We start from the raw sequence: 54,935 nt of genomic DNA, 5'->3' as shown, positions 1-54,935 counted from the left end.
CGCTCAAACGGCCGCTCCTGCGACTTGAACCATGCGCCCCAAGATCCTGTCACCCCAGCACAATCCAGCAGGTGCGCGGTGCTGAAATCCACCGCGCCGCCCTGATAGCCCGGTGCGCAGACCGGGTAGAACCGGTCCCGCGTCAGCCGGACCGCGGCCGCCGACATGTCATTTGGACGGCCAAAGCGGATCTCGGTCCCGGCAGAGCTGGCATGGCGCTCCGGATCCCAGATCGGGGTCACGATGTTCAGCACCAGCCAGGGGAATTTTTCATAGAGGCGCGGCAGGCGCGGCGACAGCCAGAAGACTGAGAACGCCATATTGCACTGCAGCACCAGATGCCGCCCCTGATCGCCGCCGGTAAAGGCCTGGGTGCCTGCGGCAATCAGGTCAAAGGCCTCGCGCACGATCGGCATGTAGTTGGCCCCGGCCTCTGATAGCTCCAGCGCACGGGTTTTGCGGATGAACAGCTCGCGGCCCAAAAAGTTCTCCAGGCTGCGCACATGCTGGCTGATTGCCGATTGGGTCAGGTTTAGCTCCGCGGCGGCGCGGGTGAACGAGAGGTGCCTGGCACTGGCCTCAAAGGCGCGCAGCCAGGTGAGGGGGGGCAGGGAGGAAGAGGGCGATCCGGGGGACGGCATGGATGTATCACCTATGCATTAGTACAATTAATGCATAGCGGCTGAATCAATCGTTTGTCAGCAGCGAATACGGCTGGCACCACTATGGCAACCGAATTTGGAGGCGTCACAATGAACAAGCAAACGGACCTGAGCCCGAACCTCACCCACTGGCAGGAGCGCGTCGACATGGCCGCCGCCTTCCGCTGGACCGAACGCCTGGACATGCATGAGGGCGTCGCCAACCACTTCAGCCTGGCGGTGAACGAGGACGGCAGCCAGTTCCTGATGAACCCCAACCAGGCGCATTTCCGGCGCATCAAGGCCTCCGATCTCCTGCTGCTGGACGCCAACGACCCCAAGACGATGGACCGCCCCGACGCGCCGGACCCGACTGCCTGGGGCCTGCACGGCTTCATCCACCGGCTGTGCCCGCACGCCCGCTGCGTGATGCATGTGCATTCGATCCACGCCACCGTGCTGGCCTGCCTGGCCGACAGCACCCTGCCGCCGATCGACCAGAACACAGCCACCTTCTACAACCGCTATGTGGTCGACGGCGATTTCGGCGGTCTGGCGTTTGAGGACGAGGGCGCCCGCTGCGCGTCGATGCTGACCGATCCCAAGGTCAAGACCATGATCATGGGCAACCACGGGGTGCTGGTGATCGGCGACAGCGTCGCGGACACTTTCAACCGCCTCTACTATTTCGAGCGCGCCGCAGAGACCTATATCCGCGCGCTGCAAACCGGCCGGAAACTGCGGGTGCTGAGCGATGAGATCGCCGAGAAGACCGCGCAGGAGCTGGAGGATTACCCGGACCAGGCGGAGCGCCACCTGGCCGAGCTGAAGGCGATCCTCGACGACGAAGGCTCCAATTACGCCAGCTGAATAGGCTTTCAATCCAGGCAGTGACGCCACGGGCAGTTGATTCATCTGCCCGGCGGCTTGCTGCATCCAATCGTAACATCACTTCAGCCATCCAGAAGGTTCCAGATGCCTGGTTACGTCCCCACCAATGCTGCGTCCTCGGGTGTGAAGCTAGACAAGAAGACGCTGAAATCCATCGCCGCCCGCAGCGACAGGCCCGGGCTGATCTACCTGGCGCAATGGCTAGCTTTCCTGACCGCCACCGGCACCCTGGTGTGGGCCGCGCTCGGCACCATCTGGATGTGGCCCGCGATGCTGCTGCACGGCATCTTCCTGACCGTTCCGGCCTATTCCTTCAGCCATGAGACCGCGCACGGCACCGCCTTCCGCACCCGCTGGCTGAACGAGACGGTGCTGTGGGTCACCTCGCTCCTCTACATGGAAGAGCCGCTGCACCGCCGTTACACTCACACCAACCACCACACCCATACCTGGTGGGTCGGCAAGGACAGCCAGATGCCGTTCGACACACCGATGGGCTTTGGCGGCTGGCTGGCCGAGATCACCGGCTTTGCGCTCTTGCGCTTCCACATGCAGGTCTTCGTGCATCTGGCGGCGGGCCACTACACCGACACGATGAGGATGGTCACGCCCGAGGGCGAGTTCGCCAAGATGAGCCGCAACGCGCGCATCATGCTGATGATCTATGCGCTGATCGCCGCGGCGCCGTTCCAGGGCATCTGGTGGCCGGTCTGGCTGGTTGTCATCCCGCGAGTGCTGGGCGCGCCTGTCATGCTGCTGTTCACCCTGATCCAGCATGTCGAGCTGCAGGAAAACTCGCCCTCGATCCTGGAAAGCACCCGCTCGTTCCGCAGCAACTGGCTGGCTGAGTTCCTCTATATGAAGATGAACAACCACGTCGAACACCATCTGTATCCGCAGGTGCCGTTCCACGCGCTGCCAAAACTGGCGGAAGCGGTGCAGGACCAGCTGCCGCAGCCCGATCCCGGTTTCTTCAAAACCAACCTAGAAGTGCTGTCCGTGGTGCTGCGCCGCTCCCTGGGCCGCCCGACCCGGGCCGCCACCATCCGGCAGGCGCCGCATATGATCACCGACGGTGGTCCGGTGCAGCGCGTTGCGCAACGGACCATGTAATTCCCGCCCGATCCCAACACCAGGAGCCGCAAGAATGAGCCAATGGATTGACGCCTGCGCCACCGATGACATCGACGAGGAAGACCTGATTGCCTGGGAGCATGACGGCAAGTCCTATGCGATCTACAACACCGCAAAGGGCTTCTTTGCCTCCGATCTCATGTGCACGCATGAGGAGCAGAGCCTGGAGGACGGTCTGGTGATCGACTGCGTCATCGAATGCCCGCTGCACGGCGGCCGCTTCGACATCTGCACCGGCAAGGCGCTGTCCGCTCCGGTGCATCAGGACCTCAAGACCTACCCGGCAAGGGCTGAGGGCGGAAGGGTTTTTGTGAATACCGGCTGACGCGTTCCAATCCGGATAGCCAGCGGCTGGCGGCCCCTCGGGGCCGCTGTTATTGATCGGGTTGCCATCTGATCCTGATCAAGGCAGCGACTGCCCGGTCTCCCTATGCATGAATCCAGAGAGACTCGGCAGCTATAGGAGAAAGCCCATGTTGCGCCTTGCATCCATCCTGTATTCGCTGATCGGCAGCAGCCTGGCAGGGGCCGGGGTGATTGCGGTGCTGGCGGCCGGGCTGGTCACCACACAAGCCATCATCGGTGCCGCCGCCGCGGGCGCGGTGCTGGCACTGCCGGTGGCCTGGCTGGTGGCGAAACAGCTCTATGCCCGCGGCGCCTGACCCGGCTCAGGCGTTCAGGAACACCCGCGCGGCGGCCTCGAACTCCCGCGGCTTCTCCGCGTGCAGCCAATGGCCCGCGCCAGGCAGCTTGGCAAACCGGGCATTGGGGAACCGCGCGCGGATCTCCTCGCGGTGCTCCGGCAGCACGTAATCCGACTCGGAGCCTGACAGGAACAGGGCAGGGCCGTCCCAGGCGGGGTCCGTCTGCGGGAAGGACATGATGTTCGGCATCTGATCCGCCAGCGTGTCCAGGTTCAGCTTCCAGCGCTTGTTCGGCAGGTCCAGCGACTGGGTGAAGAAGCTCTGCAGCGCAGGCTCCACCCCGGCCTCACCCAGTTTTGCGGCGGCCTCAGGGCGGCGCTCGATGGTCTCCAGGTCCAGCGACTTCATGGCGTGGATATACTGGATCTGGGTATGGCCGTAGGCGACCGGCGCGATGTCGGCAACCACCAGCTTTCTCACCGCCTCGGGATGGTTCAGCGCCAGCATCATCGCCGCCTTGCCGCCCATCGAATGGCCGATCACATCCATCCGGCCGCCATGGGCGCCGATCACTTCCTCCAGGTCCCCGGCCAGCTCCGGATAGGTATGGCTGTCCTCGCGCGGGCTGTCGCCGTGGTTGCGCATGTCCACCGCAACCACCTGCCGCTCATCCGACAGGCGTTTGGCGATGACGCCCCAGTTGCGGGCCGAGCCATAAAGCCCGTGGGCAATCAGAAGCGGGGTTTTTCCGGTGGCAGCGCCATGAGTGATCGTGTTCAGCATGCCGCCTTGATAGCCGCGCAGGCGGAGGCTTGCCACCCCCATTGAGGCAGCCGCAGGGGCAGGCTAGGGTGGCCTCGCAGCGCAGCATGGGGAGAGTGCCGCAATGGCCGCCAGCCTGGACCAGGATATCGAAGACATCCGCACCCTCCTGAAGGAGCGCGAGCACGCATCCGGCGATCTTGCCGCCGCGCTGAAACGGGTCCGCCGCCGCATCCCCCGCCGGATCTACAAGCAGGGCATGAAACTGGCCGCCGCGCTGCCGCTGCTGGAACACCCCAGGCTCCGGATGACGGTGGACGAAAAACCGCTGCAGGGCGCGGCCCGCGAGGTGAAGGCGCATCTGCAGAAAATCGATCTTGCCGACCGCCGCAAGGGCTTCTGGCTGGGCGTGCTGGGCAGCATGGCGTTTTCCATCCTTTGCGTGCTGATCTTCTTGGTGGTGGTGCTGCGCTGGCGCGGCCTGATCTGATTTCCCGCTTTACGCCGCCGCCGCTATCCGCGTTTAGATGCCTCTGGTCCAGCAGCCGGCCGCTCCCGCCCCTTTCCGGCCTGGCTGCGGCAGGCCCTCAAGCGTCGGGCAGGGTGCCGGGCCGGGATTGTTAACGCTGCAGACGCTCGTGTAATTCACTGTTAATAAACAAGGTTTCGCAGCGAAACCCCTTTTCTGTGACGCGTGTTCCCGCGGGCCGCTGCGCGCTTTGCGCCTGCCAAAGCAAAACCGCCGCGGCTGGCGGCCGCGGCGGTTTCAAGTCTTGGGGGAAGCCCGGGCTTACAGGTTCGGGTAGAGCGGGAACCGGGCGCAGAGGTCCGCGACCTTGGCGCGCACCGAGGCTTCCACGCCGGCGTTGCCCTCTTCACCGTTGGCCGCCAGCCCGTCGATCACCTCGATGATCAGGTCGGCGATCTGGCGGAACTCCGCCTCGCCGAAGCCGCGGGTGGTGCCCGCCGGGGTGCCCAGGCGCAGGCCGGAGGTCACGGTCGGCTTTTCCGGGTCGAACGGGATGCCGTTCTTGTTGGTGGTGATATGGGCGCGGCCCAGCGCCTTGTCGGCGATGTTGCCGGTGACGCCCTTGGGGCGCAGGTCGACCAGCATCACATGGGTGTCGGTGCCGCCGGTGACGATGTCCAGGCCGCCCTGGATCAGCTGGTCGGCCAGCGCCGCCGCATTGGCGCGCACCTGCTTCTGGTAGGTCTTGAACTCCGGCTTCAGCGCCTCGCCGAAGGCCGCCGCCTTGCCGGCGATCACATGCATCAGCGGGCCGCCCTGGATGCCCGGGAAGATCGCCGAGTTCACTTTCTTGGCGATCGCCTCGTCATTGGTCACGATCATGCCGCCGCGGGGGCCGCGCAGGGTCTTGTGGGTGGTGGTGGTGGCGACATGCGCATGCGGGAACGGCGAGGGGTGCTCGCCGGCCGCGATCAGGCCTGCGATATGGGCCATGTCGACCATGAAGAAGGCGCCGACGCTGTCGGCGATTTCACGGAACCTGGCAAAGTCGATCTGGCGCGGGATGGCGGAGCCGCCGGCGATGATCAGCTTCGGCTGGTGCTCGCTGGCCAGCGCCTGGATCTGGTCGTAGTCGATCCGGTTGTCGCTTTGGCGCACGCCGTAGTGCACCGCGTTGAACCACTTGCCCGACTGGTTCGGCGCGGCGCCGTGGGTCAGGTGGCCGCCGGAAGCCAGGTCCATGCCGAGGATGGTGTCGCCGGGCTTCAACAGCGCCTGGAACACGCCCTGGTTGGCCTGCGAGCCGGAGTTCGGCTGCACGTTGGCGTATTCGCAGCCGAACAGCTGCTTGGCGCGGTCGATCGCCAGGTTCTCGGCGACGTCGACATACTGGCAGCCGCCGTAGTAGCGGCGCCCCGGGTAGCCTTCGGCGTATTTGTTGGTCAGCACGGAGCCCTGCGCTTCCATCACCGCGGCGGAGACGATGTTCTCGGAGGCGATCAGCTCGATCTCGTCGCGCTGGCGGCCCAGCTCGGCCGTGATCGAGGCAAACAGTTCAGGATCGCGCTCAGACAGCGCTTGGGTGAAAAAGCCGGTGTCACGGGTCGCTTCAGTCATGGTGGCTCCGTTGGAGTTGGGATCAGAATTGAGGGATTTCCTATCGGAAACTTCCTTGCGCAGGAAGCCTGTAAAGCGACATATCCCTGCGACAGAACGGCAACTATGGCCATCGGCGGAAAGCTGTGATTGTTTCGGAACCAGATGCCTAATACCGGAAACAGATTTCATGAGTTTGAGAATCGCCTTTCTGGCCAGTGACGTTGACGTGGCACAGGATGCGCTGGCTGAACTGAGCCGCCGCTACGGCCATGTGCCGCCGGACCAGGCCCAGGTGATCGTGGCGTTAGGCGGTGATGGCTTCATGCTGCGGACCCTTCATACCATGGTCGATCACCCGGCGCCGGTCTATGGCATGAACCGCGGCACTGTCGGCTTCCTGATGAACGAGTACCGCGAGGACGGGCTGATTGAGCGGCTCGAGGAAGCGGTGCAGGAGATCATCAATCCGCTGTCGATGACCGCAATGGACCGCCGCGGCGAGGTGCACAAGGCGCTGGCGATCAACGAGGTCTCGCTGCTGCGGGCGGGCCCGCAGGCGGCACGGCTCCGGATTTCGGTGGACGGGCGGATGCGGATGGAGGAGCTGGTCTGCGACGGCGCGCTGGTCTCTACCCCGGCAGGATCCACCGCCTATAACTACTCCGCCCATGGTCCGATCCTGCCAATCGGGGCCGATGTTCTGGCGCTGACCGCCATTGCCGCCTTCCGCCCGCGGCGCTGGCGCGGGGCGCTGCTGCCCAGCAATGCAATGGTGCGCTTTGATGTGCTGGAGGCGGACAAGCGCCCGGTGATGGCCGATGCCGACTCGATTTCGGTTGCCGATATCGACTGGGTGGAGATCCGCACCGATACGCAAATCCGTCATAAAATCCTGTTCGACCCCGGCCACGGGCTGGAGGAACGGTTGATTTCGGAACAGTTCACCTGAGCGTTTAACGCATCGTTCACGAGGCTGTGAACGACCCGGTAACCATTCCGTGCGAGGATTTATCCACAGGCAGATGCTGGCGCATTTGCCTGAGGCTGCAAAGCCGATGTGCCGGACCGGCGGATTTAATGCGTTCCAGTTTTGTGTTTCCCGCCGGTGGCACCCGGCCGGTCCGCGTTCAGGCGTTCGGGCCGCGGGTGCGGTAATGGTATTGAGTAACTTGGGTGTGGAAGGATCCCGGGGGCGGCTCACCCCGTCCCCGGGGCGCTGCAAAGCGGGCTGCAGCGGGAGGTCTGGCGAATGCAGTTCCTGGCCGGGACGGGCTGTCCGGAGGCAGAATGGTGCGGCATTCCTTTCAATTTTCATACGGCCCCGCCGAACCGGGCTCTCACGCCGGCTTTTCAAGTTCGGGCAGATGTTCTCTGTAACCGGCAAGAACAGCCTAGCGCGCGGGCGGATGCAGCAATGGTAAGGTTGCGCAGCGGGGGCTACCCGCCGCTTGCGGCCATCTTCTCCCACAGCGGCAGGCACATGCGGCCGGCGCGGGCCTCGATGGCGGCGCAGGCATCCACCGCCAGATCCTCGCGCCAGCGGCGGGCGGCGATCTGCACATTGACCGGCTGCGGGCCCTTGGGCAGTTCGGCCAGCCGGGCCGGGACCGAGGCCGCGGGCAGGCCGAGGAAGTTCATCGCATAGGAATAGACCGCGCAGCCCAGCACCTCATGCACGCCTGCCGCGCCCTCGGAGTCGCGGTCCGGCTTGAAGAAGGGTTGCGGCAGGAAGGGCGACAGCACCAGCGGGTAGTCCTCCATGAACAGCGACCACTGGCGTGCGTAATGGGTCCGCTTGGCCATCATCTGCAGCAGCTCATCTCCGGCAAAGGGCGGGAATTCCTGAAAATAGACCGCAAATATGTCGCGCACGGTCTGCGACCCTGCGGCGTCCACATCTCCCTTCATCAGCGCGTAGATCTCGCCCATCAGCGCCCGGTAGCCGGTGCGCCCGGCGTCAAACACATTGGGCGGCTCTGCCTCTTCGACCTTATAGCCCGCATCAGCCAGCGCATCGCGGGCGAAATTCAGCGCCGCCTCGACCTCGGGGTGCAGCTCATAGCCGTGGGTGTTTTTCGTAAAGGCGACCTTGATGGGGCCGTCCGGCGCCGCGCCGCGCCAGGGCATTGGCACATGAAAGGGGTCGCGCGGATCTGCGGCGATCAGGGCGGGCATCGACAGATGCAGATCTTCAGCAGTGCGGGTGATCAGCCCCTGCACAGACATCAGCTGCGCCAGCAGCCCGCGTTCCGCCGTCTGGCTGGGGTTCCAAGCGGGCACCCGGCCCAGGCCCGGCTTCACGGTGACCGCGCCGTTGGCCGCGGCTGGAAACCGCAAGGAGCCGCCGATATCATTGCCATGCGCCAGCGCGCCGATCCCGGCCATCACCGCAGCCCCCGCGCCGCCGGAGGAGCCGCCCGGAGAGATATGCCGCCCCCAGGGGTTATGGGTGCGCCCGTGCAGCGGGTTTTCGGTGTCAGCGCGGAAGGAAAATTCCGGCGTGTTGGTGCGGCCGATCACCACTGCGCCCGCCTTGTACAGGTTCTCAACGACGGGTGCGTCGGCCGGGGCGATCAGGTCCTTCAGCGCCGTCACCCCGTTGGAGGTGGCGTGGCCCTTCTGATCAATATTGATCTTGATGGTGACCGGCACCCCGTGCAGCGGGCCGGGCTCCGCACCGCCGCTGCGCGCCTTGTCCAGCGCGCGCGCCCGTTCCAGCGCCTCGGCGCTCAGGTCCTCGACAACCGCGTTCAGGCCCGGGTTCACCGCGTTCATCCGGCCGATCGAGGCCTGGACTGCGGCCTCGGCGCTCAGATCCCCGGCGCGGGTCAGTGCGGTCAGTTCGGTGGCGCTCAGTTGCCATATGTCCGGTTTTGTCATGCTCAGGCCTCCCTGGCCGCAGCCTAGGCGGGCAGGGCGGAGTTGCAAGCAAAACCGGACGGAAAACAGGCTCCGCCTGCTGTGGCGGAGCCTTCAAAAACCCTCGCAGAGTTTTTGGCCGTTTCCCGAGCCGGGAAACGAGGGAGGTTACTTGGCGTAGCCGATGGTCTGCAGCGCCGTGGTGATTTCGTCCAGGATCGCGGGATCGTCGATGGTGGCAGGCATCTTCCAAGGCGTGCCGTCGGCGATGTTCACCATGGTGCCGCGCAGGATCTTGCCGGAGCGGGTCTTGGGCAGCCGGTCGACCACCACCGCCAGTTTGAAGGCGGCGACAGGACCGATCTTCTCGCGCACCAGTTTCACGACCTCGGACACCACTTCACCGTGATCGCGGTCCGCACCCGAGTTCAGACAAAGGAAGCCCACCGGCATCTGGCCCTTGAGGCTGTCCGCCACGCCGATAACGGCGCATTCGGCGACATCCGGGTGGCCCGCCAGCACCTCCTCCATGCCGCCGGTCGACAGCCGGTGGCCCGCCACGTTGATCACGTCATCGGTGCGCGCCATGATGTAGAGGTAGCCGTCCTCGTCCTTCATGCCGGCATCGCCGGTCTCGTAGTAGCCGGGGAAAGTATTCAGGTAGCTCTTCTTGAACCGCTCTTCCGCGTTCCACAGCGTCGGCAGGGTGCCCGGCGGCAGCGGCAGTTTCACCGCAATCGCGCCCAGCTCGCCCGCCGCAACAGGGTTGCCGCCCTCGTCAAGAATATCCACCTCGTAACCCGGCATCGGCACCGCAGGCGAGCCGAGCTTGGTCGGCAGCTCCTCGATCCCCAGCGGGTTGGCGGCAATCGACCAGCCGGTTTCGGTCTGCCACCAGTGGTCGACCACCGGCACCTTCAGCTGCCCCTGCGCCCAAGTGATGGTGTCGGGGTCCGCACGCTCACCGGCCAGGTAGACCTGCTTGAGGCCGCTGAGGTCGTATTTCTTAACGAACTCGCCCTTGGGGTCCTCCCGCTTCACCGCGCGGAAGGCGGTGGGGGCGGTGAAGAAGCTCTTGACCTTATGCTCGGAAATCACCCGCCAGAAGGTGCCCGCATCCGGGGTGCCGACCGGCTTGCCCTCGAACACGATGGTGGTGTTGCCGTGGATCAGCGGCGCGTAGCAGATGTAGCTGTGGCCGACGACCCAGCCCACATCCGACGCCGCCCAGAACACGTCGCCGGGATCGACGTTGTAGATGTTCTTCATGGTCCAGTTCAGCGCCACCAGCTGGCCCGCGGTGTGGCGGATCACCCCCTTGGGCTGGCCGGTGGTGCCGGAGGTGTAGAGGATATAGGAGGGGTGGTTGCCCTCGACCGGCACGCATTCGGCCGGTTCCACGCCGTACTGGAAGCCATGCCAGTTCACGTCGCGGCCCGGGATCAGCTCTGCCACTTCCTGCTCGCGCTGGAAGATCACGCAGAAATCCGGCTTGTGCTCTGCCAGGTCGATGGCGCCGTCCAGCAGCGGCTTGTAATGCACGATGCGGCCCGGCTCGATGCCGCAGGAGGCGGCGATGATCGCCTTGGGCTTGGCGTCGTCGATCCGCACGGCGAGTTCGTTGGAGGCAAAGCCGCCGAACACCACCGAATGCACCGCGCCGATCCGGGCGCAGGCCAGCATCGCCTCCAGCGCCTCGGGGATCATCGGCATGTAGATGATGACACGGTCGCCTTTCTCCACCCCCTTGGCGCGCAGCGCGCCGGCCAGGGTGGCCACGCGGTTGCGCAGCTCGACATAGGAGATTTCACGCTTGGTATGGGTGACCGGGCTGTCATAGATGATCGCGGTCTGCTCGCCGCGGCCTTCCTCGACATGGCGGTCGACGGCGTTGTAGCAGGTGTTCACCTTGGCATCGGCAAACCATTCGTAAAGCCCTTCGCCCTTGTCAAGCAGCGCCTGCTTCGGGGCTTCATCCCAGCTGATGCCCTGTGCGGCTTCCATCCAGAAGCCTTCCGGATCCTGTTTCCAGGCCGCGTAAATGTCCTGATATCCCATGGTGTTCATCTCCTCCTGCCATTTGCGTAGGCGAGAAACCGGCAGCCGGGCAAGTTTTGCTGCGTCTTCATGCAAGGTTGGTCAAGGAATTTACAGATTCTGCCCGGATTTGCGCCGGTGATTTACCGGATTTACAAGCGATGGCCGGCTTGCCCGCCGTCAACTTTGCAAACTGGTGTTTGCTGTAGAATATTCCGGAAACCCGCTGCCGAATTGCAAACTTGCAAAACCGGCTGCCATGCGCCCGAACCCGCCGCCGGGAATCACCCGTTTGAGGATTTGGCAAAGCGGGGCAGGCTGTCCTTCAGCTCCAGCCAACGGACATGGTCGGAATGGAACACATGGAACTTGGGCGGCATCTGGCTGGGGCTTTCCAGCGTCGCGGTGTAGAGGTGGATGTTCACCGGATCGCGCGCGGTGCGATAGGCCATCTGGGTGCCGCAGGTGCCGCAGAACAGCCGGTCCACCCCTTCGGACGAATTGTAGACCTTCAGCTCCGCGCCGGACCAATCCACCGCTTCATGCGGCAGCCCGAAGAATGCGGTGACAGGCGCCGCGCAGTTGCGGCGGCAGTCGGCGCAGTGGCAGTAGCAGCTCCAGGCCGCCTCGGCCCGGCTCTCCCAATGCACTGCGCCGCAGTGGCAATGGCCTCTCATATCCGGCCTCCCTGACTGGGCGGCCGGCTGACGGGGCCGCGAAGTTAACCGTAGTGCGCGACCGGGGTGCCGGCAATGGCGGCCATGTTCAAGAGCCCGCGCGCGGTGATCGAGGGGGAGACGATATGGGCGCGGTTGCCCATGCCCATCAGGATTGGCCCCACTTCCAGCCCGCTGGCCCGCATCTTGAGGATGTTGCGCACGCCGGAGGCCGCATCGGCATGGGCGAAGATCAGCACATTGGCGGCGCCGTCCAGCCGCGAATTGGGGAAGATCCGCTCGCGCAGCTCCGGGTCCAATGCGGTGTCGATGTTCATCTCGCCCTCATAGACGAAGTCGCGGCGCTTATCGTCGAGGATTTCAATGGCGGCGCGCAGCCGGCTGCCGGTGTCGCAGGAGATATTGCCGAACTGCGACTGCGAGCACAGCGCGATCTTCGGCTCCAGCCCGAAGCGGCGCACATGGCGGGCCGCGCCCATCACGGTTTCGGCGATCTGCTCCGGCGTCGGCTCCACATGCACATGGGTGTCGGCAATGAACAGCGGGCCGTCCTCCAGGATCATCATCGACAGCGCGCCGTGCGGCGAATAGGTGCCGCCGCCCAGCACCTGCTGCACGTAGTTCAGGTGCCAGCGGTATTCGCCGAAGGTGCCGCAAAGCAGGCTGTCCGCCTCGCCCCGGTGCACCATGATGGCGCCGATCGCGGTGGTGTTGGTGCGCATGATCGCCTTGGCCAGATCCGGCGTCACCCCCTGGCGCTGCATCAGCTTGTGATAGCTGTTCCAGTAATCGTAATAGCGCGGGTCGTTCTCCGGGTTGACCAGCTGGAAATCCCGGCCCGGGCGCACATCCAGGCCCAGCTTCTCGCAACGGCGTTCGATCACCTCCGGACGGCCGATCAGGATCGGCGTCTCGGTGGTTTCCTCCAGGATCGCCTGGGCGGCGCGCAGCACCCGCTCATCCTCGCCTTCGCTGAACACGATGCGGCGGGCGGCGGCGCGCGCGGCCTCGAACACCGGGCGCATCAGCAGGGCGGACTTGAACACGGTCTGGTTCAGCTTCTGCTTATAGGCGGCGATATTCTCGATCGGCCGGGTCGCAACGCCGCTTTCCATCGCTGCCTTGGCCACCGCGGAGGAGACAACCGCCACCAGCCGCGGATCGAACGGTTTCGGGATCAGGTAATCGGCGCCGAAGGTCAGCTGCTCGCCCTTGTAGGCTGCCGCGGCTTCGGCAGAGGTCGTGGCGCGGGCCAGTTCCGCGATGCCGTCGACGCAGGCAATCTGCATCTCGTCGTTGATCTCTGTCGCGCCCACGTCCAGCGCCCCGCGGAAGATGAAGGGGAAGCACAGCACGTTGTTGACCTGGTTGGGGAAGTCGCTGCGGCCCGTGGCGATGATCGCATCCGGCGCCACCTTGCGCGCCTGGTCGGGCATGATCTCCGGCGTCGGGTTCGCCAGCGCAAAAATGATCGGGCGGGCGGTCATCTTGCTGACCATTTCCGGCTTCAGCACATTGGGGCCGGACAGGCCCAGGAACATGTCGGCGCCGTCCATCACCTCGTCCAGCGTGCGCAGGTCCGAGGCCTGGGCAAAGGCCGCCTTCTGCGGGTTCATGTCCTCTTCGCGGCCCTCATAGACCAGCCCGTGAATGTCGCAGAGCCAGATGTTCTCGCGCTTCACGCCCAGCTTCAGCAGCATGTTGAGGCAGGCGATCCCCGCCGCGCCGCCGCCGGTGGAGACGATCTTGATGTCCTCGAACGATTTGCCCGCCACATGCAGCGCGTTCTTGGCCGCGGCGCCCACCACAATTGCGGTGCCGTGCTGGTCGTCGTGGAAGACCGGGATGTTCATCCGCTCGCGGCACAGTTTCTCGACCACAAAGCAGTCCGGCGCCTTGATGTCCTCGAGGTTGATCGCCCCGAATGTCGGCTCCAGCGAGCAGACGATCTCGGCCAGCTTCTCGGGATCGCTTTCGTTGATTTCCAGGTCGAAGCAGTCGATGCCCGCGAAATTCTTGAACAGGACCGCCTTGCCCTCCATCACCGGCTTGGAAGCCAGCGCGCCGATGTTGCCCAGCCCCAGCACTGCGGAGCCATTCGACACAACCGCAACCAGATTGCCGCGCGAGGTGTAGCGGGCGGCATTGGCCTCATCCGCCTTGATCTCGACGCAGGCCTCCGCCACGCCGGGCGAATAGGCGCGGGCCAGGTCGCGCCCGTTGGCCATCGGCTTGGTCGCGCGGATCTCCAGCTTACCGGGGCGGGGAAACTCGTGATAGTTGAGTGCGGCTTGGCGCAGGTTCTGTGAATCGGACATCTGGCGCTCCTCGGAAAGGGTATTGTTTAGCGTTAAACCATTTTTTCTGCCGGAAACATAGTCCAAACTGACGCAAACGGACGCGGCGGCAGACCGGGCGGCGGGTTCTTGCATAAACCCTGCCGCAAGGTCACTCTCCTGCCAACAGAACAGGGAGTGAAAACGTGAGCGAAACAATCGCCGAGATCCGCCTGCCGACGGATGAGTTGCGCAATGATATTCCGTTTTATACCAAGGTTTTGGGTATGAAGATGGACATGATCTATCCGGCGGATGATCCGCGCATCGCGGTGTTTTCCGGCCACGGGCTGCGGCTGCGGGTTGAAAAAGGGGCGCAGGAATCTCCGGGCACAATCCGCATTCTGACTGAAGATCCTGATGGATTTGCCGAAGGCCAGCGCCGCCTGACCGCGCCCAACGGCACCAAGGTCGAAATCGAGGAGCGCCACCCGCCGATGGTGATGCCGCAGACGGTGCACAGCTTCGTGGTCCGCCGCCTTAAGGACCAGGCGCCCTGGATCATCGGCCGCGCAGGCATGCACTACCGTGACCTGGTGCCGGACCGGCTGGGCGGCTCGATCATCGCCAGCCATATCCGCATCCCCGACGGCGGCCCGGTGCCGGACATGGTGCATTTCCACCGGGTCGGCTTCCAGCTGATCTTCTGCATCCATGGCTGGGTTGATGTGGTTTACGAGGATCAGGGCGAGAAGATGCGCCTGACCGCGGGCGACTGCTTCATCCAGCCTCCGGAGATCCGCCACCGGGTGCTGGAGGCCAGCGACAATGTGCAGGTGATCGAAATCGGCGTGCCGGCCGAACATGTGACCGAGATCGACCACGAGATGACCCTGCCGACGCCGCACTACCGTCCCGAACAGGAATGGCAGGGGCAGCGGTTCGTGTACAACAAGGCGGAGGGCGCCGCGTGGGTGCCGTTCCGGCTGCCGGGCTATATCTGCCGCGACACCACCATTGCCGAGAACACCAAGGGCGTCGCGGGTGTGCAGGTGGTGCGCCGGGGCGAGGGTGAGCCGCAATGGGCCGCGCATGACACCGACATCCACTTCACCTTTGTGATGAACGGCGCGGTGACGCTGGAGGGCGAGGGCCGCGAGCCGTATCAGCTGGAGCTGGGCGACGCTTTTGTCATTCCGCCGGGGATGAAGACCCGCCTCAGTGCGCCGTCGGATGATGTTGAACTGCTGGAGGTGACTCTGCCGGGCGTGTTCGAGACCACACTGGCCTGAAATCAGAGCGGCGCAAAGAACTGCCTCCGGGGGCTTCCGCTTCCCGGAGCAATTCAGCTATCCTGCGGCATCTTGACCAAATGATCAAAAAACGGGGAATCGCCATGAGCCTCAAAGCCGCCGCCGCCGCTGTCCGCGAGAACGCACACGCGCCGTATTCCAACTTCAAGGTCGGCGCCGCTGTCCGTTCCGACTCCGGCCAGATCTATGTGGGCTGCAATGTTGAAAACGTCGCCTATCCCGAGGGCACTTGCGCCGAAGCAGGTGCCATCGCCGCGATGGTGGCGGCGGGGGAGAAAGAACTGGCTGAGGTCTATGTGATCGCCGATTGCCCGACCCCGATCACGCCCTGCGGCGGCTGCCGCCAGAAGATCAAGGAATTCGCCAAGGGCGATGTGAAGGTCATCATGGCCACCACCGACGGCGACGAGCAGGAAACCACCATCGGCGCCCTGCTGCCCGGGGCCTTCGACGCGGACCATATGGAGCGCAGCTGATGGACGCCCGCGCCATCAACGCCAGCCTGCGCCGCGGTGAGACACCGGGTGAGGACGCGCTGCGCTGGTTTGCCGAAGGGCTGGCCAGCGGTGCGGTCTCGGACGCTCAGGCCGGCGCCTTTGCCATGGCGGTCTGCCTGCAGGGGCTCAGCGTCGAGGGCCGCCGCGCCCTGACGCTGGCGATGCGCGACACCGGCGATGTTCTGGCCTGGGATCTGGACGGTCCGGTGCTGGACAAGCACTCGACCGGCGGCGTCGGCGATTGCGTCTCCTTGCTGCTGGCGCCCGCGCTGGCGGCCTGCGGCGCCTATGTGCCGATGATTTCCGGCCGCGGGCTGGGCCATACCGGCGGCACGCTGGACAAGCTGGAAGCGATCCCCGGCGTCTCCACCAGCGTCAGCGAGGACCACCTGCGCCGCATGATGCGGGACATGGGCTGCGCCATCGTCGGCGCCACTGCGCAGATCGCGCCTGCGGACAAGCGGCTTTATGCGATCCGCGACGTGACCGCGACGGTGGAAAGCCTCGACCTGATCACCGCCTCAATCCTGTCCAAGAAACTGGCCGCCTCGCCGGACGCTCTGGTGCTGGACGTCAAGATCGGCTCCGGCGCGTTTATGAAGACCGCCGATGACGCCCGCGCGCTGGCGCAATCGCTGTGCGATACGGCCAATGCGGCCGGATGCAAAACCTCGGCGCTGATCACCGACATGAACCAGCCGCTGGCGCCGGCCTTGGGCAACGCGCTGGAAGTGGCAGAGGTGATGCGGGTGCTGACCGGCGGCACCTCCGGTCCGCTGGCAGAGATTTCGGCGGTGCTGGGCGGAGAGCTGCTGGCCCACGCAGGCCTCGCAGTGGATGCGGATGACGGCGCGGCAATGATTGCCGCGGCCCTCACCGATGGCCGTGCGGCAGAGAGGTTTGCCCGGATGATCGCAGCCATGGGCGGGCCCGTGGATTTTGCCGCGAACTGGCAGGACCATCTGCCCGGCGCGGAAGTCGTGCGCGAGGTCAAGGCGCCCTCAGAGGGGCATGTCTCTGCCATGAACGGCGAAGCGCTCGGGCTGGCGGTTGTCGCCCTTGGCGGCGGCCGCATGGTGGAGAGCGACAAGATCCATCCGGGCGTCGGCATCTCGGACCTTGTCCGCCTGGGCCGGCAGGTCGGGGCAGGCGACACCCTTGCCCGCATCCACGCGGCCAGCGATGATGCGGCAGAGATGGCAGAGGCTGCGTTTCTCGCTGCCATCGCCATCGGCGATGCGCCGGACAGCCTGCCGCTGGTTCACGAAAGGATCTCCTGATGCCCCGTGCCTTCCTTGTGGTGATGGATTCCGTTGGCATCGGAGGCGCGCCGGATGCCGGAACCTTCTTCAACGGCGATCTGCCGGACCTTGGCGCCAACACGCTTGCGCATATCGCCCAGGCCTGCGCGGCCGGGCAGGCGGAGGAGGGCCGCAGCGGCCCGTTGCAGGTGCCGAACATGGAGCGCCTTGGCCTGGGCGCAGCAATGCGGCTGGCGTCCTCGGTGCCGTTTCCGGGTCTGGACGCGAAACCGCAGGGGATGTGGGGCTGCGCCAGCGAGCTCAGCCGCGGCAAGGACACGCCTTCAGGCCATTGGGAGCTGGCAGGCCTGCCGGTGCCCTGGGACTGGCATTACTTCCCCGATCAGGCGCCGTCCTTCCCCGAGGATCTCTCCGCCTTCGTCGCGGAGCAGGCAGGCACCGATGGCATCCTGGGCAACTGCCACACCTCCGGCACGGTGATCCTCGACGATCTGGGCGCCGAACACATGCGCACGGGCCGGCCGATCTGCTACACCTCCGCCGACAGCGTTTTCCAGATCGCCGCGCACGAGGAGACATTCGGCCTCGACCGCCTGCTGGCGCTTTGCGAGGCCATTGCCCCGCGGCTGCATGCCATGAAAGTGGGCAGGGTCATCGCGCGTCCCTTCCTGGGGTCGGCAGAAGAAGGTTTCACCCGCACAACCAACCGCCGCGACTATGCCATCACCCCGCCGGCGCCGGTGCTGACGAACTGGGTGCAGGAGGCGGGCGGCAAGGTCCACGCCATCGGCAAAATCGGCGACATCTTCTCCATGTCCGGTATCGACACTCTGAAAAAGGGCGCTGATGCCAAGCTGATGGAGCATCTGTTTGATGCGGTGGAGACGGCCGGGGACGGCAGCCTGACCTTTGCCAATTTCGTCGAGTTCGACAGCATGTACGGCCACACTCGCGACATCTCCGGCTATGCCCGGGCGCTGGAGTGGTTCGATGGTGAGATCGGCCGCCTGCTGCCCAAGCTGCGAAAGGGCGACCTGCTGCTGCTGACCGCCGATCACGGCAATGATCCCAGCTGGCCCGGCTCCGACCACACCCGCGAGCAAGTGCCTGTACTCATCGCAGGGCTTGACGCGGGCCCCGTCGGGCAGGTCAAATTCGCCGATGTGGGCACCTCCATTGCGGCCCATTTGAACGTCCCGGCCCAAGGCCCCGGCAAGAGTTTTCTTTGACCCTATGGTCAAAACACGCTTGCCTGCTGCGGCCAAGCCCGTAAAAGCGCGCAAGACCAAATTTGAGGAGTGCCCCATGACCGACCACCTGACCGTTGTTGATCACCCGCTTGTGCAGCACAAGCTGACCCTGATGCGGGACAAGGGCACCTCTACCGCGGGGTTCCGCCGCCTGCTGCGCGAGATCACCCAGCTGCTGGCCTATGAGATCACCCGCGAGATGCCGCTGACCACCACCAGCATCGAAACCCCGATGGAGGAGATGGAAGCGCCCATCCTGGCGGGCAAGAAGCTGGCGCTGGTGTCGATTCTGCGCGCGGGCAACGGCATGCTGGACGGCGTGCTGGAGCTGATCCCCTCCGCCCGGGTCGGCTTTGTCGGTCTTTACCGCGACGAGGAAACCCTGGAGCCGGTGCAATACTATTTCAAGGCGCCGGAAGGGCTGAAGGACCGGCTGGTGATTGCCGTGGATCCGATGCTGGCCACCGGCAACAGCTCTGCCGCTGCCATTGACCTGCTGAAAGATGCCGGCGCCAACAACATCCGCTTCCTGTGCCTGCTGGCCTCGCCCGAGGGCGTCGAGCGCATGAAACAGGCGCACCCGGATGTGCCAATCGTCACCGCCTCGCTGGACCGCGAGATCAACAAGAAGGGCTATATCCTGCCCGGCCTTGGCGACGCAGGTGACCGGATGTTCGGCACCAAGTGATCTTTCTGCGCCAAGGCGGAGTAAATCCGCCTTGGCTGCCTGTTTGGGGAAGGGCGCGAATTCATTTCAATTCGCGCAAAAATTGCCGGTATCCGGCCTTATTGTTGCCGCAGAATCTTTACTCACAGGCCAGTTTCGGGCATCCTGCAGCCATATTTTGTGGGGCTCAGGAATGAAAATAACTAGAATTATTGCACTGGCCATCATCGCGGGGACAACAGGCGCCGCAGGGATACAGGCACAAACTCTGCGTGAAACCCGGCCGCCCGCCGAGTATCCGCCCGCGTCATACAAGGGCAAACAGTATGTGGACAGCCGCGGCTGCATCTACATCCGGGCAGGCATTGACGGCAATGTCACCTGGGTTCCGCGGGTCACTCGCTCGCGCAGGCAGATCTGCGGCTATGCGCCCACCCAGGTCACCGGGACCACGAAGCAGCAGCAGCGGGACGCCGGGCCGGAAGTGATCACCCTGGAACCCAGCCAGCAGCCGGCGCAAACCGCCACTGCCAAGCCGGCACCGGCCAAACCCGCTGTCGCTGCCCCGGCTGAACCGGCCGCCGCCAGCACGCCGCCGCAGACGGTCACAACCGCCAAGCCGCGCCGCACACCGCAAGCTGCCGGCACCCAGCCGGCTGCCGTTGCGGCGGTGCCTGCCGCCCCCAAGCCTGCAGCCAAGAAAGTTGTCCGGGTAAAGCCCGAACCGGCGCCCGCTGCGCAGCAGCCAGCAGGCAATGCGGCCTGTGAAGGCCTGTCCGATATCAGCCGCCAGTACAGCAATTCCCCTGGTGTGCGCTGCGGTCCGCAGGACTCGGCGCCGGTGACTTACGGTGGCCAGGAGATCGGGCCGCAAAGCTCGCTGCGGCTAACCCCGAACACCCGCGTGGTGCAGACACACATCTATCAGGACCGCCGTCTCAGCAACAGTTTCACGGTGCCCAAGGGCTACCGCCCGGTCTGGACCGACGGGCGGCTGAACCCGCACCGGGCGGAGCGCACGATGCGCCCGGCGGTGATCACCGGCTTTGCCCAGGCCCCGGCGGGGTATGAAGTGGTGGAGCGCGAAGACGGGCGGATGAACCCGAGGCGCGGTCTGCGCACCCCGGAAGGCGATGCGCAGATGGCGCAGATCTGGACAAATGGCGTTCCGCGCAAGCTGGTTACGCCGCCGCTTGACCGCCCCACGGTCATCCTGCCGCGCGATGCCCGTGTCAGCCCGGCTGAGGCGCAGCCCAAGGGCCTGCGCCTGTCCACCCGCTCAGCTCCCGGCGCCGCGGCACCGGAGCAGCTGGCAACGCCCCGCCGCTATGTCCGGGCTGCGACCTATGCCGATCCGGCCGAGGCCAAGGCAGCGGCCCGCAAACTGGCCGCCTCGGGCCTGACGGTGCGGCTTGGCTCCCTCAGCCGCAAGGGGCAGCCCTACAAAGTGGTGCTGGCAGGCCCCTACCGGGACAAATCTCAGGCCGCCGAAGCCTTGGCCAAGGTGCGGCGCGCCGGTTTCAGCGGTGCCCGTCTCAGCAAGTAACCCTAAGAACCATCAGCTGCTTTGGCCGGGTATCTGCCTGGCCTTTTTTGTTGCCGCCGTGCAAATGCGGCGGCTCCGGAGATGGCGGTTTACTGGCGGCGGCAGGTGAAGAAGACAGCCTCCAGCGGCATCCGCAGCGGCGGCGGCCCAAACCGGTCCCGCAGTGCATCCAGAATGGCGCTGGCGATCTCATCGGGATCAACACCTCCGCGGGACCGGACCTCATCGACCAGCGGATTGCCATAGACCAGCGCCTCGGCAAATTTTTCCGGGTCTTCGATGGTCTTGTTCTGCGTGACGGTCTCGTGGCTGACTTGCGACCAGTCTTCACGGCTCAGGTCGGCTTTCACCGCTTCCGGGTCGCCGTAGTGGAACGGCACCTTGTAAAACCCCGGCGGATTCTCCGGGAAGAACTGCGCCGCGACGGTGTCGGCAACTTCGGCAAACGGGTTCCTTGCCATCGGCGCCCAGACGTTGAAGACATAATGCCCGCCGGACTTAAGCACCCGTGCGGCCTCCGTGAAAGCGGCGGGTTTGTCTGGAAAAAACATCACCCCGAACTGGCAGGCAATCAGGTCAAAGCTGCCACCGGAAAAGGGCAGTGCCATCGCGTCGGCGGGCTGGAAGGTGACATTGGTGGTGTCGGGCAGTTTTTTCTTTGCCAGCTCCAGCATCGGCTCGTTCAAATCCGTGACCGTCAGTTTGCAGCCGGGCGGCAGCTTGCGCCGCAGCCGCTGCGAGACGATCCCGGTTCCCGCCGCCAGTTCCAGGACGTCTTGCGGCGCATGGGCACGGCAGCGTGCGGCCAGATCATCCGCATAGTTGTAAAAGATCACCGGCCCCAGGCCGCTGTCATAATGGCTGGGAATATCCCCGGTGAAACTGGCCGAATTTTCCGGCATGGCTCATTCCCCCTGAACGTGCGTCAGCGCAGATTTGGCGATCTTAGCAGATCCGGCGCATTTTCGCGATTGGCAGGGGGCGGGGGTGGCTCAGCAGGATCAGCCGCAGATGTTCTGCAGCTGCACCCAGTCGCGGTCGTTCAGCACCGGCTCCAGCTCGCGGCCGGCCATCGGGTCGGCCTCGATCAGCCCCAGCACGGTCTCGCCGGTGATGTCCAGCGCATAGGCATAGGGGGAGGAGGGCAGGGCGGCGCGGGCAAACTCCGCCAGCAGCACTTCGTCCGGCAGCTGCGGCCGCGGGCTGGCCAGGGTGGCCTCGGAATAGGCATCCAATGCCGCGCGGTCCAGCTCGCCGGTGGTCAGCAGCTTGAAAGTGGCGAGAAAGCCGCCGGCCTCCAGCAGCTCGAGCATCGGGTCGCTGGCCTTGGCCCGGGCGCGTTCAGCAAGGACCGCCCCGGCGGCGACCGCCGGATCCTCGAAGTCCTCCACGAAGGAGCGGTTCAGCAGGACGATGCCGCCGGGAAGATGCAGGCTGCCGGGAATGCCGGAGCGCAGGACCGCCAGCTGCCGCACACCGGTGCGCTGCGCCAGGTTTTTCAGGATCGGAGCGGCCTCCGGGGTGGCGCAGGCAGGGCCGGAGACCCGCTCGATCCGCCCCAGCAGCGCCTGGCCGATGGCCTTGCGCTTGATATCCGGCACTACGCTGACCGCATGCCGGGTCACCGCGCCCGGCAGCCACAGCATCAGCAGCGCCAGCACCAGTGCCAGGGTGCCCAGGATACTGACCGCCCGCAGCCGCCCGGGCCGCGCGCGGGAGCGCCCGATGGCGTTCTGAACCCGGGCGATGGCCTCCAGCATGGCGGTTTCGTCCTCTGCCAGCTCCAGCGTTTCGCCGGGGTCGCCGTCGGGGTGGAACAGGGCGGGGAACTCGCCGGGGTTGGCGCGCTCCACTGCGGCCAGCGACCAATGCGCCAGCGGCAGATCGTTCATGCTGGCAATGGTCAGCGTCGCATCGCCCAGAGAGATGATCACATCCCGCCGCTGCGCCTCAGGATCTGCGCGCCACAGGCCCGCAGCCTCCAGCCGCTCGAATTCCTTCAATGCCGTCATGCAGCCTGCCCGGTCCCCATCCGTATCCCTGGCGCCAGACTAGTCGCATAAAACAGGGGCGGCAATTTGCTTTGCCGCCCCGGATGCTGTTTCGCCGCAAAAATTACAGGTTCTTGGCAATTTTCCTCAGCTCGAACTTCTGGATCTTGCCGGTGGAGGTCTTGGGCAGTTCCTGGAACACCACCTTCTTGGGTGCTTTGAAGCCCGCCAGCGTTTCGCGGGTGAAGGCGATCAGCGCCGCCGCGTCCTCTTTGGCGCCGGCCTTCAGTTCAACAAAGGCGCAAGGAACTTCGCCCCATTTCTCATCCGGCATCGCCGCAACCGCGGCCAGCAGCACATCCGGGTGCGCCATCAGCACGCCCTCCACCTCGACAGAGGAGATGTTCTCGCCGCCGGAGATGATGATGTCCTTGGCCCGGTCGGCGATCTGGATATAGCCGTCGGGGTGCTGCACGGCGAGGTCGCCGGAGTTGAAATAACCGTCCTTGAAGGCTTCGGCGGTGGCCTCCGGGTTCTTCAGGTAGCCCTTCATCACCACATTGCCGCGCAGGCCGATCTCGCCCTGGCTTTGGCCGTCCATCGGCAGCACGTTGTGCTCGCTGTCGCGCACCACCACCGGCTCCAGCATCGGCATGGCAACACCCTGGCGCGATTTCTTGGCGGCGATGCCGGCCTTGTCCAGACCGTCCCACTCGCTTTTCCAGTAGCATTCGGTGACATGGCCGAAGGTTTCGGTCAGCCCGTAGACATGGGTGATGTTGAAGCCGAGGTTTTCGATCTTCGACAGCGTCGCGGGCGCGGGCGGAGCGCCGGCGGTGAAAACCTCCACCGTGTGATCGAAGGTGCGGCGCTCTTCGTCCAGCGCGTTGACGATCATGTTCAGGACGATCGGCGCGCCGCCGAAATGGGTGACGCCCTCGTAGTGGATGGCGTTGTAGATGTTCTGCGCGGTGATATCGCGGCAGCAGACCACGGTGCCGCCCACCAGCGGCATCATCCAGGTGTGGTTCCAGCCGTTGCAGTGGAACAGCGGCACGATGGTCAGGTAAACCGGATGCAGCACCATCCGCCAGGACACCACCGTGCCCATTGTCATCAGGTAAGCGCCGCGGTGGTGATAAACCACGCCCTTGGGCCGCCCGGTAGTGCCGGAGGTATAGTTCAGCGCCAGGCTTTCCCATTCGTCCTCGGGCATGATCCACTGAAATTCAGGGTCGCCGCTGGCCAGCAGCGCCTCGTAGTCCGTGTGGCGGCCGGTGGCGTGCCAGCCGGCCTGATCATCGGCCACCTCGATCAGGATGGGGGCGGGGCCATCCATCTCTTCCACCGCGGCTTCGGCCAGCTCCAGGAATTGCGGGTCGACCAGAACCGCCCTGGCTTCGCCATGGCCAAAGATATAGGCGACCGTGCCCACATCCAGACGGGTGTTGATGGTGTTCAGCACCGCACCGCAGGCGGGCACGCCGAAATGCGCCTCTGCCTGGGCCGGAATGTTCGGCAGCAGGGTGGCCACCACATCGCCGGGCTTCACCCCCAGCTTTGCCAGGCCGGAGGCCAGGCGGCTGCAGCGCTCGTGGTACTCCGCATAGGTCTTGCGGTGCTTGCCATAACTGACCGCCAGGCGGTCCGGAAACACCTGTGCCGCGCGCTGCAGATGGCTGAGCGGCGACAGCGGCACATAATTCGCGGCAGTCTTCTCCAGACCGGTTTCATCCGCCATCCACCCCATCAGTTTCCTCCCCTGAATCACTTTGGTGTCGCTTAGAGAACAGATATTGCGGAAAGTTGCGGGCAATGGGAAGGGTATGAAACAAACAGCCACACTCTCCGCGCCGGGGACCAGCCAGACGGCGGCAGCTCAGTCCATGCTCGCTGCCATGCTGATAATAGGCATCACCGACAACGCCGTGCCGCTGATGGCCGAGACGATCGGGCTGGGCCAGTTCTACCTGTTGCGCACATTTGTCGCACTGCCGTTTCTGTGGCTGATGGCGCGTGCCGGGCTGGGCGGGCTCCGCTGCCGCAACTTCGGCGCGGTGCTCCTGCGGGCGGTGCTGGTGGCGGTGTCGATGGTGTTCTACTTCTCTGCCGTGGCACTGATGCCAATCGCTCAGGCGCTGGCCGGGCTGTTCACCTCGCCGATCCTGATCGTGGTGATCTCGGTCCTGTTCCTCAGGATGCGGATCGGCTGGATAAGGGTTGCCGCGGTGCTCGGCGGGTTTGCCGGCGTGCTGATGGTGCTGCAGCCGGATCCAGCAGCTTTCAATTGGCTGATCCTGGTTCCGGTGGCAGGCGGGCTGTTCTATGCGCTCGGCTCGCTGGCGACCGGCCTTTACTGCCAGGGTGAAAGCACGGTGGCGATGCTGTTCGTCTATCTGCTGGTGCAGGGCGTTTTGGGCGCCATGCTGCTGGCGGGGCTGGAGGTCTGGCCGCAAGCGGTGCCGGCGGGCGCGGACGGTTTTGTCACCCGCGGCTGGGTCTGGCCGCTGTGGGAGATCTCGCACCTGATCCTGCTGCAGGGCTGCGCAGCGGTGGGCGGCGTGTTCCTGATCACCAAGGCCTACCAGCTGGGCGAGGCGTCTTATGTTGCCGTGTTCGAATACTCGGTGATGATCGTCGGGCCGGGCGTCGCCTGGGCCTATTGGGGGCAGGCGCTGAACCTCTGGCAGATGCTGGGCATTGGTCTGATCATTTTGGCCGGCACCACCATCGCGCTGCGTTCGAAGTGAAGGGAAGGGGCGCTGCCCCTCTTGGCCCCACGGGGCCAATTCACCCCGGAGTATTTGCGCAAAGGTGAAGAGGCGGGCCGCATTGCGCAATTACCTGTCCGCAAATACATCTGCCGGAGGCCTGCGCCGCGAGGTGCAGATCTGCATTTCCTTGTGCGGATCAATATCCTAGGGTCGGCGCATGATCCTGTCTCAAGGCCGCCGGTACGTTTTCATTCATATCCCCAAGACCGGCGGCACCGCGCTGGCGCTGGCGCTGGAGGCGCGCGCGATGGCTGACGACTTGATGCTGGGCGACACGCCGAAGGCGCTGAAGCGCCGCCGCCGCCTGAAGGACACTGAGGCACGCGGGCGGCTTTGGAAGCATTCCACCTTGGCCGACATCGAAGGGCTGGTGCAGGATGACGCCTTAAGGGGCCTGTTCGCCTTCACCCTGGTGCGCAACCCCTGGGACCGGGCGGTCAGCTATTACCACTGGTTGCGGGATCAGAGCTTTGATCATCCGGCCATCGGCCTGGCGCAAGGCCTGGAGTTCCGCGCCTTCGCGAAGCACCCGGAGATCATCGCGGCCTTCCGCGGCACCCCGGCGTCTTCCTACATGTGCCATGCCGACGGGACGGAGCAGTGCCAGCTCTATATCCGGCTGGAGCATTTTCAATCCGACGCGCAGCCGCTGTTTGATCATCTCGGGTTTTCCCTGGAGCTGCCGGTGGTCAACGAAAGCGGCCGGCAGCGCGATTGGCGGGTCTACTACGACGATGCCGCGGCTGAGGCGATTGCCAGCGCCTGCGCGCAGGATATCGCGCAATTTGAATACTCTTTTAACGGTTCTTTCCTATCCAGATAGCGTGAAGAGCGCTGAACGTGCCTGACCGGGGCCTTATCCGGCAGCGGGCAGGCGGATTGGCGCAACAACGTGAACAATGCCCGGTTTTTGCCTTAGTTCCGTCCCATAAGCGGCACGGACCAAAAGAAAAGATCGGATCGGCCGAAAGGTGCTGCGCCTTGGCCTGAGGAAAGGAAAGCGGATGCTGGACTGGCTTCTGAAACGCACCAACTCCCCGGCTGGCGGGGTCATGAACAGCGGCTTTCCCCTGGTCTGCGTGGGCCGGGGCGGGTTCCTGGCGGGCACCCATGTGGCCTCCAATCTGGGCTGGCGCCCGGTGGAGGCGCTGACCCCGGGCGACAAGGTTCTGACCTTCGATCATGGCATGCAGACTGTGGTGGAACTGCAGCGCGAGATCATGATCCCGGCAGAGGGCGACCTGGAACCGGCCCGCTGCCCGCTGTTCGTGCCGCGCGATGCGCTGATGAACCGGGTGCCGATGTGGCTGATGCCGGACCAGGGCGTGCTGTTGGAAAGCGAGCTGGTGGAGGACGGCCAGGGCGATCCCTTTGCCATTGTTCCCGCCTGCACGCTGGAGGGCTACCGCGGTATCCGCCGGATGCACCCCGGCGCCCAGCTGGAACTGGTGACGCCCCGCTTTGCCGAGGATCAGGTGATTTATCTGGAGGCCGGGATGCTGGGCTATTCGGCGGCACCGGCGAACCTGATGTGCGGCCGGGTGTTCTCCGAACAAGGCGCCTACCGCGTGCTGGACCCGGATGAGGCGCGCGGCCTGGTTCTGTCGATGATGGCTGAGGAAGAATACTGGCCCGCAGGCGCTGCCGCTGGTGCGGCGCAGTCCGAGGTTCGGATGTAAGATCAGTTACGGCGTGCAGCCAGTTGAAAGTAATGAAAAAAGGCCAGCGCTGGGGCGCTGGCCTTTTCTGTCTTGTGCTGCCGGTCAGGCGGCTGCGGATTTCTCCGGGGCAAAGCGCCCGTAAAAGCTCTGGCCTTTCTCCGCCATCTCCCGCAGCAGTTCCGGGCAGGCGAAACGCTCGCCGAACTGCTCCGTCAGGCTGTCGCAGCGCTCCGCCGCATAGGGCGTGCCCAGGATGTCCAGCCAGCTGAGCGGGCCGCCGGACCACGGCGCAAAGCCCCAGGCCAGGATGGCGCCGACGTCACCCTCGCGGATGTCCATCAGCACGCCTTCCTCCAGCGCCCGCACCGCTTCCAGTACCTGCGCGAACATCAGCCGTTCCTGCACCTCGATCAGATCGGGCTGCTCGGCGGCCAGCGGGTACTTCTCCTGCAGGCCTTTCCAGTATCCGGCGCGTTTGCCCTTGTCGTCATACTCGAAGAAGCCGGCATTGGCCTTGCGCCCCAGACGGCCCTGTTCCTCCATCCAGAAAATCAGGTCGTCCGCCGGGCTTTCCGGGTAAGCATCGCCCATCGCCGCCTTGGTGGCACGGGCAATCTTGGCGCCGAGGTCAATCGAGGTCTCGTCGGTCAGCTGCACCGGCCCCACCGGGAAGCCCAGCTGCCGTGCCGCGTTGTCGATCAGTACCGGGCTGACGCCCTCGGTGATCATCCGCATCCCTTCGTTGATGTAGGGGATGATGCAGCGGTTGGCATAGAAGAAGCGCGCATCGTTCACCACGATCGGGGTCTTGCGGATCTGGCGCACGTAGTCCAGCGCCTTGGCCACCGCCCGGTCGCCGGTTTCCTTGCCCTTGATGATCTCCACCAGGAACATCTTCTCAACCGGTGAGAAGAAGTGGATGCCGATGAACTGCTCCGGCCGGCTGGAGGCCTTGGCCAGCTCGGTGATCGGCAGGGTGGAGGTGTTGGAGGCAAAGATGCAGTCCTCGGGAATGATCGCCTCGACCTTTTTGGTCATCTCGGCCTTGACGCCCGGATCCTCGAACACGGCTTCGATGATCAGGTCGCAGCCCTTCAGCGCGTCCAGGTCCGGGGTCGCGGTGATCTGCGCCAGCAGCGCCTCTTTCTTCTCCTCGGTCGCCTTGCCGCGCTTGATGCCCTTGTCCATATAGGCGGCGGAATAGGCCTTACCCTTGTCGGCGGCGTCCTGGTCGCGGTCGATCAGGACCACTTCCATGCCTGCCTGAGCCGAAACCAGCGCAATGCCCGCGCCCATCATGCCGGCACCCAGCACGCCGACCTTCTTGACCGACTGATCCGGCACGTCCTTGGGCCGCACCGCGCCTTTTTCCAGCGCCTGCTTATTCAGGAACAGGCTGCGGATCATCGCGGAGGAAGAGGGGTTCATCAGCACATTGGTGAACCAGCGCGCCTCGATCTTCAGCGCGGTGTCGAAATCGACCAGCGCGCCCTCATAAATCGACGACAGCAGCGCCTTGGTTGCCGGGAAGGCGCCTTGTGTCTTGCCATGCACCATCGCCGAGGCGCCGACAAAGGTCATGAAGCCCGCCGGATGATACGGCGCGCCGCCCGGCATCTTGTAGCCCTTGGCATCCCAGGGCTTCACCAGATCGGCGTCTTTGGCGTTCAGCACCCACTCCTTGGCCGCGGCCAGCGCGTCGTCGGCCACCGCGTCGATCAGCTGCGCGCCCTTGGCCTTTTTCGGGTCCATCATCTTGCCTTCCAGCAGGACCGGGGCCGCTGCCATTGCGCCCACCATGCGCGAATACCGTGTGGTGCCGCCGCCGCCGGGGAAGATGCCGATCATGATCTCGGGCAGGCCGATTTTCGCCTTGGGGTTGGAGGTCATCACCCGGTGATGGCAGGCCAGCGCAATCTCAGTGCCGATGCCGGCGCAGGTGCCGTTGATCGCACAGGCCACCGGTTTGCCGCCCTTCTTGGTCTTGGGGTCCATGCCTGCCAGCTCCAGCTTGCGCAGGATGCGGTGGCCGCCCATGGTGAAGTCGAACAACCCCTGGGCCGGGTTCTCGCCTGACTCCTCGCGGATGGTGGCCAGCACATTGAGGTCCATGCCGCCGGCAAAGTCTTTCTTGCCGCTGGTGATCACGATGCCTTTGACACCCTCGTCCTCCAGCGCCCGGTCCACGTATTCCTCCACCAGGCCAAAGGCCTCGCGGGTGAGGACGTTCATGGACTTGCCGATCGCGTCCCAGGTGATGATTGCGACGCCGTCTGCGCCCACGTCGTATTTGAAATCGCTCATGTGTCTTCTCCGGTCTGGTCAGCCATCAGCGGGCTGCCGTCCTTGCGGGTAAAGGTGAACTCGCTCCTTGCGAATTTCACCATCATGTCCAAATCGCTGTAATAGCCGGTCTCGGTTTCGGTGCGGGTGCCGACCACCAGAAACGCCGCGGGCTTGTCCGAGCGGTTCACCAGGTGGTGGCCGTTCTCCTCGCCCGCCGGAAAGGCAGCGCAGTCGCCCGGCATCATCTCGTGCGCGCCCTGATCGTCGATCAGGGTGCAGATGCCTTCGGTCACCATCACGAACTCGTCCTGTTCCATGTGGTAATGGCGCAGGGAGGAGGCCGCGCCGGGCTCCAGCCGCACGATGTTGACGCCGAACTGGCTGAGCCCGCCGGGGTCGCCCAGCGGCTGCACGCTGCGGCCTGCGCAGGCCTCGGCCAGCTTGCCGGGGTAGCCCGATCCGGTCCGCCAGGGCAGTTGGGATAGGTCCAGCTTCGGCATCAGACGCGCTCGATGATGGTTGCGGCGCCCATGCCCGATGCGATGCACAGGGTGGCGAGGCCCGTTTCCTTGTCCTGACGCTCCAGCTCATCCAGCAGGGTTCCGATGATGATTGCCCCGGTGGCGCCCAGCGGGTGGCCCATGGCGATGGAGCCGCCGTTGACGTTGACCAATTCCGGGTCGACGTCGAACGCCTGCTGGAAACGCAGCACGACGGATGCAAAGGCCTCGTTCACCTCGAACAGGTCGATGTCGCCGATCTTCATGCCGTTGTCGGCCAGGATCTTCTCGGTCACCGGCACCGGGCCGGTCAGCATGATAGTGGGATCGGTGCCGATCTTGGCGGTTGCCTTGATCCGCGCGCGCGGCTTCAGGCCATGCCGCTCGCCGAACTCCTTGTTGCCGATCAGCAGCGCTGCGGCGCCGTCCACGATGCCGGAGGAATTGCCCGCGTGGTGGATGTGGTTGATCCGCTCCAGATGCGGGTATTTCAGCATCGCCACCTTGTCGAAGCCCGGCATCTGCTCGCCCATCATCTGGAACGCCGGGTTCAGCGACCCCAGCGCCTGCATGTCAGTGCCGGGACGCATGTATTCATCATGGGCGAGGATCGGCAGGCCGTTCTGGTCGGTGACGGTGATCACCGATTTGTCGAACCGCTTCTCTTCCCACGCCTTGGCAGCCCGGCGCTGGCTCTCCATCGCCAGCGCATCGGCCTGATCGCGGGTAAAGCCGTACTCGGTCGCAATGATATCGGCCGAGATGCCCTGCGGCACGAAATAGGTTTCCATCGCAAGGCTCGGATCAACTGCAATCGCCGCGCCGTCCGACCCCATGGCCACCCGGCCCATCATCTCCACGCCGCCCGCGATATAGGCATCGCCTGCGCCGCCTTTCACCTGGTTCGCGGCCAGGTTCACCGCTTCCATGCCGGAGGCGCAGAAACGGTTGATCGCCAGCCCTGGGATGCGCTCATCCAGGTCAGAGGCGAGGACAGCGGAGCGCGCCAGGCAGCCGCCTTGTTCCATCACCTGGGTGACGTTGCCCCAGATCACGTCCTCGACCGCGTGTCCCTCCAGGTTGTTGCGCTCCTTGATCGCGTTCAGCGTCAGGGCAGAGAGGCGGACCGAGGTCACCTCATGCAAGCTACCGTCCTTGCGTCCTTTGCCGCGCGGGGTGCGCAGCGCGTCATAAATGTATGCGTCTGTCATTGAGCTCTCCTCAGGCCCGGTCCGACGGGTTGCCGGGCATCAAGTCATAGGGGTGTTTCCAGCCGGGCTGCTCGCTGATGCGGGTCAGCCAGGCGTCGATATTGGGCCACTCGGCCCGGTCAAAGCCGAAGGGTTCCGGGTAGTAGAGGTAGCTGCAGCAGCTGAAGTCGGCATTGGTGAGGCTGTCGCCAACAATCCACTCGCGGCCCTGCAGGTGGGTGTCCAGCGTGGTATAGGCAGCCTTGAGGCGGCCTTGCATGAAATTGATCACCTCTTGCGACCGGTGATGTTCCGGCAGGAAGTTGATCAGAAACCGGGTCATGCCGGCCTGGCTGGACATCTTGTGATTGTCCCACAGCACCCAGCGCAGCACCTCGTATTTGTCCTCAGGGCGTCCGCCGAACTTGCCGGTCTTGTCGGTGATGTACTGCTGGATCGCGCCCGACTGGCTGAGCGTTACATCCCCGTCTACAAGAACCGGCGCTTCTGCCATGGCGGAAAATTCCCGGAACTCCGGCGTGCGTGCAGCGCCGCCGAAGAAATCGACAAAGACCGGTTCCCAGTCCAGCCCGGCCAGCTCCAGCGCCAGCGCGGCTTTGTAGGAGTTACCGCTTTCGCCAAAGCAATGCAGTTTCGTTGTCATCTGTTTCTCCCTGTTTCGGATGGCGGAGCAGGGGTTTCACACCCCCGCACCCCCGTGGAGTATTTTCAGCAAAGAAGAAGATGAGGGTTCATTCTTCCTTAACCATGTTCCGTTGCACTCGTCCTGCGGTACAGGCTGGAGAGCCGATGACCGCCAAAGGAGAAGCTCTGCCTCCTGGCCTGGCGCCGCCGGGACCGGGGGCAGGGTGGACGTTGTGCTTCTTCTTTGCCCAAATACCCAAATCCACCATTTGCCTTCTGCGATGCCGCCGCGGCCCCTGCGCCTACAGCGATCGCGCAATCAGCTCCTTCATGATCTCATTGGTGCCGCCGTAGATCCGCTGCACCCGGGCGTCGGCCCACATCTCGCCCACGGCGTATTCCTGCATGTAGCCATAGCCGCCATGCAGCTGCAGGCATTCGTCCAGCACTTCTCCTTGCGTGTCGGTGATCCAGTATTTCGCCATTGCAGCCTTTTCGACTGTCAGCTTGCCCTGCAGGTGTTCGGCGATGCATTCGTCCAGGAAAGCGCGCGCGACCGTGGTCTTGGTCAGGCACTCGGCCAGCTTGAAGCGGGTGTTCTGGAATTGCGTCAGCGGCCCGCCAAAGGCTTCGCGCTCCTTGCAGTATTCCACCGTGCGCTCAACCGCGCCTTCCATCGCGCCGACCGCGCCGCAGGTTATGATCAGCCGCTCCTGCGGCAGCTGCTGCATCATCTGGTAGAACCCCTGGCCCTCGGCGCCGCCCAGGATGTTTTCCGGCGGGATCTCCACATCGCTGAAGAATAGCTCGGAGGTGTCCGCCGCGTGGCAGCCGATCTTGTCGAGGTTGCGGCCGCGGCTGAAGCCCTCGGCGCCTTCGGTTTCCACCGCCACCAGCGACACGCCCTTGGCGCCCTGCGAGGGATCGGTCTTGGCTGCCACCAGGATCAGGTTGGCGTGCTGGCCGTTGGTGATGAAGGTCTTCTGTCCCGACAGCCGGTAGGCGTTGCCGTCCTTCACAGCCTTGGTCTTGATCGCCTGCACGTCAGACCCGGTGGAGGGCTCGGTCATCGCCAGCGCGCCGACCAGCTCGCCCGTCACCATCTTCGGCAGCCAGCGCTGCTTTTGCTCCTCGGTGCCATAGGCCAGGATGTAATGGCCGACGATGCCGGAATGGATGCCATGGCCCCAGCTGGCCAGGTTGGCCCGGCTGCCTTCCATCAGGATCACCGCCTCATGGCCGAAATCGCCGCCGGCGCCGCCGTATTCCTCGGGGATCGAGGGGAGGAGAAGCCCCAGTTCGCCGGCCTGGGTCCAGGTCTCCCGGTCCATCAGGCCCTGCTTGCGCCAGGTCTCGAACTTGGGGGCCCATTCATTGCTGATGAACTGGGCTGTCATCTCCCCAAGCATCCGGTGCTCTTCCGTCATCCATGCGGAGTGCGTCTCGGTCATCTTTCTCCCTTTGCTGCGCTTTTCTAGCGCTTTCGCGCCTCCAGCTCGGCGTTGAACAGCCGCAGCCGGTGGCTCAGGTTCTCGTAGTCCGTCACGCTGTCGAAATTTTCGAACAGGAATGACAGCGCTTCTCCCTCGTCCAGCCCCGCCTCCTGGGCGAACTTCTTCAGCCTGCGGTAACCGTCCTCCGTCATGGCGATCGGCAGGCGGCGGGTCAGGCGGAAACGTTTCGGCATCTTGTGGTCCTTTGCGTGTCAAAGCACCGGCCGGGGCTTGGGCAGGGCGCCCCGTGACAGGGCGCCCGAAGGCATCAGAAGGCGTCCGCGTCCAGTGCCATCACCGTGTCCGCACCGCTTTCGATGCGGGCCAGATGCAGCTTGGTCGCGGGCAGCCGCCGTGCCATGTAATACCGGCCGGTTGCGAGTTTCGTCTCATAGAACGCCGCGTCTTGCGTCCCGGCGTCAAGCGCTTCCTGCGCCGCCTTGCCCATCCGCGCCCACATCAGGCCCAGGCAGACCTGGCCGAACAGGTGCATGAAGTCATAAGACCCCGCCAGCGCATGGTTCGGGTTCTTCATGCCGCTTTGCATGAAGAACATGCCGGCCGCCTGCAGATCCTTGGAAGCCGCTTGCAAAGGCTTGATGAAGTCCTTGGTGAAAGCTTCTGAAATATCTTTGTTTTCCTGGCAGAAACTCTTCACCATGTCAAAGAAGGCCAGGACGTATTTACCGCCGTGCTGGCCCAGCTTGCGGCCCACCAGATCTAGCGCCTGCACGCCGTTGGCGCCCTCGTAGATCATCGCGATGCGGGCGTCGCGGGTGTATTGCGACATGCCCCATTCCTCGATGTAGCCGTGGCCGCCATAGACCTGCTGCGCCAGCACGGTCATGTCATAGCCCTGGTCGGTCAGAAAGCCCTTGATCACCGGCGTCATCAGCGAGATCAGACCGTCCGCATCCTTGTCGCCGGCGCGGTGCGCCTGATCGATCAGGGTGGCGCCCCACAGAAGGAAGGCGCGCGCGCCCTCGGCAAAGCTTTTCTGGTCCATCAGCGAGCGGCGGATGTCCGGGTGTACGATCAGCGGGTCTGCCGGTCCATCGGGGTTCTTGGCGCCGGTCACGTCGCGGCCCTGCAGCCGGTCCTTGGCGTAGTCCACCGCGTTCTGATAGGCGGCCTCGGCCTGCGCCAGGCCCTGCATGCCGACACCCAGACGGGCCTCGTTCATCATGGTGAACATGGCGCGCATGCCCTTGTGCTCCTCGCCCAGCAGCCAGCCGGTTGCGCCGTCATAGTTCATCACGCAAGTGGAGTTGCCGTGGATGCCCATCTTCTCCTCGATCTTGCCGACCGAGACACCGTTGCGCTCACCCAGGCTGCCGTCTTCGTTCACCAGGAACTTGGGCACGATGAACAGGCTGACACCCTTGATGCCTTCGGGGCCGCCGGGGATCTTGGCCAGCACCAGATGCACGATGTTATCCGCCAAGTCGTGATCGCCGGAGGAGATGAAGATCTTCTGCCCGGAAATCTTGAAGCTGCCGTCACCCTGCGGTTCCGCCTTGGTGCGCATCAGGCCCAGGTCGGTGCCGCAATGCGGCTCGGTTAGGTTCATGGTGCCGGTCCACTGGCAGCTGATCATATTGGGCAGATAGGTGGCCTTCTGCTCCTCGGTGCCATGCGCCAGAATGGCGGAGGCGGCGCCATGGGTCAGGCCCTGGTACATGGTGAAGGCCTGGTTGGCGGCCGAGAAGAACTCGCCCACCGCGGTACCCATCACATAGGGCATGTTCTGGCCGCCGAATTCTTCCGGCATGTCCAGCCCGGTCCAGCCGCCTTCCTTCATCTGCTCGAAGGCTTCCTTGAACCCCGCAGGCGTGTAGACCACGCCGTTTTCCAGGCGGCAGCCCTCCTGGTCGCCCACCACATTCAGCGGGTGCAGCACTTCGCTGGCGATCTTGCCTGCCTCTTCCAGCACGGCGCCGGTGAAATCCGGTTCCAGCTCATGGTATCCGGGGATGTCCTGGCCGGAGACCTTCAGCACATCGTGCAGGATAAACTGGGCGTCTTTGGCGGGGGCTCGATAGGAAGGCATTGCGGTCCTCTTCAGGGTCTTGTGGCTCAAGTCAGTGCCGGGCGGGCCGGCGGGAAAGGGCGGGGCGGCTGCCTATTGGGCAGCCTCCTGCTTGGCCTTCATCGAGGCGATCATCTTCTCGCCCCAGGCCAGCTGGTCCTTCAGGTCCTCGATTGCCTCGGTCAGCTCCTCGCGCTGGCGCTCCATATCGGCGAGCCGTTCACGCGCGACCTCATAGGTCTTGGTGAGCTGGGTCACCTGCTGGTCGCCGACATGGTACAGTTCCAGCAGCTGGCGGATTTCCTCCAGGCTGAACCCGAACCGCTTGCCGCGCAGGATCAGCTTCAGCCGGGCGCGGTCGCGTTTGGTGAACAGCCGCTTCTGGCCGTCGCGGATCGGGAACAGCAGTTCCTTGGCTTCGTAGAACCGGAGCGTGCGGGGCGTCACGTCAAAGGCCTCGCACATCTCGCGGATGGTCATGGTTTCTTCGGTCATCGTCGTCACTCTTACGGCTTGGTGCAGGACCAAGCTGTGCGGAGTTGGCTTTTCGATCAAGACTGACTTTACGTTTACGTAAGTTGTACGTTACGTCACTTTGCGGGACGTTACTGGTTCGCAAAACGCACATAAAGTGACGTAACGTTACGGTCTGGCTGAGGGGCCGCTGGCTGTTTCTGCAACGGTTCTGACCCGGAAACAGGCGAATCCAGTGCGGCCGCTACAAAAGGAAAACCCCGCCTCAAGGGCGGGGTTCAGAATTCCGGAAAGATGCGTTCGACCTACTTCAGCAGCGCCCGGGTGCTTTCGCGCAACTCGCTCAGCTCTTCAATCGCCTCATTGATCTGCTCGCGCTGCTTTTCAAGCTCAACCAGCTGGCGGTCGGCCATTTCCATGAAGGCATGGTTCTGGGCGTCGTTGCCCTCTTTTTCATAGATCAAGAGCCACTGGCGGATCTCTTCCAGCTGAAAGCCGAACTTGCGCCCGCGCAGGATCAGCTTCATCCGGGCACGCTCCCGCGCCCCGTAAAACCGCGACCGGCCTTCGCGGTCCGGCTGCAAAAGCTCGATGTATTCATAGTAGCGCAGCGTCCGCGGCGTGACCTCGAACTCGGCGCACATTTCTTTGAATGACAATCTGTTGTCGGTCATCCGTCGTCTCCCTTGCCGGGAACCTATGCACTTGCAGCGAACAGTGCAACCTCCGTGGCGGCACACTTGCGCTTTCACCGGGGCAGGGCCAAAGATGGGGCAGAGATTTCAAAGGACAGTCCCATGGCCGACAAGACCGAGCTCGCGCGTCAGTTCATCGAAGCGATCCCGCACGCCAAGCAATTGGGAATGAAGCTGACAGAGATCGGCGACGGCACCGCCGAGATCCGCATGGCCTATGACAAAAAGCTGGTCGGGGACCCGGCCACCGGCGTCATTCATGGCGGCGCGGTGTCGGCGCTGATGGATACATGCTGCGGTGCAGCGGTGATGAGCCACCCCTCCGCTCCCGGCGGCACCGCCACCATCGACCTGCGCATCGACTATATGCGCCCTGCGACCCCTGGGCAGGCGATCACCACCCGCGCCACCTGCCATCAGATCACCCGTACCGTTGCCTTTGTCCGTGCCGTCGCGATGGATGAGGATGAGGACCGCCCCGTCGCCACCGCCTCAGGCGCCTTTACCGTGGAGAAGAAGTTTTGAGCCGCCCCCGTCCCGAACCGATCCAGGTGGTCAAGCAGCGCCGTGATGCAGCCCTGTCGGCGCTGGTCGACTCGGTGCCCTATATCCGCTTCCTGAATGTCACCTTCGAGCGCCGAGGCGATGAGCTGACGGCGGTGCTGAATTTCGACGACAAGCTGATCGGCAACCCGTTCCTGCCTGCGATCCATGGCGGGGTGACGGCGGCCTTCCTGGAAATCACCGCGATGATCACGCTCAATTGGTCGCACCTGTGGCAGCGCATCGAATCCGGCGATCTGGACCCGGCGGAAATGGCCAAGGGCAACCTGCCGCGCCAGCCCAAGACCATCGACTTCACGGTCGATTACCTGCGCTCCGGCCTGCCGCGCGATGCCTATGCGCGGGCGCGGGTGAACCGCTCCGGCCGCCGCTATGCCTCGGTGCATGTGGAGGCCTGGCAGGACCATAAGGACAAGCTGTTTGCCCAGGCCACCGGCCATTTCCTGATGCCGCAGGACAAGAACGGCGAAGGCTGAACACCCATGACGAGCGCGGACACCGAAATCACCCATGCCCGGGTGCTCAGGATCGCTTTTCCGATTGTGCTGTCGAACGCCACGGTGCCGATCCTGGGCGCCGTGGACACCGGTGTGGTCGGCCAGATGGGCGAGGCTGCGCCGATCGGCGCAGTGGGTATCGGTGCGGTCATCCTGGCGACGATCTACTGGATCTTCGGGTTCCTGCGCATGGGCACCACCGGGCTAGCGGCACAGGCCCGCGGGGCGGGGGATTGGGCCGAAACCGGCGCCCTGCTGATGCGCGGTCTGCTGCTGGCCTTTGCTGCGGGAGTCGTGTTCATCCTTGCGCAGGGTGCCGTGTTTTGGGGCGCCTTTGCGCTGGCGCCGGCCAGTGCTGAGGTCGAAAGCCTGGCCCGCGATTACCTGGAAATCCGCATCTGGGGGGCACCGGCCACCATCGCGCTGTATGCGGTCACCGGCTGGCTGATCGCGGTGGAGCGCACCCGCGGCGTGTTCCTGCTGCAGGTCTGGATGAACGGGCTTAACATCGTGCTGGACTTGTGGTTCGTGCTGGGCCTCGGCTGGGGCGTGGAGGGCGTCGCCATCGCCACGCTGATTGCCGAATGGACCGGTCTGGCATTGGGGCTCTACCTGTGCCGCGATGCCTTTGCCGGCGATCAATGGCGCGACTGGGCGCGGGTGTTTGATCCGGCGCGGCTCAAACGGATGATGCAGGTGAACGGCGATATCATGGTGCGCTCTGTGCTGCTCACGGGCTCCTTCACCACCTTCCTGTTCATCGGATCCGGCATCGGCGACGTGAACCTGGCCGCCAATCAGATCCTGCTGCAATTCGTCGAGATCACCGCCTTTGCTTTGGATGGCTTTGCGTTTTCCGCCGAAGCACTGGTGGGCGGTGCCGTCGGTGCCAAGGCGCGGGACCGCGTGCGCCGGGCGTCGGTGGTCACGTCGCAATGGGGCGTGGGCGGTGCGGTCCTGCTTGGCGTCGCCTTTGCCGCGGGCGGCCCCTGGCTCATAGACCTGATGTCCACCTCTCCCGAGGTGCGCGAGGCCGGGCGAGTGTTCCTGGTCTGGGCGGCGGTATTGCCGGTGCTGAGCGTCGCCAGCTACATGTTCGACGGTATCTACATCGGCGCCACCTGGACCCGCGACATGCGATGGGCGATGCTGCAATCGGTGGCCATCTATGTTGCGGCGCTGCTGGTTCTGGTGCCGGTCTTCGGCAATCATGGCCTGTGGGCCGCGCTGATTGTCCTGAACATCGCCCGCGGTGTAACGCTGGGCCTGCGCTACCCGCGGCTGGAAGCGCAGGTGGGCGCGTAAACAGGGGGCGGGCGGGCTGCAACGCCCGCCCGGCGGCTTACAGCAGCGTTTCGAGTGTCTCGGTCGGGCGGCCGATCACCGCCTTGCCGTCCTTGATGGCAATCGGGCGCTCGATCAGGATCGGATGCGCGGCCATTGCCGCCAGCAGCTCTTCCTCGGCGCTGTCTTTGCTCAGGCCCAGCTCCTTGAAGACCTTCTCGCCGGTCCGCATCATCGCAACCGCGGAAAGGCCAAGCGTCGCCTGCACCGCCTTGATTTCCTCAAGCGAGGGCGCGTCCTGCAGGTACAGCCGCTGCTGAACTTCCGCGCCGCGCTCTTCCAGCAGCGCCAGGCCTGCGCGGGATTTCGAGCAGTGCGGGTTATGCCAATAGGTGATCACAGCCAATTCTTCCGTTTGCTTCCAACCGCTTGCGCGGCGTTGTCAAAGCCGTCGCGTGCCAGCAGCGCGTCCAGCCCGCGGGCAATGTCGCCCGCCAGCGACAGCCCGCCATAGACCATCGCGGTATAGAACTGTACGGCGCTGGCACCGGCGCAGATCTTGGCATAGGCCTGCTCTGCGGTGCTGATGCCGCCGACGCCGACCAGCGGCACCTTGCCATCCAGAAGCTCCGACAGCTGTGCCAGCACCCGGGTGGATTTCTCAAACAGCGGCGCGCCGGACAGCCCGCCGGCCTCGCTCTTGTGGGCGCTGCGCAGCCCGTCGCGCGACAGGGTGGTGTTGGTGGCAATCACCGCGTCGATGCCGGTCTCCAGCGCGACGGCGGCAATGTCCTCGATCCCTGCGCGGTCCAGGTCCGGCGCGATTTTCAGGAACACTGGCACCCGGCGGCTGAGGCTCTCGCGGGTTTCGATCACACCCGCCAGCAGCGCCGACAGCGCCGCCTTGCCCTGCAGGTCGCGCAGCTTCTCGGTGTTGGGGGAGGAGACGTTGACGGTGGCAAAATCCAGATGCGCGCCGCAAAAAGCCAGCACCTTGGCGAAATCCGCGGCGCGGTCCGCGCTGTCCTTGTTGGCGCCGAGGTTCAGGCCGATGACCGCATCGCGCGGCCGCTGCGCCAGACGCGCGCCGATGGCCTCCATGCCCTCGTTGTTGAAGCCGAAGCGGTTGATCGCCGCCTTGTCCTCGGTCAGGCGAAACAGGCGCGGCTTGGGGTTGCCGGGCTGCGGGCGCGGGGTGGCCGCGCCCACCTCGATGAAGCCAAAGCCGGATTTCGCCAGCGGCGCCAGCGCCTCGGCGTTCTTGTCATAACCTGCGGCAAGCCCCACCGGGTTCGGCAGATCAATGCCGGCCAGCGTGGTCCTGAGCCGGGTAGAGGTGACCGGGCCGGGGGCCGGGGCCAGTCCCATCGTCAGTGCCTTCACCGACAGCCCGTGCGCCGCCTCCGGGTCGATCCGGTGCATAGCGGCAAGGGCAAGCTTTTCGGTCAGCTTCATGCCATTTCCTCCGGGAACTGATGCGTGCCCTCCACCAGCGGCAGCGGCTTGGCCCAGACCACGTCGCTCATCCGGATGTTGCGGTAGAGATGCGGGAACTCGGCGCCGCCGCGGGACACTTCCCACTTCAGGTCATCGCCCATTGCACCGGCATCGCAGGCCAGCAGGGTCAGCCCCTCGGCGCCTGCAAAATGCTTGGCCGCGGTCTCTGCCGCCTGGGTTGCGGTGGAGAAATGGACATAGCCGTCCGCAACATCAATCGGCGCGCCCGGCGTCTCGCCCGCGGCCTGCAGTGCGGTCCATTCGTCCGCCCGGAAAATCTTGTAAATCAGCATGAGCGCCTGATGCCCTGCACCGCCAAATGAATCAAGGGGGATTGGCAGGCGGGGCGCGCAAAGCTGACGCAAGGGGAGGCGGCGCTGCGGCTTTTCCCCTTTGACCGGCGCGGGCTTTGGGCGCAGGCTTGCCCGAAACAGAACACGGGAGCGCTCCTCATGATTGCACAGTTTCTTTCTTCGGTTGCAGCCCTGGCCCTGGCCGCCGGTGCCGCAGCGGCGGAGTACAGGCTGACGATCCTGCATACTAACGACTTCCACTCGCGGTTCGAGCCGATCAACAAATACGACAGCAGCTGCGACGCCGAAGATCAGGCTGAGGGCAAATGTTTCGGCGGCACCGCGCGGCTGGTGACGGCAATAGCGGACGCTCACGGACGGGCGGAGAACTCGATCCTGGTGGATGGCGGCGACCAGTTCCAGGGTTCGCTGTTCTATTCCTATTACAAGGGCAAGGCCGCGGCGGAGTTCATGAACCAGCTGGGCTATGACGGGATGACCGTCGGCAATCATGAATTCGACGACGGGCCGGAGGTTCTGCGCGGGTTCATGGATGCGGTGGGCTTTCCGGTGCTGATGTCCAATGCGGATGTGTCGGCGGAACCGGCACTGGCGGATGTGCTGAAGAAATCCACGGTGATCGAGCGCGGCGGCGAAAAGATCGGCCTCATCGGCCTGACGCCGGAGGATACGCATGAGCTGGCAAGCCCCGGCAAGAACGTGCATTTCTCCGATCCCGTGGCGGCGGTGCAGGCAGAGGTCGACTGGCTGACCGCCGAGGGCGTGAACAAGATCGTGGTGCTCAGCCACTCCGGCTACGGCGTCGACCAGCGGGTGGCGGCAGAGACCTCCGGCGTGGACGTGATCGTCGGCGGGCATTCCAACACCTATCTTTCCAACACCTCTGAGAAGGCTGCCGGGCCGTATCCGACGGTGGTGAACGGGGTGCAGATCGTGCAGGCCTATGCCTATGGCAAGTTCCTGGGCGAGCTGACCGTGACCTTTGACGAGGCGGGCAATGTTGTCAGCGCCACCGGCGAGCCGCTGATCATGGATGCGGCTGTCAGCGAGGACGCGGCGACGCTGGACCGGATCGCGGAACTGGCGCTGACGCTGGATGAGATCCGCAACAAGGTCGTGGCAGAGGCGGCAGAACCCATCGAAGGCAGCCGTGATGTCTGCCGGGTACAGGAGTGTCCGATGGGCAACCTGGTGGCTGATGCAATGCTGGACCGGGTGAAGGATCAGGGCGTGACCATTGCCATTGCCAATTCCGGCGGTATCCGCGCCAGCCTGGACGCGGGCGCGGTCACCATGGGCGAGGTGCTGACAATCCTGCCGTTCCAGAACACGCTGTCGACATTCCAGATTGACGGCAAGACGCTGATCGCAGCGCTGGAGAACGGCGTCAGCCAGGTGGAGGACGTCAAGGGCCGCTTCCCGCAGGTGGCGGGGCTGAAATTCAGCTGGGACAGTTCAGCTGCGCCGAATGCGGGCCGTGTCACCGAGGTGCTGGTGGCAGAGGGCGATGGGTTTGTGCCGATTGATCCGGCCAAGACCTATGCGGTGGTCACCAATGACTATGTCCGCAACGGCGGCGACGGTTATGCGATGTTCGAGGGTGACGACAAGAACGCTTATGATTTCGGCCCCGACCTGGCCGATGTGCTGGCGGAGTATCTGGCGGCGCAGGGCCCCTATACGCCCTACACCGACGGGCGGATTTCGCAGGTGAAATAGGCAGCAGCATATAGGTCCGGACCGGACCCAATGTTTCGCGCGCGAAACATTCGGGCAGGAGGGCTGCCGCATTATCTTTAGCCATCCTTAACCTTCGCCGGCTGTTCGTTAACGGGCTGGCGGGGGCTTTCCCACGGCCGGCGCGCGTGGCAGAATACGGACATGGGCCACCCGCTGATCGACCTCATCAATGCCCGCATCGAAGCCGCCGAAAAGGACGGTGCCTTTGATAATCTGGCGGGCGCAGGCAAGCCGCTGCCGGACTGCGACGACCCGGAGAACGCGCTGGTCAACCGGCTGGTGCGCGAGAGCGGCGGGGTGCCGGAGTTCGTCAGCCTGTCGCGGGAACTGCAGCGCCTGCGGGCGGAGCTGCGCGAGGCCGGCGACCGCAGCCGCCGGCAGGAGATCCTGAAAGAGATGTCGATGATGGATGCGCGGATCGAGATCGCACGCAAGGCCTACACGAAATAGGCCCTGTTATCCCTTGATTTCTGGCCAGATTTCCGGGTCCAGGCCGTCGATGAACGGCGCCAGAACGTCGGCGTATTTCTCCCATTTGCCGATTGAGCGCGTGTGCGCCGTCTGCCTGACTTGCGTGTTCGACAGCGTCAGGACCTGGCCTTTGTGGCGTTCCGGGTGGGCCATGTCCTCGACCCAAGTAAGGCCGCAGAACTCCGCCAGCTTGCGGCTTTCGCCCTCGATATCGGCAACGAAGCTTTCATAGCGCAGGTCATAGATCCGGCCCGGCATCACCTGACGCCAGTGCTGCATCAGCCGGCCATAAAGGTTGAAACGGTGCGCCATCGCCTTGAGGTCGTAGGCATATGTGAGCGAGCTGCCCGAGAAATAGCCGCGCCAGATCGACAGCGCCACGTCGCGCGGGTCGCGGCAAAGATGAACAAAGCGTGCATCCGGGTAGGCAGTCGCAAGGTGGCCCAAGAGGCGGTAGTTGTCGGGCATTTTGTCGACATAGGCCGCGGTTCCCTCGGGCATGTCCGGCAGGCGGCTGATGTCCTCCACCGTGAAATCGCGGGCGGCCGCGGGCGTGAAACCCTGATCCGTGTCCAGATAGGGATGCAGCAGGAAGGCCGGCACGCCGCGCTCGCCCAGCGGGAACACATCCGGGTGCAGGCCGATCACGGTTTCGGTCAGGGTGGTGCCGGAGCGCGGCATCCCAACCACATAGATAGGGCGCGGGCCTTCGGGTGCGGTTTCTGCCGGGGCGATCTGATCCGGGAAGGCGGCCATGATGCGGCTGAACTGGCGCTCGCTGCCCTCGTAGTCATAGGGGGTCTGCGCGGCCATACAGGCGTTCGCCTCGTCATTGAGGGCAGCGAAGGCGTCCTTGTCGCCCGCCTGATCAGCGATCCGGGCAAGGGCAAAGCTGACGTTAGCGCGGTCCAGCGAGCGGGGGGCGGCGTTCTTCAGCGCCTTCTGCGCGATGGGCAGCAGCTCTGCGTTCTGGTCGCGGCTGCTGATGCGGGCCAGCATCTCCAGCACCTGGGTGTCCTTGGGATCCAGCTCCAGCAGCGCCAGGCACTGCTCGCGGGCGGCGCCGCTTTCGCCGTTGGAGATCAGCTGGCTGGCCAGGCGGCGGCGGGCCTCCACGTTCTGGGGGGCCACGGCGACGGCCTTCTGCGCGGCCTCGGTGGCTTCCTCTTGCCGCATAAGGCGGGCCAGCAGCAGGCTGGCGTTCTGCAGTGCGTCGGCGTCATTGGGGTTCACCTTGAGTGCGGCCTGGTAATCCGCCAGCGTCGCCTTCTCATCGCCGAGCGTGTTCCAGGCGGTGGCGCGCAGCCGCAGCATCCGCGGCTGGCGCGGATCGCGGGCCAGTGCCGCGGTGGCGGTTTCGATCGCGGCCTCGGGCGCGTTCATCACCAGATGGGCCTGCGCCTGCAGGTAGAGCGCGGCCTGATCGCCTGGCTGGTCCTTCAGCACCCGTTCCAGCAGCTTCATCGCCGGTTCGCCCTGCTGCATGAACAACAGCGTCTGCGCCAGGTTCTTGCGGGCATCGTGAAAGCCGGGCGCCAGCGCCAGCGCCTTCTTGAAATAGGGCACGGCATCGCGGTGCTTGCCCAGTCCCGACAGGGAGATGCCGGCGATATTGGGGAAATCCGGGTGGCTCTTGTGCCGCTTCATGCCGCCCTTGGACTGTTTCAACGCCTGTTTGAACTTGCCCTGGTTGAGAAAGCCCAAGGCGGACTGGAGATCATTCTGAAGAGTCATGAGGCCTATCTATCATCCTGTCAGGGCGGCTGAAAAGCAGTGGGCCAGGGAGGCTTTGCATGTGCGCCGCGGCCCGGGTTAGAAATCAGCATGTGCGGACGATTTGCCATAACCCTGCCCAGTGATGCAATGGCACAGCTGTTTGCAGCGCAGCCCGCGAACGATCTTCCGGCGGTGCCGAACTTCAACGTCTGCCCGACCAATCCGGTGCATGTTGTGCAGGCGGGGGAGGCGGGGCGTCAGCTGGTGCCGATGCGCTGGGGCTTCCTGCCGCATTGGTACAAGAGCGAAACCGCCGGGCCGCTGTTGATCAACGCGCGGGCGGAGACGATTGCGGAGAAGCCCGCCTTTGCCAAATCCTGCCGCGAGCGGCGCTGCCTGATCCCGGCCAGCGGGTTCTATGAATGGACCAAGTCGGAGGACGGCGCCCGGCTGCCCTGGTACATCCGCCGCAGCGACGGCGCTCCCATTGCCTTTGCTGCCGTCTGGCGAAGCTGGGGCGTGGACGATCCGGTCAAGACCTGCGCCATTGTCACCACTGCCGCCAACGAGGGGCTCTCGGCCATCCACCACCGGATGCCGCTGATCCTGGAGCCGGAGGACTGGGGCAAATGGTTGGGCGAGGAAGGCCATGGTGCCGCCAGGCTGATGCAGCCGGGGGCGGAGGGTGTACTGGACTTCCACCGGGTTGATCCGGCGGTGAACTCCAACCGCGCAGAGGGGCCGGAGCTGATCGAGCCTTTCGGGGAAGAGGATACCCCGCGCGGGGCAGCTGATCTGAGGGTCACTCGGCGGCGTGGCGGGCGGGCAGGTCGCGCTGCGGCGCGCGGCTGAGGTCGTTGCCGGCAAGCGTCGCCTTTTTCAGCAGCGCCACGAAGGTCTCCTGCTCTGCCTTGGTAAGCCCTGTGAGGATGCCGGGCTGAGAGGCGTGCACAATGGGCAGGATGCGGTCAAGCAGTGCTTCGCCATCCCGTGTCAGGCTGACCTCACGGGCGCGGCGGTCGGCCTTGGACACGCGGCGCTCTACCAGCCCCTTGTCCACCAGCCGGTCCACCACCTTGCCCAGGGTGGCGCGGTCATAGGCGATGAGGCCCGCAACCGAGGCCTGGTCGATGCCGGGATGGCGGTGGATGGCGGCCATGGCGGAAAACTGCACCGGGGTGAGGTCGACGCCTTCTGCCGCCATGCGGTCCATGAACTGGGCCACGGAAATCTGGTGCAGCCGCCGGATCAGGTGGCCGGGCAGGGAGTGAATGTCCAACGGGTCGGTTTTCATGGCCTACTGGTCCTTGGCGGTCGGGCGCCCCGGTGCTTCATCCGGGCAGGTCTGATTGCAAGGATTGCCATACCGCCCCGTGCGCAGTACGCGCAAGACTTATCGCCGCGGCCGCGGCAATTGCAGCTTTTCCTTGCGCATGGGGCGCGGTAAGTCTGGCGCATGGCGCTGAAATTCACCTCCTTGCAAGAGTTCTACGCGCACGGGTTCGACACCGTGATCGACGTGCGCAGCCCGGCGGAATATGCCGAAGACCATGTGCCGGGCGCGATCAGCCTGCCGGTGCTGGACAACGAGGAGCGGGCTGAGGTCGGCACCATTTATGTGCAGGACAGCCCCTTCAAGGCGCGCAAGCTGGGCGCGGCGCTGGTGTTCCGCAACGCCGCCAACCACATCGAGCAGAGCCTGAGCCACCATGAAGGCGGCTGGAAACCGCTGGTCTACTGCTGGCGCGGCGGCCAGCGGTCCGGGTCCTTCACCTGGATGCTGCAGCAGATCGGCTGGCGCGCCGAGGTGGTCGAGGGCGGCTACCAGACCTACCGCCGCCTGGTCAACGCGGCGCTGTATCAGTCCGCGCTGCCGCACCATCTGGTGGCGCTGGACGGCTATACCGGGTCAGCCAAGACTGAGGTGCTGAAACGCGCAGGAAAGCTGGGCGTGCAGGTGCTGGATCTGGAAGGGCTGGCCAATCACCGCGGCTCGCTGCTGGGGGACATGCCGACGCCGCAGCCCTCGCAGAAGGGGTTCGAATCCGCTGTGGCCGGTGCGCTGATGCGGCTGGATCCGGCCCGCCCGGTGCTGGTGGAGGCGGAGTCCAGCAAGATCGGCCAGCGGATCATTCCGCCTTCGGTCTGGGATGCAATGAAGCACGCCCCCCGGATCGAATTGCAGGTGCCGGTGGCGGCGCGCTGCCGCTATCTGGTGGAGGCCTACGACGATATCCTGTCGGACGCGGAGCGGCTGCGGGAGAAGCTGGGCCCCTTGCGCGCCCACCGCTCCGGCGCGGTGGTTGACGGCTGGTTCGCAAGCATCGAGGCGGGGGACAAGGCTGCTCTGACCGAAGCGCTGATGGTGGACCATTACGACCCCGCCTACCGCAAGTCGCGGGCCGCGATCGGGGCCGAGGTCGCCGCCACGGTCGAGGCTGAAGCGCTGGATGAAGCGGGACTGGATGCCACCGCCGCGCAGGTGGCGGCGGTCATGTCCGGTCTCTGACTGGGGCTCTCCCGCCCGTCGCCGGGGCATCAGTGATGCCCCGCTCCCGTTGGGCGCGGCGCTGCGCTGGCGCGCAGCGGGTCAGGCGCTGAGGGTGATCGCCCCGGAACTTTCTGTAACTTTGCCGACAAGGGCCGCCGGATACCCGGCAGCGCGCAGCTGATCCAGCAACTCGTCGGCCTGATCAGCGGCGACGGCTGCCAAGAGGCCGCCCGCGGTTTGCGGATCGAACAGCAGGTCCTGCCAGCCGGAGGTTTTCAGTTCCGGCAGCGCAGCCTGGTTGGCGGGGAACAGCGAGGAGCGGATGCCGCGGTCTGCCAGCTCGGCGGCGCCCTGCATCAGGGGGATCTGGCCGGTGAACAGCTCTGCGCCCGCGCGGGATGCCTCGCAGATGCCCAGAAGATGGCCGAGAAGGCCGAAGCCGGTCACGTCGGTCATTGCATGGGCGTCCTGCAGGATACGGGCGGCAGCACCTTGAGGCTGGCTCATTTGCTCTAGCGCCGCCGCGACCCATTCGCCTTTGGCTTCGCCGGCCATCTCGGCGGCCATCAGCACGCCGGAGCCGAGAGGCTTGGTCAGGATCAGCGCATCGCCCGGTTTGGCACCCGCAACGGTGATTGCGGGGCGGGGACAGAGCCCGGTGACGGTGAAGCCCACCGTCAGTTCATCGCCGAGCGAGGTGTGGCCGCCGATGATGGCGGCGCCGGCTTCTTGCATGACGTCCGAGGCGGCGCCCATGATTTCCTGCAAGGTGCGGGTCTGCAGCGCGGGCGACATGCGCGGCAGGATCAGGTTTGCGGTGGCCGCCTGCGGCTCTGCCCCCATCGCCCAGATGTCGCCGAGCGCGTGCACGGCGGCGATGCGGGTCATAACAACCGGGTCGTTGGTGAAGCTGCGCAGGTGGTCGGTGCTGATCACCTGCTTGACGCCGCCGGTGGTCAGCAGCGCGGCATCGTCGCCGGGCAGCGGGGCGATGTCGTCCCGGTTCGTAGTCCCAAGACCGGCAAGCGTTCCGAACAGCGCATCGCGCCCCACCTTGGCGCCGCAACCGCCGCACATGGGCTTGTCGCCCAGCGCCTTCTCCATCTCCAGCGTGTGTTCGGCCGGCAGCGGCGGGGCCTCCAACGCGGGCAGGTCGCGGAATTTCTCCATGAAGGCCTGGTCGATGCGGTCCTTCCAGCTCCACATCAGCGGGCCTGCAAGGGTGGTGCCGAAGCGTTCGCCGAGGGCCTCCTTGGAGCCCATGGAGATCAGCTTCAGGTAATCCTTCTGCGGACGGTACTTGCGCAAGGGATCGCCGGTCATCAAGGCGCGCAGGTTGTGGTAGAGCACTGGTGCCTGGCGGACGGCGTAGACGCCGGCCTTGGGGCGCGGGGCGAAGTCCATATGGGCGCAGTCGCCTGCGGCAAAGACCTGCAGATCAGAGCTTTGCAGGGTTTCGCTGACCCCGATGAACCCGTCGTTCAGGTCCAGGCCGCTGTCCGAGAGCCAGCCGTAGGGGCGGGCGCCGGCGGCGCCGGTGGTGAAATCCGACAGGATCTCGCGCCCCTCCTGCAGCACAATGTAGCCGTCCTCGATGCGTTCGATCCCGGCGTTTTCCTCCAGCCGCACGCCTTGTTCAACCAGGGCGCGGCGCAGTTTGTGCCGGGCTGTTTGGCCGATGGCGCGCAGGGCTTCGTCGCTGTCGATCAGCGTGGCCTGGGCCAGGCGGCCGAGGGATCTGAGGGCATAGGCCATGGCGAGGATCAGCTCCACCCCGGCGACGCCGCCGCCGATCACGGCGACATGGGCGGGGCCGTCCCCTTCGCGGAAGGCGGCCCATCGGGCGGCGAAACGGCCCAGCGGCTTGGCCGGGATGCCGTGGCGGGCAAAGCCCGGCAGGTCCGGCATGGCGGAGGTGATGCCGATGTCGATGGAAGCCACGTCATAAGCAACCGGCGGGCGGCCCGGCACATGCACCAGCCGGGCCGCGGTGTCGATATGCTCTGCCGCGCCCAGCACCACGCGGGCGCCGGCAAAACGGGCGAGGCGGACCAGGTCGATGTCCAGTTCCTCGCGCGCGTAGTGGCCGGCCACGAAACCCGGCAGCATGCCGGAATAGGGTGCAGAGGGTCCGGGGTTGATCACCGTCAGCCGGGCGCCGGGCAGGGGCTTCATCCCCCATTTGCGCAGCACCAGCGCGTGGGTGTGACCGCCGCCCACCAGCACCAGATCGCGGGTCAGCGGCAAGCGGGAGGTGTCGATCACGGGTCAGGCCTTCCTGGCTGGGGCGCGCTTACTCTTTGGCGGGCGGGGTGTGGGACGCGTGGCGGCGTTCCTCGTCCTCGGGCGTGTCATGGGTGGCCCAGTGATCGTCGCCGCCGGCCTCTGGCATGGTGTCGCGGGTCTCCTGCCGGTGGATGTGCACCTTGGCAATGAAATTCGCGGTGATCGGCGCGGTGAGGAACAGGAACAGGGTGATCATCAGCTCGTGGTAGGAGAAATACTTCTCAAACGCTGCGGCGTGAAGCATCGAGGCCAGCAGTACGCCGCCGACGCCGAGGGTGGTGGCCTTGGTCGGCGCATGCAGCCGCGACATCGGGTCGTTCAGCTTGATCAGCCCGAAGGAGCCGACAATGCCGAAGATCCCGGCGGTTACCAGGAAGGCGGCAACGAGGAGTTCAAACAGGTTTTCCATGGCTCTCCCTCACTCGATGATGTTGCCGCGCAGGATGAAGCGCGCGTAGGCCACGGTGGAGACAAAGCCGAGCATGGCGATGATCATCGCGGCCTCGAAGAAGATCTCGGTTCCCAGCGCCATGCCGTAGAGCACCATCAGCGCGATGGCGTTGATGAACATGGTGTCGAGCGCCAGGATGCGGTCGGCCACATCGGGGGCGGTGACGACCTTCCAGAGGTTCATCAGCATGGCGAGCGCAAAGCAGGCAAAGGCGAAGGTTGCAGCGCTTTCGATCATTCGAAAATCTCCATCAGCCGGCGCTCGTAGCGCTGTTTGATCTCATCCCGCACCGCGTCGGGGTTGGGGGCATCCAGGCAGTGAACCAGCAGGGCGTGGCCCTCGTCCGAGACGTCCGCCGACAGGGTGCCGGGGGTCATGGTGATGGTGCCTGCAAGGGCGGTGATCGCTTCCGGCGTTTTCAGCTCCAGCGGGATGGTGATCCAGTTGGGGCGGCGGTCGGCGTTGGGTTTGAACAGGACGATGCGGGCGACGATGATGTTGGCCTGGATGATGTCCATCAGCACCACCAGAATGTACTCCGCGATCTTCAGCGGGCGGCGCAGGTTGGGGCGGTTGGGCCAGAAGGGCTGCGTCACGAAGGGGATCACCACCCCCAGCATGAAGCCGAAGACCAGCGAGTTGAGCGACCAGCGGTTCACCATCAGGAGCCAGGTGAGGGTCAGCAGAAGCGTCAGAAGGGGGTGCGGAAACAGCCGCCGGATCAGTTTCATTCTGCGGTCCTCCCAAGCACGGTGTCGATATAGGCCGCAGGCGCATAGAGCTGCGCCGCCGTTGCCTCGGCATAGCGGGTGGCGGGGCCCGCAAAGACGGTGAGCGCCACCAGACCGCCAAGGAGGCCGAAGCAGGCCACGAAGGGCAGCTGCGCCGGTCTGGCGGGCAGGGTGCCAACGGGCGGTTCTGCGCTGGTGTCAGTGTCCTCCGGCGGCAGGCCGTGGCCCTTCCAGAACAGCAGCGAACCTGCACGGGCCATGCCGATGATGGTGATCAGCGAACCCAGCAGGATCACGCCCCAGATCCAGGGCGCCAGATCGGCGCCGCGGGTGGCGTCCAGCACCAGGAGCTTGCCCAGGAAACCCGACAGCGGCGGCATGCCCGCCAGCGCGATGGCGGCGGCGAAGAACAGCGCCGAGATCAGCCCGGTCTGCGGCATCGGCAGCTGCGGCAGGATCCACTGGCCCTGACGCTCCATCACCAGGTCGGCGACCAGGAACAGCAGCGCCGCCGCGAGGGTGGAATGCACCAGGTAGTAAAGGGCGGCGGCAGCGGCGGTCTGGGTGAACAGGGAAATCGCGATCAGCAGCGTGCCCATGGAGGCGATGGCGCCGAAGGCGGCCAGGCGGCCCAGCTTCTTGGAGCCCAGCACGCCGATGGCGCCGGCGCCAAGGGTCACGAGAGCGGCGGGCAGCAGCCAGCTTTCGGTGAGACCTGCGGTGGCCTCGACCTCGGGGCCGAAGACCAGCGTGTAGATGCGCAGGATCGAATAGGCGCCGACCTTGGTCATGATGGCAAAAAGCGCCGCCACCGGCATCGGCGCGTTGGCATAGGCCGAAGGCAGCCAGAAGTGCAGCGGCAGCAGCGACGCCTTGATGGCAAAGACCAGCAAGAGCATCACCGCGCCGACGCGCAGCAGGGCGGTGTCCTCTGCCGGGATCTGGGCAACCTTCACGGCGAGGTCGGCCATGTTGAGGGTGCCGGTCACCGCATAGAGCGTGCCGAGGGCAAACAGGAACAGGGTGGAGCCGAGGAGGTTGAACACCACATACTGCACGCCGGCCTGGAACCGCCGGGTGCCGCCGGAGTGGATCATCAAGCCATAGGAGGCGATCAGCAGCACCTCGAAGAAGACGAACAGGTTGAAGGCGTCGCCGGTCAGGAAAGCGCCCATGATGCCCATCAGCTGGAACTGGAACAGCGCGTGGAAGTTGCTGCCGCGGGTGTCCCAGCCGGAGCCGATGGCATAGAGCAGCACCGGCAGCGCCAAGAGCGAGGTCAGCACGATCATCATCGCCGACAGCCGGTCCAGCACCAGCACGATGCCGAAGGGTGCGGGCCAGTCGCCCAGTTCATAGACCTTGACGGTGCCATCGGCGGCCTGTGCCGCCAGCGCCAGGGTAACTCCGGCCAGCAGCACGGCGCTGGCCAGCGAGAAGATCCGCTGCAGGTCCAGATGGTGGCGCAGCACCATGATGATGAAGGGTGCAACAAGGGCCGGCAGCACCACCGGCGCGATCAGAATATGCTCCATCATGCGTCCTCCCCGGCGCCTTCGGGCTCAGCCGGCATGGCGGTGCTGTCATCGCGGGACGAAAGGTAAGCCCCCAGCGCGATCATCACCACCACAGCGGTCATGCCGAAGGAGATCACGATGGCGGTCAGCACCAGCGCCTGCGGCAGCGGGTCGGTATAGGCGACCTCCTCGTACTTATTGAGGATAGGCGGCGCGCCGGTGACCAGCCTGCCGGTGGCGAACAGGAACACGTTGACCGCGTAGGTCAGCAGTGACAGGCCCAGGATCACCGGAAAGCTGCGGCGGCGCAGGATCAGATAAACGCCGGCCGCCGTCAGAATGCCCACGGCCGAGGCAACGAGAAGTTCCATGCTTATCCCTCCGTCCCGGTCTTGGCCGCTTCGTCGCGTGCCGGGTTGATGTCCATTGCGTGTTCCGTGCTTATCCCCGGCTGCCAGGCAAAGCGCGACAGGCTTTCCAGCGCCAGCAGCACGGCGCCGACGACGGCCAGGAAGACGCCGAGGTCAAAGAGCGCGGCGGTGGCCCATTCGAACTCCTCCAGCGGCGGCCAGTGGATGTAGCCGAAGTCGCTGGTCAGGAACGGCATCCCGTTGAACCAGGCGCCCATGCCGGTGGCAGCGGCAATCAGCACGCCGGAGCCGATGATGGCATGATACGGGTAGCGCTGCCGCTCGGTTGCCCAGGCAAAGCCGGAGGCCATGTACTGCATGATGATGGCGATGGCCGCGACCAGCCCGGCGATGAAGCCGCCGCCCGGCAGGTTGTGGCCGCGGAAGAAGATATAGGCCGCGACCATCAGCGCCAGCGGCATCATCACCCGTGTCGCCACCACCATCATCAGCGGGTGGGCGTCGCCTGCCTGCGGCAGGTCCGGCTCGCGGTTCAGCAGGTAGGCACGGACCTTGGAGCCCAGAACTGCCTCAGTCAGGGCAAAGATCACCATGGCGGCGATGCCCAGAACGATGATCTCGCCGAAGGTGTCATAGCCGCGGAAGTCGACCAGGATCACGTTCACCACATTGGTGCCGCCGCCGCCCTTGTAGGAATTGGCGAGGTGGAAGTCCGAAATCGTCGGGAAGGCGAAGTCGCGCATCAGCAGCGCATAGATCAGCCCGCCCGCGCCCAGGCCCGCCACCACCGAGATCGCGCCGTCGCGCAGGCGGGTGAGGGCCGGGGTTTCGACCGGGGTTTCCTTGGGCATGAAATTCAGCGCCAGCAGCAGCAGGATGATGGTCACCACCTCGACCGAGATCTGGGTCAGCGCCAGGTCGGGGGCCGAGAGATAGTTGAACGACATCGAGACCACCAGGCCGACCACGCCGATCAGCACCAGCGACACCAAACGGTTGCGGTGCTTGGCGACAATGAACAGGGTTGCCACCACCAGGGCGAACCAGCCGACAATGGGCAGCGCACCCGGGTCCTGCATCTGGCGGGTTTCGGCGCCCAAGGTGCCGCCCCGGTAGGCGAAGTAGCCGATTGCCACGGTGAAGGTGACCATGATCGCCGCGTAACGCGTCAGGACGCCGTTGTGCAGCCCGTCGGTCACCAACTGGCTGAGGCGGGTGAAGGCGCCGATCAGGCCCTCGAAGATGGTCTTGGCTTCTGGCCGCGGCATTGCGTTCCAGGCCCGCTGCAGGGGCCTATGCAGCGCCAGCAGGGCCAGACCGCCGATGGTGGCAAACACCGACATGTAGAGCGCCGGGGTCAGCCCGTGCCAGAGCTTGAGCGAGTGATAGGGCAGTTCCCCGCCGCCGATCACCGCGCTTGCGGCGGTGGCGACCAGCGGGCCGGCAATCTTGGCCGAGGCGAGGCCGATCAGCACCACCAGCACAACCAGGAAGGCGGGGCCGATCCACATGCCGGTATTGGGGTCATGCGGGTGGCCGGGGTAGTCCTCGCGCTTGGGGCCGAGGAAGACATGGGCGATGAAGCGGAAAGAATAGGCCGCCGAGAATACCGCCGCTGCTGTGACCAGCGCGGGCACGATCAGATGCGAGCCGTTCCAGATCGTGTGGGTGGTTTCCTCCAGCATCATTTCCTTGGACAGGAAACCGTTTAGGGGCGGGATGCCGGCCATCGACAGCGCCGCCATCGTGCCGATGGTGAAGGTAACGGGCATCAGGTGGCGCAAGCCGCCCAGGCGCTTGATGTCGCGGCTGCCGGCCTCGTGGTCGATAATGCCTGCAGACATGAACAGCGCCGCCTTGAAGGTCGCATGGTTGATGATGTGGAAGACCGCCGCCACCGCGGCGAATTTGGTGCCGAAGCCCAAAAGCATGGTGATTAGGCCCAGGTGGCTGACAGTGGAGAAGGCCAGAAGCGCCTTGAGGTCATCCTTGAACAGCGCAATCACCGCGCCGACCAGCATGGTCACCAGGCCGGTGGTGGCGACGATATAGAACCACTCCGGCGTGCCGGCCAGCACCGGCCACAGCCTCGCCATCAGGAACAGCCCGGCCTTCACCATCGTGGCGGAGTGCAGGTAGGCCGAAACCGGCGTCGGCGCCGCCATCGCGTGCGGCAGCCAGAAGTGGAAGGGAAACTGCGCCGACTTGGTGAAGGCGCCAAGCAGGATCAGGATCAGCGCGGGCAGGTAGAGCGGCGAAGCCTGAATCGCGTCCTTGTTCTGCAGGATCACGCTGAGGTCATAGGAGCCCGCGATATGGCCCAGCAGCAGCATGCCGGCAATCATCGCCAGCCCGCCGGAGCCGGTCACGGTCAGTGCCATCCGCGCGCCCTGGCGGCCCTCGGGCAGATGCTTCCAATAGCCGATCAGCAGGAAGGAGCTGAGCGAGGTGAGCTCCCAGAACACCAGCAGAAGCAGGATGTTGTCCGAAAGAACGATCCCGACCATCGCCCCCTGGAACAGCAGCAGGTAGCTGAAGAACTGGCCCATCGGGTCTTCGCGTGACAGGTAGTAGCGGGCGTAGAGGATAATCAGGAGGCCGATGCCGAGGATCATTGCCGCAAACAGGAAGCCCAAACCGTCAAGGAAGAAATGCGCGTTGAGGCCGAGCGCGGGCAGCCAGTCGACGGCGGCATAGACGGTTTTGCCGTGGAACACGGCAGGGATGTGCAGCATCAGCCCGA

53 protein-coding genes (2 of these 53 cut by a window edge) are annotated in these 54,935 nt (G+C 65.0%); 22 read left to right on the top strand and 31 right to left on the bottom strand.

All coding sequences use genetic code 11. The annotated features are described in order from the left end of the window. Positions 1-641 carry the 5' portion of a LysR family transcriptional regulator gene (locus tag AC58NV_RS04135; RefSeq protein ID WP_497225995.1) on the bottom strand. The gene continues 250 nt to the left of window position 1, outside the view, so the window shows 641 of its 891 coding nt (coding positions 1-641); it begins with the start codon at positions 639-641; its stop codon lies off the left edge, out of view. Between the two features lie 111 nt (positions 642-752). Here AC58NV_RS04135 and AC58NV_RS04130 point away from each other — a divergent pair, with 111 nt between their 5' ends. The 4 genes from AC58NV_RS04130 (at position 753) to AC58NV_RS04115 (ending at position 3,328) form a co-directional block, all read left to right on the top strand. Further along, entirely contained in the window at positions 753-1,511 is a 759-nt protein-coding gene (locus AC58NV_RS04130) for a class II aldolase and adducin N-terminal domain-containing protein (RefSeq protein WP_497225994.1), read from the top strand. A 105-nt stretch (positions 1,512-1,616) separates the two neighbouring features. Then, a complete protein-coding gene (locus AC58NV_RS04125; RefSeq protein WP_497225993.1) occupies positions 1,617-2,645 on the top strand; it encodes a fatty acid desaturase in 1,029 nt (342 codons plus the stop codon). Between the two features lie 34 nt (positions 2,646-2,679). Continuing rightward, positions 2,680-2,991 carry a non-heme iron oxygenase ferredoxin subunit gene (locus tag AC58NV_RS04120; RefSeq protein WP_497225992.1) on the top strand — a complete coding sequence of 104 codons (312 nt, stop codon included), beginning with the start codon at positions 2,680-2,682 and terminating at the stop codon, positions 2,989-2,991. A 148-nt stretch (positions 2,992-3,139) separates the two neighbouring features. Continuing rightward, on the top strand, positions 3,140-3,328 hold the full coding sequence (locus AC58NV_RS04115; protein ID WP_222502914.1) for a hypothetical protein: 189 nt from the start codon (positions 3,140-3,142) through the stop codon (positions 3,326-3,328). A 6-nt stretch (positions 3,329-3,334) separates the two neighbouring features. Here AC58NV_RS04115 and AC58NV_RS04110 read toward each other — a convergent pair whose 3' ends face one another. Next, on the bottom strand, positions 3,335-4,135 hold the full coding sequence (locus tag AC58NV_RS04110) for an alpha/beta fold hydrolase (protein ID WP_497225991.1): 801 nt from the start codon (positions 4,133-4,135) through the stop codon (positions 3,335-3,337). Between the two features lie 61 nt (positions 4,136-4,196). Between AC58NV_RS04110 and AC58NV_RS04105 the strand changes: the two genes are divergently transcribed. Next, positions 4,197-4,562, top strand: coding sequence for a hypothetical protein (locus AC58NV_RS04105; protein ID WP_497225990.1), 366 nt, complete (start codon positions 4,197-4,199; stop codon positions 4,560-4,562). 300 nt (positions 4,563-4,862) lie between these two features. On the opposite strand, the gene glyA is transcribed toward AC58NV_RS04105, so the two are convergent. Beyond that, complete coding sequence (glyA, locus tag AC58NV_RS04100; protein ID WP_497225989.1) at positions 4,863-6,158, bottom strand: serine hydroxymethyltransferase; 1,296 nt, start codon at positions 6,156-6,158, stop codon at positions 4,863-4,865. 169 nt (positions 6,159-6,327) lie between these two features. Between glyA and AC58NV_RS04095 the strand changes: the two genes are divergently transcribed. Then, entirely contained in the window at positions 6,328-7,089 is a 762-nt protein-coding gene (locus AC58NV_RS04095) for an NAD kinase (RefSeq protein WP_497225988.1), read from the top strand. Between the two features lie 488 nt (positions 7,090-7,577). Here the strand turns inward: AC58NV_RS04095 and AC58NV_RS04090 are convergent, their stop codons facing one another. The 4 genes from AC58NV_RS04090 to AC58NV_RS04075 form a co-directional block, all read right to left on the bottom strand. Next, complete coding sequence (locus AC58NV_RS04090) at positions 7,578-9,020, bottom strand: amidase family protein (RefSeq protein ID WP_497225987.1); 1,443 nt, start codon at positions 9,018-9,020, stop codon at positions 7,578-7,580. Between the two features lie 147 nt (positions 9,021-9,167). Continuing rightward, positions 9,168-11,057 (bottom strand): propionate-CoA ligase PrpE, encoded by a 1,890-nt coding sequence (prpE, locus tag AC58NV_RS04085; RefSeq protein WP_497225986.1) that lies wholly within the window; start codon positions 11,055-11,057, stop codon positions 9,168-9,170. 263 nt (positions 11,058-11,320) lie between these two features. Continuing rightward, a complete protein-coding gene (locus AC58NV_RS04080) occupies positions 11,321-11,713 on the bottom strand; it encodes a GFA family protein (RefSeq protein ID WP_497225985.1) in 393 nt (130 codons plus the stop codon). Positions 11,714-11,757: 44 nt separating this feature from the next. After that, positions 11,758-14,031, bottom strand: a complete 2,274-nt coding sequence (locus AC58NV_RS04075) for an NADP-dependent malic enzyme (RefSeq protein ID WP_366663252.1) — start codon at positions 14,029-14,031, stop codon at positions 11,758-11,760. A gap of 164 nt (positions 14,032-14,195) precedes the next feature. Between AC58NV_RS04075 and AC58NV_RS04070 the strand changes: the two genes are divergently transcribed. The 6 genes from AC58NV_RS04070 to AC58NV_RS04045 all read left to right on the top strand — a co-directional run bounded on the left by AC58NV_RS04070 (position 14,196) and on the right by AC58NV_RS04045 (position 20,524). After that, positions 14,196-15,281 carry a cupin domain-containing protein gene (locus AC58NV_RS04070; protein ID WP_497225984.1) on the top strand — a complete coding sequence of 362 codons (1,086 nt, stop codon included), beginning with the start codon at positions 14,196-14,198 and terminating at the stop codon, positions 15,279-15,281. Positions 15,282-15,340: 59 nt separating this feature from the next. Further along, complete coding sequence (locus AC58NV_RS04065; protein WP_497226391.1) at positions 15,341-15,778, top strand: cytidine deaminase; 438 nt, start codon at positions 15,341-15,343, stop codon at positions 15,776-15,778. Then, entirely contained in the window at positions 15,778-17,079 is a 1,302-nt protein-coding gene (locus tag AC58NV_RS04060; protein ID WP_497225983.1) for a thymidine phosphorylase, read from the top strand. Before AC58NV_RS04065 ends, AC58NV_RS04060 begins: the two co-directional genes overlap by 1 nt. Then, positions 17,079-18,290, top strand: a complete 1,212-nt coding sequence (locus tag AC58NV_RS04055) for a phosphopentomutase (RefSeq protein ID WP_497225982.1) — start codon at positions 17,079-17,081, stop codon at positions 18,288-18,290. The genes AC58NV_RS04060 and AC58NV_RS04055 overlap by 1 nt, the downstream gene beginning before the upstream one ends. Positions 18,291-18,366: 76 nt before the next feature. After that, positions 18,367-18,999: a uracil phosphoribosyltransferase gene (gene upp / locus AC58NV_RS04050; protein ID WP_366663257.1), complete on the top strand. Its 633-nt coding sequence runs from the start codon at positions 18,367-18,369 to the stop codon at positions 18,997-18,999. Positions 19,000-19,171: 172 nt separating this feature from the next. After that, positions 19,172-20,524, top strand: a complete 1,353-nt coding sequence (locus AC58NV_RS04045; RefSeq protein WP_497225981.1) for an SPOR domain-containing protein — start codon at positions 19,172-19,174, stop codon at positions 20,522-20,524. Between the two features lie 89 nt (positions 20,525-20,613). On the opposite strand, the gene AC58NV_RS04040 is transcribed toward AC58NV_RS04045, so the two are convergent. The 3 genes from AC58NV_RS04040 to AC58NV_RS04030 all read right to left on the bottom strand — a co-directional run bounded on the left by AC58NV_RS04040 (position 20,614) and on the right by AC58NV_RS04030 (position 24,265). After that, positions 20,614-21,426 carry a class I SAM-dependent methyltransferase gene (locus tag AC58NV_RS04040; RefSeq protein WP_497225980.1) on the bottom strand — a complete coding sequence of 271 codons (813 nt, stop codon included), beginning with the start codon at positions 21,424-21,426 and terminating at the stop codon, positions 20,614-20,616. Positions 21,427-21,525: 99 nt separating this feature from the next. Then, positions 21,526-22,536, bottom strand: coding sequence for a hypothetical protein (locus AC58NV_RS04035; RefSeq protein WP_497225979.1), 1,011 nt, complete (start codon positions 22,534-22,536; stop codon positions 21,526-21,528). A gap of 103 nt (positions 22,537-22,639) precedes the next feature. Then, on the bottom strand, positions 22,640-24,265 hold the full coding sequence (locus AC58NV_RS04030) for an AMP-binding protein (protein WP_497225978.1): 1,626 nt from the start codon (positions 24,263-24,265) through the stop codon (positions 22,640-22,642). A gap of 76 nt (positions 24,266-24,341) precedes the next feature. Here AC58NV_RS04030 and AC58NV_RS04025 point away from each other — a divergent pair, with 76 nt between their 5' ends. The 3 genes from AC58NV_RS04025 to AC58NV_RS04015 all read left to right on the top strand — a co-directional run bounded on the left by AC58NV_RS04025 (position 24,342) and on the right by AC58NV_RS04015 (position 26,968). Then, on the top strand, positions 24,342-25,265 hold the full coding sequence (locus tag AC58NV_RS04025; RefSeq protein WP_497225977.1) for a DMT family transporter: 924 nt from the start codon (positions 24,342-24,344) through the stop codon (positions 25,263-25,265). Between the two features lie 181 nt (positions 25,266-25,446). Beyond that, positions 25,447-26,112 (top strand): sulfotransferase family 2 domain-containing protein, encoded by a 666-nt coding sequence (locus tag AC58NV_RS04020; protein ID WP_497225976.1) that lies wholly within the window; start codon positions 25,447-25,449, stop codon positions 26,110-26,112. Positions 26,113-26,293: 181 nt separating this feature from the next. Next, positions 26,294-26,968 carry a Hint domain-containing protein gene (locus AC58NV_RS04015; protein WP_497225975.1) on the top strand — a complete coding sequence of 225 codons (675 nt, stop codon included), beginning with the start codon at positions 26,294-26,296 and terminating at the stop codon, positions 26,966-26,968. A gap of 84 nt (positions 26,969-27,052) precedes the next feature. Here the strand turns inward: AC58NV_RS04015 and AC58NV_RS04010 are convergent, their stop codons facing one another. From AC58NV_RS04010 to AC58NV_RS03970, 9 genes are all read right to left on the bottom strand, one after another. Then, entirely contained in the window at positions 27,053-29,254 is a 2,202-nt protein-coding gene (locus AC58NV_RS04010) for a 3-hydroxyacyl-CoA dehydrogenase NAD-binding domain-containing protein (RefSeq protein ID WP_497225974.1), read from the bottom strand. After that, complete coding sequence (locus AC58NV_RS04005; RefSeq protein ID WP_497225973.1) at positions 29,251-29,736, bottom strand: cupin domain-containing protein; 486 nt, start codon at positions 29,734-29,736, stop codon at positions 29,251-29,253. The genes AC58NV_RS04010 and AC58NV_RS04005 overlap by 4 nt, the downstream gene beginning before the upstream one ends. Then, positions 29,736-30,947: an acetyl-CoA C-acetyltransferase gene (locus AC58NV_RS04000; protein WP_497225972.1), complete on the bottom strand. Its 1,212-nt coding sequence runs from the start codon at positions 30,945-30,947 to the stop codon at positions 29,736-29,738. The genes AC58NV_RS04005 and AC58NV_RS04000 overlap by 1 nt, the downstream gene beginning before the upstream one ends. Before the next feature lie 10 nt (positions 30,948-30,957). Next, a complete protein-coding gene (locus tag AC58NV_RS03995; protein WP_497225971.1) occupies positions 30,958-31,590 on the bottom strand; it encodes a glutathione S-transferase family protein in 633 nt (210 codons plus the stop codon). A 283-nt stretch (positions 31,591-31,873) separates the two neighbouring features. Continuing rightward, on the bottom strand, positions 31,874-33,022 hold the full coding sequence (locus tag AC58NV_RS03990; RefSeq protein ID WP_497225970.1) for an acyl-CoA dehydrogenase family protein: 1,149 nt from the start codon (positions 33,020-33,022) through the stop codon (positions 31,874-31,876). A gap of 23 nt (positions 33,023-33,045) precedes the next feature. Then, positions 33,046-33,258: a hypothetical protein gene (locus tag AC58NV_RS03985; protein ID WP_019295796.1), complete on the bottom strand. Its 213-nt coding sequence runs from the start codon at positions 33,256-33,258 to the stop codon at positions 33,046-33,048. A gap of 74 nt (positions 33,259-33,332) precedes the next feature. Next, positions 33,333-35,114: an acyl-CoA dehydrogenase C-terminal domain-containing protein gene (locus AC58NV_RS03980; protein WP_497225969.1), complete on the bottom strand. Its 1,782-nt coding sequence runs from the start codon at positions 35,112-35,114 to the stop codon at positions 33,333-33,335. A gap of 72 nt (positions 35,115-35,186) precedes the next feature. Continuing rightward, a complete protein-coding gene (locus tag AC58NV_RS03975) occupies positions 35,187-35,588 on the bottom strand; it encodes a MerR family transcriptional regulator (RefSeq protein ID WP_366663271.1) in 402 nt (133 codons plus the stop codon). 284 nt (positions 35,589-35,872) lie between these two features. Beyond that, positions 35,873-36,241 (bottom strand): MerR family transcriptional regulator, encoded by a 369-nt coding sequence (locus AC58NV_RS03970; RefSeq protein ID WP_222476223.1) that lies wholly within the window; start codon positions 36,239-36,241, stop codon positions 35,873-35,875. 123 nt (positions 36,242-36,364) lie between these two features. On the opposite strand from AC58NV_RS03970, the gene AC58NV_RS03965 reads away from it, so the two are divergent. The 3 genes from AC58NV_RS03965 to AC58NV_RS03955 are packed head-to-tail and all read left to right on the top strand — an operon-like array spanning position 36,365 to position 38,628. Beyond that, complete coding sequence (locus AC58NV_RS03965) at positions 36,365-36,787, top strand: PaaI family thioesterase (protein ID WP_497225968.1); 423 nt, start codon at positions 36,365-36,367, stop codon at positions 36,785-36,787. Further along, on the top strand, positions 36,784-37,302 hold the full coding sequence (locus tag AC58NV_RS03960) for a PaaI family thioesterase (protein ID WP_174144407.1): 519 nt from the start codon (positions 36,784-36,786) through the stop codon (positions 37,300-37,302). The genes AC58NV_RS03965 and AC58NV_RS03960 overlap by 4 nt, the downstream gene beginning before the upstream one ends. Before the next feature lie 6 nt (positions 37,303-37,308). Then, on the top strand, positions 37,309-38,628 hold the full coding sequence (locus tag AC58NV_RS03955) for an MATE family efflux transporter (RefSeq protein ID WP_497225967.1): 1,320 nt from the start codon (positions 37,309-37,311) through the stop codon (positions 38,626-38,628). 37 nt (positions 38,629-38,665) lie between these two features. Here the strand turns inward: AC58NV_RS03955 and arsC are convergent, their stop codons facing one another. From arsC to AC58NV_RS03940, 3 genes are read right to left on the bottom strand one after another with little or no spacing between them, the layout of a single operon-like run. Beyond that, entirely contained in the window at positions 38,666-39,007 is a 342-nt protein-coding gene (arsC, locus tag AC58NV_RS03950; RefSeq protein ID WP_497225966.1) for an arsenate reductase (glutaredoxin), read from the bottom strand. Then, entirely contained in the window at positions 39,004-40,062 is a 1,059-nt protein-coding gene (locus AC58NV_RS03945) for a quinone-dependent dihydroorotate dehydrogenase (RefSeq protein ID WP_497225965.1), read from the bottom strand. Before AC58NV_RS03945 ends, arsC begins: the two co-directional genes overlap by 4 nt. Further along, positions 40,059-40,397 (bottom strand): DUF952 domain-containing protein, encoded by a 339-nt coding sequence (locus AC58NV_RS03940; RefSeq protein ID WP_497225964.1) that lies wholly within the window; start codon positions 40,395-40,397, stop codon positions 40,059-40,061. The genes AC58NV_RS03945 and AC58NV_RS03940 overlap by 4 nt, the downstream gene beginning before the upstream one ends. 159 nt (positions 40,398-40,556) lie before the next feature. Here AC58NV_RS03940 and AC58NV_RS03935 point away from each other — a divergent pair, with 159 nt between their 5' ends. Both AC58NV_RS03935 and AC58NV_RS03930 read left to right on the top strand, forming a co-directional pair. Continuing rightward, on the top strand, positions 40,557-42,137 hold the full coding sequence (locus tag AC58NV_RS03935) for a bifunctional metallophosphatase/5'-nucleotidase (protein WP_497225963.1): 1,581 nt from the start codon (positions 40,557-40,559) through the stop codon (positions 42,135-42,137). Positions 42,138-42,299: 162 nt separating this feature from the next. Next, complete coding sequence (locus tag AC58NV_RS03930; protein ID WP_497225962.1) at positions 42,300-42,608, top strand: DnaJ family domain-containing protein; 309 nt, start codon at positions 42,300-42,302, stop codon at positions 42,606-42,608. 6 nt (positions 42,609-42,614) lie between these two features. Here the strand turns inward: AC58NV_RS03930 and AC58NV_RS03925 are convergent, their stop codons facing one another. Next, positions 42,615-44,363, bottom strand: a complete 1,749-nt coding sequence (locus AC58NV_RS03925; protein ID WP_497225961.1) for a tetratricopeptide repeat-containing sulfotransferase family protein — start codon at positions 44,361-44,363, stop codon at positions 42,615-42,617. 90 nt (positions 44,364-44,453) lie between these two features. On the opposite strand from AC58NV_RS03925, the gene AC58NV_RS03920 reads away from it, so the two are divergent. Next, positions 44,454-45,197 (top strand): SOS response-associated peptidase, encoded by a 744-nt coding sequence (locus AC58NV_RS03920; RefSeq protein WP_497225960.1) that lies wholly within the window; start codon positions 44,454-44,456, stop codon positions 45,195-45,197. Here AC58NV_RS03920 and AC58NV_RS03915 read toward each other — a convergent pair. After that, positions 45,148-45,639: a MarR family winged helix-turn-helix transcriptional regulator gene (locus AC58NV_RS03915; protein ID WP_497225959.1), complete on the bottom strand. Its 492-nt coding sequence runs from the start codon at positions 45,637-45,639 to the stop codon at positions 45,148-45,150. The genes AC58NV_RS03920 and AC58NV_RS03915 overlap by 50 nt on opposite strands. Positions 45,640-45,801: 162 nt before the next feature. Here AC58NV_RS03915 and mnmH point away from each other — a divergent pair, with 162 nt between their 5' ends. Next, positions 45,802-46,854 (top strand): tRNA 2-selenouridine(34) synthase MnmH, encoded by a 1,053-nt coding sequence (mnmH, locus tag AC58NV_RS03910; RefSeq protein WP_497225958.1) that lies wholly within the window; start codon positions 45,802-45,804, stop codon positions 46,852-46,854. Between the two features lie 81 nt (positions 46,855-46,935). On the opposite strand, the gene selD is transcribed toward mnmH, so the two are convergent. The 7 genes in view from selD to AC58NV_RS03875 are tightly spaced (at most 31 nt apart) and all read right to left on the bottom strand, a layout consistent with a single transcriptional unit that may run on beyond the window. Beyond that, positions 46,936-49,098, bottom strand: coding sequence for a selenide, water dikinase SelD (gene selD, locus AC58NV_RS03905; protein ID WP_497226390.1), 2,163 nt, complete (start codon positions 49,096-49,098; stop codon positions 46,936-46,938). Positions 49,099-49,129: 31 nt separating this feature from the next. Further along, positions 49,130-49,531, bottom strand: a complete 402-nt coding sequence (locus AC58NV_RS03900; RefSeq protein ID WP_497225957.1) for a Na+/H+ antiporter subunit G — start codon at positions 49,529-49,531, stop codon at positions 49,130-49,132. Between the two features lie 9 nt (positions 49,532-49,540). Next, positions 49,541-49,810 (bottom strand): K+/H+ antiporter subunit F, encoded by a 270-nt coding sequence (locus AC58NV_RS03895; protein WP_019295814.1) that lies wholly within the window; start codon positions 49,808-49,810, stop codon positions 49,541-49,543. After that, complete coding sequence (locus AC58NV_RS03890) at positions 49,807-50,304, bottom strand: Na+/H+ antiporter subunit E (RefSeq protein WP_366661778.1); 498 nt, start codon at positions 50,302-50,304, stop codon at positions 49,807-49,809. The genes AC58NV_RS03895 and AC58NV_RS03890 overlap by 4 nt, the downstream gene beginning before the upstream one ends. Next, the gene (locus AC58NV_RS03885) at positions 50,301-51,839 is read right to left on the bottom strand and encodes a monovalent cation/H+ antiporter subunit D (protein WP_497226389.1); all 1,539 of its coding nucleotides are present in this window, start codon (positions 51,837-51,839) and stop codon (positions 50,301-50,303) included. The genes AC58NV_RS03890 and AC58NV_RS03885 overlap by 4 nt, the downstream gene beginning before the upstream one ends. After that, the gene (locus AC58NV_RS03880) at positions 51,839-52,192 is read right to left on the bottom strand and encodes a Na+/H+ antiporter subunit C (protein WP_366661777.1); all 354 of its coding nucleotides are present in this window, start codon (positions 52,190-52,192) and stop codon (positions 51,839-51,841) included. Before AC58NV_RS03880 ends, AC58NV_RS03885 begins: the two co-directional genes overlap by 1 nt. 2 nt (positions 52,193-52,194) lie before the next feature. Further along, a protein-coding gene (locus AC58NV_RS03875; RefSeq protein WP_497225956.1) for a monovalent cation/H+ antiporter subunit A crosses the window boundary here: on the bottom strand, positions 52,195-54,935 show its 3' portion. It continues 121 nt past the right edge of the window; only the last 2,741 of its 2,862 coding nucleotides appear in the window; its start codon lies off the right edge, out of view; it ends in the stop codon at positions 52,195-52,197.

The sequence above is a fragment of the Leisingera sp. ANG49 genome, assembly GCF_059694505.1.
The sequence above is the reverse complement of the archived record's forward strand: the minus strand, read 5'-3'. Positions and strand labels throughout refer to the sequence as shown.

Excerpts from the sequence above, each read along its gene's own strand:
- AC58NV_RS03880 (WP_366661777.1), bottom strand. The coding sequence starts at position 52,192 with ATGGAACTTCTCGTTGCCTCGGCCGTGGGCATTCTGACGGCGGCCGGC.
- AC58NV_RS03995 (WP_497225971.1), bottom strand. The coding sequence starts at position 31,590 with ATGACAACGAAACTGCATTGCTTTGGCGAAAGCGGTAACTCCTACAAA.
- AC58NV_RS03930 (WP_497225962.1), top strand. The coding sequence starts at position 42,300 with ATGGGCCACCCGCTGATCGACCTCATCAATGCCCGCATCGAAGCCGCC.
- AC58NV_RS04130 (WP_497225994.1), top strand. The coding sequence starts at position 753 with ATGAACAAGCAAACGGACCTGAGCCCGAACCTCACCCACTGGCAGGAG.
- AC58NV_RS03985 (WP_019295796.1), bottom strand. The coding sequence starts at position 33,258 with ATGCCGAAACGTTTCCGCCTGACCCGCCGCCTGCCGATCGCCATGACG.
- AC58NV_RS03920 (WP_497225960.1), top strand. The coding sequence starts at position 44,454 with ATGTGCGGACGATTTGCCATAACCCTGCCCAGTGATGCAATGGCACAG.
- AC58NV_RS04115 (WP_222502914.1), top strand. The coding sequence starts at position 3,140 with ATGTTGCGCCTTGCATCCATCCTGTATTCGCTGATCGGCAGCAGCCTG.
- AC58NV_RS04030 (WP_497225978.1), bottom strand. The coding sequence starts at position 24,265 with ATGGGGTGGATGGCGGATGAAACCGGTCTGGAGAAGACTGCCGCGAAT.
- AC58NV_RS03975 (WP_366663271.1), bottom strand. The coding sequence starts at position 35,588 with ATGACCGAAGAAACCATGACCATCCGCGAGATGTGCGAGGCCTTTGAC.
- AC58NV_RS03915 (WP_497225959.1), bottom strand. The coding sequence starts at position 45,639 with ATGAAAACCGACCCGTTGGACATTCACTCCCTGCCCGGCCACCTGATC.
- AC58NV_RS04075 (WP_366663252.1), bottom strand. The coding sequence starts at position 14,031 with ATGTCCGATTCACAGAACCTGCGCCAAGCCGCACTCAACTATCACGAG.
- AC58NV_RS04055 (WP_497225982.1), top strand. The coding sequence starts at position 17,079 with ATGCCCCGTGCCTTCCTTGTGGTGATGGATTCCGTTGGCATCGGAGGC.
- AC58NV_RS04125 (WP_497225993.1), top strand. The coding sequence starts at position 1,617 with ATGCCTGGTTACGTCCCCACCAATGCTGCGTCCTCGGGTGTGAAGCTA.
- AC58NV_RS03925 (WP_497225961.1), bottom strand. The coding sequence starts at position 44,363 with ATGACTCTTCAGAATGATCTCCAGTCCGCCTTGGGCTTTCTCAACCAG.
- AC58NV_RS04090 (WP_497225987.1), bottom strand. The coding sequence starts at position 9,020 with ATGACAAAACCGGACATATGGCAACTGAGCGCCACCGAACTGACCGCA.
- AC58NV_RS04060 (WP_497225983.1), top strand. The coding sequence starts at position 15,778 with ATGGACGCCCGCGCCATCAACGCCAGCCTGCGCCGCGGTGAGACACCG.
- AC58NV_RS04020 (WP_497225976.1), top strand. The coding sequence starts at position 25,447 with ATGATCCTGTCTCAAGGCCGCCGGTACGTTTTCATTCATATCCCCAAG.
- AC58NV_RS04045 (WP_497225981.1), top strand. The coding sequence starts at position 19,172 with ATGAAAATAACTAGAATTATTGCACTGGCCATCATCGCGGGGACAACA.
- AC58NV_RS04120 (WP_497225992.1), top strand. The coding sequence starts at position 2,680 with ATGAGCCAATGGATTGACGCCTGCGCCACCGATGACATCGACGAGGAA.
- AC58NV_RS03970 (WP_222476223.1), bottom strand. The coding sequence starts at position 36,241 with ATGACCGACAACAGATTGTCATTCAAAGAAATGTGCGCCGAGTTCGAG.
- AC58NV_RS03990 (WP_497225970.1), bottom strand. The coding sequence starts at position 33,022 with ATGACCGAGACGCACTCCGCATGGATGACGGAAGAGCACCGGATGCTT.
- AC58NV_RS04095 (WP_497225988.1), top strand. The coding sequence starts at position 6,328 with ATGAGTTTGAGAATCGCCTTTCTGGCCAGTGACGTTGACGTGGCACAG.
- AC58NV_RS03980 (WP_497225969.1), bottom strand. The coding sequence starts at position 35,114 with ATGCCTTCCTATCGAGCCCCCGCCAAAGACGCCCAGTTTATCCTGCAC.
- AC58NV_RS04110 (WP_497225991.1), bottom strand. The coding sequence starts at position 4,135 with ATGGGGGTGGCAAGCCTCCGCCTGCGCGGCTATCAAGGCGGCATGCTG.
- AC58NV_RS04010 (WP_497225974.1), bottom strand. The coding sequence starts at position 29,254 with ATGAGCGATTTCAAATACGACGTGGGCGCAGACGGCGTCGCAATCATC.
- AC58NV_RS03945 (WP_497225965.1), bottom strand. The coding sequence starts at position 40,062 with ATGAAGCTGACCGAAAAGCTTGCCCTTGCCGCTATGCACCGGATCGAC.
- AC58NV_RS04025 (WP_497225977.1), top strand. The coding sequence starts at position 24,342 with ATGAAACAAACAGCCACACTCTCCGCGCCGGGGACCAGCCAGACGGCG.
- upp (WP_366663257.1), top strand. The coding sequence starts at position 18,367 with ATGACCGACCACCTGACCGTTGTTGATCACCCGCTTGTGCAGCACAAG.
- AC58NV_RS04040 (WP_497225980.1), bottom strand. The coding sequence starts at position 21,426 with ATGCCGGAAAATTCGGCCAGTTTCACCGGGGATATTCCCAGCCATTAT.
- AC58NV_RS04035 (WP_497225979.1), bottom strand. The coding sequence starts at position 22,536 with ATGACGGCATTGAAGGAATTCGAGCGGCTGGAGGCTGCGGGCCTGTGG.
- AC58NV_RS03885 (WP_497226389.1), bottom strand. The coding sequence starts at position 51,839 with ATGGAGCATATTCTGATCGCGCCGGTGGTGCTGCCGGCCCTTGTTGCA.
- glyA (WP_497225989.1), bottom strand. The coding sequence starts at position 6,158 with ATGACTGAAGCGACCCGTGACACCGGCTTTTTCACCCAAGCGCTGTCT.
- AC58NV_RS03965 (WP_497225968.1), top strand. The coding sequence starts at position 36,365 with ATGGCCGACAAGACCGAGCTCGCGCGTCAGTTCATCGAAGCGATCCCG.
- AC58NV_RS04005 (WP_497225973.1), bottom strand. The coding sequence starts at position 29,736 with ATGCCGAAGCTGGACCTATCCCAACTGCCCTGGCGGACCGGATCGGGC.
- AC58NV_RS04080 (WP_497225985.1), bottom strand. The coding sequence starts at position 11,713 with ATGAGAGGCCATTGCCACTGCGGCGCAGTGCATTGGGAGAGCCGGGCC.
- AC58NV_RS03940 (WP_497225964.1), bottom strand. The coding sequence starts at position 40,397 with ATGCTGATTTACAAGATTTTCCGGGCGGACGAATGGACCGCACTGCAG.
- AC58NV_RS04105 (WP_497225990.1), top strand. The coding sequence starts at position 4,197 with ATGGCCGCCAGCCTGGACCAGGATATCGAAGACATCCGCACCCTCCTG.
- AC58NV_RS03890 (WP_366661778.1), bottom strand. The coding sequence starts at position 50,304 with ATGAAACTGATCCGGCGGCTGTTTCCGCACCCCCTTCTGACGCTTCTG.
- AC58NV_RS03900 (WP_497225957.1), bottom strand. The coding sequence starts at position 49,531 with ATGGAAAACCTGTTTGAACTCCTCGTTGCCGCCTTCCTGGTAACCGCC.
- AC58NV_RS04015 (WP_497225975.1), top strand. The coding sequence starts at position 26,294 with ATGCTGGACTGGCTTCTGAAACGCACCAACTCCCCGGCTGGCGGGGTC.
- AC58NV_RS03955 (WP_497225967.1), top strand. The coding sequence starts at position 37,309 with ATGACGAGCGCGGACACCGAAATCACCCATGCCCGGGTGCTCAGGATC.
- prpE (WP_497225986.1), bottom strand. The coding sequence starts at position 11,057 with ATGGGATATCAGGACATTTACGCGGCCTGGAAACAGGATCCGGAAGGC.
- AC58NV_RS03895 (WP_019295814.1), bottom strand. The coding sequence starts at position 49,810 with ATGATCGAAAGCGCTGCAACCTTCGCCTTTGCCTGCTTTGCGCTCGCC.
- AC58NV_RS03935 (WP_497225963.1), top strand. The coding sequence starts at position 40,557 with ATGATTGCACAGTTTCTTTCTTCGGTTGCAGCCCTGGCCCTGGCCGCC.
- AC58NV_RS04000 (WP_497225972.1), bottom strand. The coding sequence starts at position 30,947 with ATGACAGACGCATACATTTATGACGCGCTGCGCACCCCGCGCGGCAAA.
- mnmH (WP_497225958.1), top strand. The coding sequence starts at position 45,802 with ATGGCGCTGAAATTCACCTCCTTGCAAGAGTTCTACGCGCACGGGTTC.